Origin of the sequence: Streptomyces griseorubiginosus (genome assembly GCF_001514195.1) — a bacterium.
GTDB classification, from domain to species: Bacteria; Actinomycetota; Actinomycetes; order Streptomycetales; family Streptomycetaceae; genus Streptomyces; species Streptomyces griseorubiginosus.
The window spans coordinates 493,034-550,490 of sequence record NZ_KQ948734.1 but is presented as its reverse complement, the minus strand read 5'-3'; the positions used below and the strand labels follow the sequence as shown (position 1 = coordinate 550,490).

At 70.2% G+C, this 57,457-nt stretch carries 51 protein-coding genes (1 of these 51 only partly in view); 23 read left to right on the top strand and 28 right to left on the bottom strand.

Annotated features, from left to right (window positions below):
* The 4 genes from AQJ54_RS02510 to AQJ54_RS02495 all read left to right on the top strand — a co-directional run.
* Positions 1-1,037, top strand: the 3' portion of a protein-coding gene (locus AQJ54_RS02510) for a sensor histidine kinase (protein ID WP_243659482.1). The gene continues 490 nt to the left of window position 1, outside the view; the window shows 1,037 of its 1,527 coding nt (coding positions 491-1,527); its start codon lies off the left edge, out of view; the stop codon is at positions 1,035-1,037.
* Between the two features lie 377 nt (positions 1,038-1,414).
* Entirely contained in the window at positions 1,415-2,008 is a 594-nt protein-coding gene (locus AQJ54_RS02505) for a hypothetical protein (RefSeq protein WP_062234853.1), read from the top strand.
* Positions 2,009-2,132: 124 nt separating this feature from the next.
* Positions 2,133-2,681 (top strand): VanZ family protein, encoded by a 549-nt coding sequence (locus tag AQJ54_RS02500; RefSeq protein WP_062023725.1) that lies wholly within the window; start codon positions 2,133-2,135, stop codon positions 2,679-2,681.
* 92 nt (positions 2,682-2,773) lie between these two features.
* Complete coding sequence (locus AQJ54_RS02495) at positions 2,774-2,974, top strand: PspC domain-containing protein (RefSeq protein ID WP_020141249.1); 201 nt, start codon at positions 2,774-2,776, stop codon at positions 2,972-2,974.
* Positions 2,975-3,192: 218 nt separating this feature from the next.
* Here the strand turns inward: AQJ54_RS02495 and AQJ54_RS02490 are convergent, their stop codons facing one another.
* Positions 3,193-3,555: a hypothetical protein gene (locus AQJ54_RS02490; RefSeq protein WP_020141248.1), complete on the bottom strand. Its 363-nt coding sequence runs from the start codon at positions 3,553-3,555 to the stop codon at positions 3,193-3,195.
* A gap of 138 nt (positions 3,556-3,693) precedes the next feature.
* A complete protein-coding gene (locus AQJ54_RS02485; protein ID WP_062023721.1) occupies positions 3,694-4,857 on the bottom strand; it encodes an adenosine deaminase in 1,164 nt (387 codons plus the stop codon).
* 113 nt (positions 4,858-4,970) lie between these two features.
* Here AQJ54_RS02485 and AQJ54_RS02480 point away from each other — a divergent pair, with 113 nt between their 5' ends.
* Complete coding sequence (locus AQJ54_RS02480) at positions 4,971-5,729, top strand: alpha/beta hydrolase (RefSeq protein ID WP_062233420.1); 759 nt, start codon at positions 4,971-4,973, stop codon at positions 5,727-5,729.
* Between the two features lie 69 nt (positions 5,730-5,798).
* Here the strand turns inward: AQJ54_RS02480 and AQJ54_RS02475 are convergent, their stop codons facing one another.
* Positions 5,799-6,749 (bottom strand): LysR family transcriptional regulator, encoded by a 951-nt coding sequence (locus AQJ54_RS02475; RefSeq protein WP_062233419.1) that lies wholly within the window; start codon positions 6,747-6,749, stop codon positions 5,799-5,801.
* Between the two features lie 63 nt (positions 6,750-6,812).
* Here AQJ54_RS02475 and AQJ54_RS02470 point away from each other — a divergent pair, with 63 nt between their 5' ends.
* On the top strand, positions 6,813-8,105 hold the full coding sequence (locus tag AQJ54_RS02470; RefSeq protein ID WP_062233416.1) for an MFS transporter: 1,293 nt from the start codon (positions 6,813-6,815) through the stop codon (positions 8,103-8,105).
* A gap of 179 nt (positions 8,106-8,284) precedes the next feature.
* Positions 8,285-9,301 (top strand): sigma-70 family RNA polymerase sigma factor, encoded by a 1,017-nt coding sequence (locus AQJ54_RS02465; protein ID WP_062023713.1) that lies wholly within the window; start codon positions 8,285-8,287, stop codon positions 9,299-9,301.
* On the opposite strand, the gene AQJ54_RS43165 is transcribed toward AQJ54_RS02465, so the two are convergent.
* Positions 9,185-9,571 (bottom strand): STAS domain-containing protein, encoded by a 387-nt coding sequence (locus tag AQJ54_RS43165; RefSeq protein WP_120051154.1) that lies wholly within the window; start codon positions 9,569-9,571, stop codon positions 9,185-9,187. The two genes, AQJ54_RS02465 and AQJ54_RS43165, sit on opposite strands and share 117 nt — an antisense overlap.
* 175 nt (positions 9,572-9,746) lie before the next feature.
* Between AQJ54_RS43165 and AQJ54_RS02460 the strand changes: the two genes are divergently transcribed.
* Positions 9,747-10,670 carry an AEC family transporter gene (locus AQJ54_RS02460; protein ID WP_062233413.1) on the top strand — a complete coding sequence of 308 codons (924 nt, stop codon included), beginning with the start codon at positions 9,747-9,749 and terminating at the stop codon, positions 10,668-10,670.
* Between the two features lie 5 nt (positions 10,671-10,675).
* Here the strand turns inward: AQJ54_RS02460 and AQJ54_RS02455 are convergent, their stop codons facing one another.
* The 9 genes from AQJ54_RS02455 to AQJ54_RS02415 all read right to left on the bottom strand — a co-directional run bounded on the left by AQJ54_RS02455 (position 10,676) and on the right by AQJ54_RS02415 (position 20,964).
* Positions 10,676-11,269, bottom strand: coding sequence for a Uma2 family endonuclease (locus AQJ54_RS02455; protein ID WP_062233410.1), 594 nt, complete (start codon positions 11,267-11,269; stop codon positions 10,676-10,678).
* Positions 11,270-11,364: 95 nt separating this feature from the next.
* Complete coding sequence (locus AQJ54_RS02450) at positions 11,365-12,648, bottom strand: thymidine phosphorylase (RefSeq protein ID WP_062023709.1); 1,284 nt, start codon at positions 12,646-12,648, stop codon at positions 11,365-11,367.
* A 21-nt stretch (positions 12,649-12,669) separates the two neighbouring features.
* Positions 12,670-13,062 (bottom strand): cytidine deaminase, encoded by a 393-nt coding sequence (locus AQJ54_RS02445; protein ID WP_062233408.1) that lies wholly within the window; start codon positions 13,060-13,062, stop codon positions 12,670-12,672.
* A complete protein-coding gene (locus tag AQJ54_RS02440; RefSeq protein ID WP_062023705.1) occupies positions 13,059-14,342 on the bottom strand; it encodes an ABC transporter permease in 1,284 nt (427 codons plus the stop codon). The genes AQJ54_RS02445 and AQJ54_RS02440 overlap by 4 nt, the downstream gene beginning before the upstream one ends.
* Complete coding sequence (locus tag AQJ54_RS02435) at positions 14,342-15,469, bottom strand: ABC transporter permease (protein WP_030316887.1); 1,128 nt, start codon at positions 15,467-15,469, stop codon at positions 14,342-14,344. The genes AQJ54_RS02440 and AQJ54_RS02435 overlap by 1 nt, the downstream gene beginning before the upstream one ends.
* Entirely contained in the window at positions 15,466-17,070 is a 1,605-nt protein-coding gene (locus AQJ54_RS02430; protein ID WP_079069699.1) for an ABC transporter ATP-binding protein, read from the bottom strand. Before AQJ54_RS02430 ends, AQJ54_RS02435 begins: the two co-directional genes overlap by 4 nt.
* 168 nt (positions 17,071-17,238) lie before the next feature.
* Positions 17,239-18,297, bottom strand: a complete 1,059-nt coding sequence (locus AQJ54_RS02425) for a BMP family lipoprotein (RefSeq protein ID WP_062023704.1) — start codon at positions 18,295-18,297, stop codon at positions 17,239-17,241.
* Between the two features lie 335 nt (positions 18,298-18,632).
* Entirely contained in the window at positions 18,633-19,853 is a 1,221-nt protein-coding gene (locus AQJ54_RS02420; RefSeq protein WP_062023702.1) for a M20 family metallopeptidase, read from the bottom strand.
* A 709-nt stretch (positions 19,854-20,562) separates the two neighbouring features.
* Positions 20,563-20,964 (bottom strand): ATP-binding protein, encoded by a 402-nt coding sequence (locus AQJ54_RS02415; protein ID WP_062233406.1) that lies wholly within the window; start codon positions 20,962-20,964, stop codon positions 20,563-20,565.
* A gap of 204 nt (positions 20,965-21,168) precedes the next feature.
* Between AQJ54_RS02415 and AQJ54_RS02410 the strand changes: the two genes are divergently transcribed.
* The 4 genes from AQJ54_RS02410 to AQJ54_RS02395 all read left to right on the top strand — a co-directional run bounded on the left by AQJ54_RS02410 (position 21,169) and on the right by AQJ54_RS02395 (position 24,475).
* On the top strand, positions 21,169-22,023 hold the full coding sequence (locus AQJ54_RS02410; protein WP_062233403.1) for a helix-turn-helix domain-containing protein: 855 nt from the start codon (positions 21,169-21,171) through the stop codon (positions 22,021-22,023).
* A gap of 8 nt (positions 22,024-22,031) precedes the next feature.
* Positions 22,032-22,232 (top strand): DUF397 domain-containing protein, encoded by a 201-nt coding sequence (locus AQJ54_RS02405; RefSeq protein WP_062234840.1) that lies wholly within the window; start codon positions 22,032-22,034, stop codon positions 22,230-22,232.
* Positions 22,233-22,285: 53 nt separating this feature from the next.
* Complete coding sequence (locus tag AQJ54_RS02400) at positions 22,286-22,945, top strand: class I SAM-dependent methyltransferase (RefSeq protein ID WP_062234838.1); 660 nt, start codon at positions 22,286-22,288, stop codon at positions 22,943-22,945.
* Between the two features lie 90 nt (positions 22,946-23,035).
* Positions 23,036-24,475 (top strand): ATP-binding protein, encoded by a 1,440-nt coding sequence (locus tag AQJ54_RS02395; RefSeq protein ID WP_062233400.1) that lies wholly within the window; start codon positions 23,036-23,038, stop codon positions 24,473-24,475.
* Between the two features lie 324 nt (positions 24,476-24,799).
* Here the strand turns inward: AQJ54_RS02395 and AQJ54_RS45550 are convergent, their stop codons facing one another.
* From AQJ54_RS45550 to AQJ54_RS02355, 8 genes are all read right to left on the bottom strand, one after another.
* On the bottom strand, positions 24,800-25,243 hold the full coding sequence (locus AQJ54_RS45550) for a hypothetical protein (RefSeq protein ID WP_159055498.1): 444 nt from the start codon (positions 25,241-25,243) through the stop codon (positions 24,800-24,802).
* A complete protein-coding gene (locus AQJ54_RS02385) occupies positions 25,243-29,934 on the bottom strand; it encodes a putative T7SS-secreted protein (RefSeq protein ID WP_062233395.1) in 4,692 nt (1,563 codons plus the stop codon). Before AQJ54_RS02385 ends, AQJ54_RS45550 begins: the two co-directional genes overlap by 1 nt.
* A complete protein-coding gene (locus AQJ54_RS02380) occupies positions 29,934-30,524 on the bottom strand; it encodes a hypothetical protein (protein WP_062233392.1) in 591 nt (196 codons plus the stop codon). The genes AQJ54_RS02385 and AQJ54_RS02380 overlap by 1 nt, the downstream gene beginning before the upstream one ends.
* Positions 30,521-30,871 (bottom strand): SseB family protein, encoded by a 351-nt coding sequence (locus AQJ54_RS02375; protein WP_342781923.1) that lies wholly within the window; start codon positions 30,869-30,871, stop codon positions 30,521-30,523. The genes AQJ54_RS02380 and AQJ54_RS02375 overlap by 4 nt, the downstream gene beginning before the upstream one ends.
* 99 nt (positions 30,872-30,970) lie before the next feature.
* Positions 30,971-32,044, bottom strand: a complete 1,074-nt coding sequence (locus AQJ54_RS02370; RefSeq protein WP_062233389.1) for a hypothetical protein — start codon at positions 32,042-32,044, stop codon at positions 30,971-30,973.
* A 109-nt stretch (positions 32,045-32,153) separates the two neighbouring features.
* Complete coding sequence (locus AQJ54_RS02365; protein WP_062023691.1) at positions 32,154-33,095, bottom strand: N-acetylneuraminate synthase family protein; 942 nt, start codon at positions 33,093-33,095, stop codon at positions 32,154-32,156.
* Positions 33,096-33,109: 14 nt separating this feature from the next.
* Complete coding sequence (locus tag AQJ54_RS02360; RefSeq protein ID WP_062023689.1) at positions 33,110-34,375, bottom strand: N-acylneuraminate cytidylyltransferase; 1,266 nt, start codon at positions 34,373-34,375, stop codon at positions 33,110-33,112.
* A 329-nt stretch (positions 34,376-34,704) separates the two neighbouring features.
* Positions 34,705-36,129, bottom strand: a complete 1,425-nt coding sequence (locus AQJ54_RS02355; protein WP_062233385.1) for a DUF6716 putative glycosyltransferase — start codon at positions 36,127-36,129, stop codon at positions 34,705-34,707.
* Positions 36,130-36,327: 198 nt separating this feature from the next.
* Here AQJ54_RS02355 and AQJ54_RS02350 point away from each other — a divergent pair, with 198 nt between their 5' ends.
* The 3 genes from AQJ54_RS02350 to AQJ54_RS02340 all read left to right on the top strand — a co-directional run bounded on the left by AQJ54_RS02350 (position 36,328) and on the right by AQJ54_RS02340 (position 39,971).
* Complete coding sequence (locus AQJ54_RS02350; RefSeq protein ID WP_062023685.1) at positions 36,328-37,314, top strand: glycosyltransferase family 2 protein; 987 nt, start codon at positions 36,328-36,330, stop codon at positions 37,312-37,314.
* Positions 37,314-38,657, top strand: coding sequence for an alpha-2,8-polysialyltransferase family protein (locus AQJ54_RS02345; RefSeq protein ID WP_062233382.1), 1,344 nt, complete (start codon positions 37,314-37,316; stop codon positions 38,655-38,657). The genes AQJ54_RS02350 and AQJ54_RS02345 overlap by 1 nt, the downstream gene beginning before the upstream one ends.
* 183 nt (positions 38,658-38,840) lie before the next feature.
* Entirely contained in the window at positions 38,841-39,971 is a 1,131-nt protein-coding gene (locus AQJ54_RS02340) for an acyltransferase family protein (protein ID WP_062233371.1), read from the top strand.
* Positions 39,972-39,973: 2 nt separating this feature from the next.
* Here the strand turns inward: AQJ54_RS02340 and AQJ54_RS02335 are convergent, their stop codons facing one another.
* Entirely contained in the window at positions 39,974-40,621 is a 648-nt protein-coding gene (locus AQJ54_RS02335; RefSeq protein ID WP_062233369.1) for a TetR/AcrR family transcriptional regulator, read from the bottom strand.
* 70 nt (positions 40,622-40,691) lie between these two features.
* On the opposite strand from AQJ54_RS02335, the gene AQJ54_RS02330 reads away from it, so the two are divergent.
* The gene (locus AQJ54_RS02330) at positions 40,692-42,092 is read left to right on the top strand and encodes an FAD-dependent oxidoreductase (protein WP_062233366.1); all 1,401 of its coding nucleotides are present in this window, start codon (positions 40,692-40,694) and stop codon (positions 42,090-42,092) included.
* Here the strand turns inward: AQJ54_RS02330 and leuE are convergent.
* Entirely contained in the window at positions 42,082-42,732 is a 651-nt protein-coding gene (leuE, locus tag AQJ54_RS02325; protein ID WP_062023677.1) for a leucine efflux protein LeuE, read from the bottom strand. The genes AQJ54_RS02330 and leuE overlap by 11 nt on opposite strands.
* Before the next feature lie 17 nt (positions 42,733-42,749).
* Positions 42,750-44,330 carry an acyl-CoA mutase large subunit family protein gene (locus tag AQJ54_RS02320; RefSeq protein WP_062233362.1) on the bottom strand — a complete coding sequence of 527 codons (1,581 nt, stop codon included), beginning with the start codon at positions 44,328-44,330 and terminating at the stop codon, positions 42,750-42,752.
* Positions 44,331-44,548: 218 nt separating this feature from the next.
* Between AQJ54_RS02320 and AQJ54_RS02315 the strand changes: the two genes are divergently transcribed.
* A complete protein-coding gene (locus AQJ54_RS02315; protein WP_062233359.1) occupies positions 44,549-45,403 on the top strand; it encodes a L,D-transpeptidase family protein in 855 nt (284 codons plus the stop codon).
* Positions 45,404-45,619: 216 nt separating this feature from the next.
* Here AQJ54_RS02315 and AQJ54_RS02310 read toward each other — a convergent pair whose 3' ends face one another.
* Together AQJ54_RS02310 and AQJ54_RS02305 are read right to left on the bottom strand one after the other, a co-directional pair.
* A complete protein-coding gene (locus tag AQJ54_RS02310) occupies positions 45,620-46,738 on the bottom strand; it encodes a hypothetical protein (protein ID WP_062233356.1) in 1,119 nt (372 codons plus the stop codon).
* The gene (locus AQJ54_RS02305; protein WP_062023668.1) at positions 46,738-47,400 is read right to left on the bottom strand and encodes an RNA polymerase sigma factor; all 663 of its coding nucleotides are present in this window, start codon (positions 47,398-47,400) and stop codon (positions 46,738-46,740) included. Before AQJ54_RS02305 ends, AQJ54_RS02310 begins: the two co-directional genes overlap by 1 nt.
* Before the next feature lie 17 nt (positions 47,401-47,417).
* On the opposite strand from AQJ54_RS02305, the gene AQJ54_RS45545 reads away from it, so the two are divergent.
* The 6 genes from AQJ54_RS45545 to AQJ54_RS02285 all read left to right on the top strand — a co-directional run bounded on the left by AQJ54_RS45545 (position 47,418) and on the right by AQJ54_RS02285 (position 55,829).
* Entirely contained in the window at positions 47,418-47,594 is a 177-nt protein-coding gene (locus AQJ54_RS45545; RefSeq protein WP_159055497.1) for a hypothetical protein, read from the top strand.
* Between the two features lie 228 nt (positions 47,595-47,822).
* A complete protein-coding gene (fxsA, locus tag AQJ54_RS46575) occupies positions 47,823-47,990 on the top strand; it encodes an FxSxx-COOH cyclophane-containing RiPP peptide (RefSeq protein WP_063806391.1) in 168 nt (55 codons plus the stop codon).
* A gap of 222 nt (positions 47,991-48,212) precedes the next feature.
* Positions 48,213-49,445: an FxsC protein gene (gene fsxC, locus AQJ54_RS02300; RefSeq protein ID WP_248845285.1), complete on the top strand. Its 1,233-nt coding sequence runs from the start codon at positions 48,213-48,215 to the stop codon at positions 49,443-49,445.
* Positions 49,442-53,410 (top strand): FxSxx-COOH system tetratricopeptide repeat protein, encoded by a 3,969-nt coding sequence (gene fxsT / locus AQJ54_RS02295; protein WP_062233350.1) that lies wholly within the window; start codon positions 49,442-49,444, stop codon positions 53,408-53,410. Before fsxC ends, fxsT begins: the two co-directional genes overlap by 4 nt.
* Before the next feature lie 95 nt (positions 53,411-53,505).
* Positions 53,506-54,762, top strand: coding sequence for an FxsB family cyclophane-forming radical SAM/SPASM peptide maturase (locus tag AQJ54_RS02290; protein WP_062233347.1), 1,257 nt, complete (start codon positions 53,506-53,508; stop codon positions 54,760-54,762).
* Positions 54,763-54,869: 107 nt separating this feature from the next.
* Positions 54,870-55,829 (top strand): aKG-HExxH-type peptide beta-hydroxylase, encoded by a 960-nt coding sequence (locus AQJ54_RS02285; protein ID WP_062233344.1) that lies wholly within the window; start codon positions 54,870-54,872, stop codon positions 55,827-55,829.
* Between the two features lie 48 nt (positions 55,830-55,877).
* Here AQJ54_RS02285 and AQJ54_RS02280 read toward each other — a convergent pair whose 3' ends face one another.
* Together AQJ54_RS02280 and AQJ54_RS02275 are read right to left on the bottom strand one after the other, a co-directional pair.
* Positions 55,878-56,696, bottom strand: coding sequence for a hypothetical protein (locus AQJ54_RS02280; RefSeq protein WP_062233341.1), 819 nt, complete (start codon positions 56,694-56,696; stop codon positions 55,878-55,880).
* Positions 56,693-57,310, bottom strand: a complete 618-nt coding sequence (locus AQJ54_RS02275; RefSeq protein WP_030316936.1) for an RNA polymerase sigma factor — start codon at positions 57,308-57,310, stop codon at positions 56,693-56,695. The genes AQJ54_RS02280 and AQJ54_RS02275 overlap by 4 nt, the downstream gene beginning before the upstream one ends.
* Positions 57,311-57,457: the final 147 nt, after the last annotated feature.

Sequence of the window (57,457 nt, the reverse complement as noted above, 5' to 3'; positions counted from 1 at the left end):
CGACCGGCTACATGCTCAAGTCCCTGGAACCGGAGGCCAAGGACCTCAACTCCCTCGCCTGGTCACTGGGGATCGCCACCGGCCTCGCCCTGATCGGCTCCGCGCTGCTCGCGCAGGCCGCCGCGACGACCGTGCTGAAGCCGGTGCACCGGCTCGGGGTCGCCGCCCGGCGGCTCGGCGAGGGCCGCCTCGACACCCGGCTCAGGGTGTCCGGCACCGATGAACTCGCGGACCTGTCACGGACGTTCAACTACGCGGCCGAGGCGCTGGAGAAACGGGTCGACGACATGGCGGCCCGGGACGACGCCTCGCGGCGTTTCGTGGCGGACATGAGCCATGAGCTGCGGACACCGCTCACCGCGATCACCGCGGTGACGGAGATCCTGGAGGAGGAGCTGGAGGCGGAGTCCGGCTCGATCGACCCGATGATCGAACCGGCGGTGCGTCTGGTGGTCAGCGAGACCCGCCGGCTCAACGACCTCGTCGAGAACCTGATGGAGGTCACCCGCTTCGACGCGGGTACGGCCCGGCTGGTCCTGGACGACGTGGACGTGGCCGACCAGATCACCGCGTGCATCGACGCGCGCGCCTGGCTGGACGCGGTGGAGCTGGACGCCGAGCGCGGCATCCACGCCCGCCTCGACCCGCGGCGCCTCGACGTCATCCTCGCCAACCTCATCGGCAACGCGCTCAAGCACGGCGGCTCCCCGGTGCGGGTGGCCGTCCGGGCCGCCGCCGACGAGGTGGTCATCCGGGTCCGGGACCACGGCCCCGGCATCCCCGAGGACGTCCTGCCGCACGTCTTCGACCGCTTCTACAAGGCCAGCGCCTCCCGCCCGCGCTCCGAGGGCAGCGGCCTCGGCCTCTCCATCGCCCTGGAGAACGCCCACATCCACGGCGGCGAGATCACCGCCGCCAACTCCCCCGACGGCGGTGCCGTGTTCACCCTCCACCTCCCCCGCGACGCCTCGGCCCTGACGGAACAGCCGACGGATGCCGAGAAGGACGAAGCCGGGGCGACGAAGGGGGACGCGTGATGACCGGGCTGGGAGGACGACGGGAACAGCGGGGCGGGGGCAGCCGGGTGGCGTGGACGCGGGGGCGGGGAAACCTGCCGGCGCCGGGACGGGGAGACCAGCCGGCGCCGGGACGGGGAGACCAGCCGGCGCGGGGACTTGGAGACAGCGTGGCGTGGCGGCCGGCAGGCCGGCCGGAACGGACGCAGGCCGCCTCGCCGGTGCCTCCGGCCACCGCACCGGCTGCCACGCCCTCGGTCGACGTCCGCCCGGCCCGGCAGGACGGCGGGGAGACACGGACGCGGGTGCTCGGCGACCTTCCGGCCGGCCAGGGAGGTGATTCGCCGTCGCGGCGCTCGGACTCGGAGCCGCCCCGGACTCGGCGGCCCCGTGTCACCCTGCGGCGGCTGCTCGCGCTGCCCGTGCTCGCCGTACTGGTCGCCGGGTGCGGTATCCGGTCCACCGAGGTGCCCACCGACTTCGGGCCCGCGCCCTCCCGGGTGCGCTGTTCGCTGTCGGAGTCGGGGGCGGCCCAGGCGTCCGGAGGGCTTGCCGTGCAGGTGTTCCTGCTGTGCGGGTCGTCGCTGGTCGCCGTGGACCGGACCGTACGGGTACCGGACGGCACCGAGGACTCCGCCCGGCGGGTGCTGGTCGCCCAGGGACTCCTCGACCAGCTCGCCGAGGCGCCGTCCGCCGCGGAACGGGACGCCGGCTACCAGACGTACGTCCGCGGCGGCACGACCGTCAGCGGGCCGCGCCCCAAGGACCCCGAGGACACCCTCCGGCTGAGCACCCCGCCCACCGAGCTCTCCCGCTACGCCCTCGCCCAGCTCGTGTGCACGTTCTCCGATTCGGCCGCGGCCGAGGGCGACGGCTCCGTCATTCTGGGCGGCCCCGGCGCCGCCCCCGTGCGCCGCTACGACTGCACGGACGAGGTCCGCTCCCAGCCGAGCAGCCACCAGCCGCCGTCGAGCGAGGTGACTAAGGGCTGACGGGGGGTCCGGCCACCCCGTGCAGGGCTGACGGGGGTCCGACCACCCCGTGTGGCGCAGACCTCACCCAGGTACCTCGGGGTGTTCCGGAACCGATCGTGCCGAGCGCGGCGTCTACGGGGTCGTGCAGCAAGGCTTCATCGGCGGCAATGCCGCCCTTCGCGTCCGTGTGGCAGGAGGTGTCCTCCTCGTCGCACATCTCGCGTTCGTCGCCTGGTTCACCCTGCGGCCCCTCGACGTCCCCTGGGTGGTCCCCGCCAACCTGCACCCCCTGGCCGGCATCCGCGCCGACCTCGCCCTCGGCTGGCAGGAGGCGGCCCGCCGGATCGGCGAGGGGCTCGCCCTGCTCGCCCCGCTCGGCATCCTGATCCCGATGGCGCACGGCAGGCTCTGGGCCTCCACACTGGGCTCCCTCATCCGTACGTCCGCCGCGGGCGCCCTGATCTCCCTGGGCATCGCGCTGCTCCAGACTGGTGTCCCCGGCCAGGTCGTCGACATCGACTCGCTGCTCCTGAACACCGCCGGTGTGGCGCTCGCCCACCTCGCGGTCGTGCCGGCCGCCCGCCACTGGCTCCGCCGCGGGGCGGGTCGCGGCCCGCGCCCCGCCGTCCGCCAGGAGGAGCCGGCTCAGGGTAGGACCCCGACGATTCCCAGGGTCGGGATCGCCCCGTAGAGCGACGCTTTGTGTCTTTCGTCTCCGTAGCGTGGAAAGCAGCTGGGAGGGGTCACTCGGACTCCCCCACCGACGCTCACGAAGGAGCCGCAATGTCCCGCCTCGCCCGCCCCACCAACGGCCGCATGATCGGCGGCGTGTGTGCCGCGCTGGCACGGCGCTTCGGCACCTCCGCGACCACCATGCGCGTGATCTTCCTGGTCTCCTGCCTGCTGCCGGGCCCCCAGTTCCTGCTCTACATAGCGCTGTGGATCCTGTTCCCCTCGGAGGAGAAGGCCCAGACCGCCTGGTGACCTCCCGTGCGCACGTACGCCGGTGGGGCGCACCCCGTGTCCAGGGGTGCGCCCCACCGGCGCGTGCGAGGAGCGGCGGGCCCCGAGGACCGTACGGCCCCCGGCCTGCCTCATGACTCCGCGGCTCAGCCGAGCGATGGCGCCTGGCTCAGCCAGGTGATGGTGCCTGGCTCAGCTGGACGACGGTCGGCGGCTCAGCCGAGCGATGGTTCCGTGGCTCAGCCGAGCGGCAGGCCGTTCACACCGGTGCCGGCGCCGCCGCCGGGCAGGACCTTGCCGATCGGCAGGCCGCCGAGGAGGCCGGCGACGGGCGCGGTCGGACCGTCGGCGAGCACACGCTCGGCGGCGGGCTGCGCGGCCGCGAGGCCCGCGCCGAGGGCCGGCTGGGCCTGCGCCAGCGCCTCACCGGCACCCGGCAGCGCCTTGGTGAGGTTCTCGGTGGGGAGCCCCTGGGAGACGGAGCCGAGCGCCTGCGTGGCGTCCGGGACCGCCGGAGCGGCGTTCGCGGCACCCGCGCCGGCCGCGGCGAAGGCGGCACCGAGGGCGGCGACACCGAGGGTCTTGGCAGCAGACTGCTTCATGAAATGCGTCCTCGAAATGGGTTTACGGGGATGTGAGCGGTCCACGACCGTAAACATGCACAGCCGCCCGCCGCAAACATCGAAATGCGGACGGATTGTGAACACCCGCCCGCATTCCGTACCCGCGAATTCCCGCGCTCAGCCTTCCTCGGCCACAGAACCGCTGGTGGAGGCCGTCTGCTGGAACAGCCATTCGGACTTCAGCTCGGCATATCCCGGCTTGATGACGTCATTGATCATCGCGAGTCGTTCATCGAAAGGAATGAACGCTGATTTCATCGCATTGACGGAGAACCACTGCATGTCGTCGAGCGTATAGCCGAACGCGTCGACCAGGTGCTCGAATTCGCGGCTCATACCGGTACCGGACATCAGCCGGTTGTCGGTGTTCACGGTCGCCCGGAAGTGCAGCCGCCGCAGGAGTCCGATCGGGTGCTCGGCGTACGAGGCGGCCGCCCCGGTCTGGAGGTTGGAGCTGGGGCACAGCTCCAGCGGGATCCGCTTGTCCCGCACGTAGGAGGCGAGCCGGCCGAGCTTGACCGTGCCGTCCTCGTGGACCTGGATGTCGTCGATGATGCGCACCCCGTGCCCGAGCCGGTCGGCGCCGCACCACTGGAGGGCCTGCCAGATGGACGGCAGCCCGAAGGCCTCGCCGGCGTGGATCGTGAAGTGGTTGTTCTCGCGCTTGAGGTACTCGAAGGCGTCGAGGTGCCGGGTGGGCGGGTAGCCGGCCTCGGCACCCGCGATGTCGAAGCCGACCACACCGAGGTCGCGGTAGCGGTTGGCGAGTTCGGCGATCTCCAGGGCCCGGGCCGCGTGCCGCATCGCGGTGAGCAGGGCGCCGACGCGGATGCGGTGGCCGTTCGCCCGCGCCCTGCGCTCGCCTTCCCGGAAGCCCTCGTTGACGGCCTCGACCACCTCTTCGAGGGTCAGGCCCTTTTCGAGATGCTGTTCGGGGGCGTACCGCACCTCCGCGTAGACGACGCCGTCCTCGGCGAGGTCCTCGGCGCACTCGGCGGCCACCCGCACCAGCGCCTCGCGGGTCTGCATGACGCCGACGGTGTGCGAGAAGGTCTCCAAGTAGCGTTCCAGCGACCCCGAGTCGGCGGCCTCGCGGAACCAGACGCCGAGCCGGTCCGGGTCGTCCTCGGGGAGGCCGGTGTACCCGGTCTCGCGGGCGAGGTCGACGATCGTGCCGGGGCGCAGCCCGCCGTCGAGGTGATCGTGCAGCAGAACCTTGGGTGCTCGGCGGATCTGGTCCGAGCTCGGGGAGGTCCCCGTCCGGTCAGTCGTGCTCGTCATTTCCGCACTCTAACGCCTACGCGCGTAGATCGCCCGCTGTACGAATCCGTCGATACGTAACGGTGACCGCCCCGCCCCGTGTCGTACACCCGCACTTCTGACACTGTTCTGTCATGGCACAGCAAGCGACGCCGGTTCGCAGCGCCCGACTGGGCAGGACACTCGGCCCGGAGCCGGCGGCGGTGAGCGGTGTGGTGCTGCTCCTCCCGAGCGGCGACGAAACCTCTCTGCGCAGGCCCTCCGCCGTACGACTGCCGTGCCCAGCGAAGGCGTTGGGGCGGCGACTGGCCCGCGCGGGCCGGCGGGACGGGCTGGCGGCGCACCTGGTGCACTACCGCTACCGCGGGTGGAACGGCAGCGAGGCGCATCTCGCGCACGACGCCAACTGGGCCGCGGACGAGGTCGTACGGCGCTACGGGGACGTCCCCGTGGCCCTGGTCGGTGTCGACATGGGCGGACGGGCGGCGCTGCACGCGGGTGGGCACGAGGCCGTCAACTCCGTGGTGGCGATCGCACCTTGGCTGCCCGAGGAGGACGTGGCGGCCTCCCCCGAACCGGTGAAGCAGCTCGTGGGGCGGCGGGTGCTGCTGGTCCACGGCACGAACGACCGGCGCACCGACCCCGAACTGTCGTTCAGGCTCGCCTCGCGGGCGAAGAAGGCGAACCGGGAGGTGTGCCGGTTCGAAGTCCACTCCGACGGACACGGGTTGCACCAGTACCGCTCCGAAGTCCAGGCGCTCGCCGAGGACTTCGTGATGGGCGCGCTGTTCGGGCGGGCGCTGTCCCGCCCGGTGCAGGACGCGCTGGCGGCGCCGCCGCCGCTGGGGCTGCGGATGCCGCTGGCTTCGGGGTTCGGGGCACGGAAGCGGTAGTTCAGGGCCGGAGACAGGTCAGAGCAGGCGGCGGGTCAGGGCAGGAGGCAGGTCAGAGCAGGCGGTAGGTCAGGGCAGGAGGCTGCCCCTTCTCGACAGCAGGAACTTCTTGAAGGCGGCCACCGGCGGGGTGTCGGGGTGGCCGTCCAGCCAGGCGACGCCGATCTCCCGTACCGCTCGTGGCGCGGTGACCGTCAGTTCCGAGACCCCTGGGCGGGGGAAGGCCGGCGGCGGGAGCAGCGCGACCCCGAGTCCCGCCGCCACCAGGCCCCGCAGGGTCTCCGCCTCCTCCCCCTCGAAGGCGATCCGCGGTCTGAAGCCGGCCTCCTGGCAGAGGTCGTCGGTGATGCGGCGCAGGCCGTAGCCGGGTTCCAGGGTGACGAAGACCTCGTCGGCGGCCTCGGCGAGGCGGACGCGCTTGCGACCGGCGAGGGGGTGGTCGGCGGGGACGACGAGCCGCAGCTTCTGCTCGTCGAGGCGGCGGGCGACGAGGTCCGGGGCGTCGGGGACCGGGGAGGTCAGGCAGAGGTCCAGTTCGCCCGCGCGCAGGCGCTCGATCATCGCCTCGCCGTAGTTCTGGACCAGGCTGAAGCGAACGCGGGGGTGGTCGGCGCGGAAGGCGCGGATCAGTCCGGGCACGGTCTCCGAGCCCATCGTGTGGAGGAACCCGAAGGCGACCTTGCCGGTGGCCGGGTCGGCGTCGGCCCGGACCTCGTCGGCGGCGCGCTCGATCTCGGCGAGGGCCCGCTCGACGGAGACGAGGAAGGTGCGTCCCGCGGGGGTGAGGGAGACCGTACGGCCGATGCGGGCGAACAGGTCGACGCCGAGGTCCTGCTCCAGGCGGACCATCGCACGCGAGAGCGTCGACTGGGGTACGTCCATCTCCTGGGCGGCGCGAGTGACGTGCTCGGTGCGGGCGACGCCGGCGAAGTAGGCCAGGCGGGGCGCGAGGAGCGGGACGATGTCTTCTGTGTCACTGGACGGTGACAGGCGAGCCTGTGACCTCTGCTGATGCACCATGGGAACGATTATGGCGAATCCATGCATTGGACGGATGAGAGGCGTCGTACGTAACTTCGAGGCATGCCTGCCAGTACCGAGGCGTCCACCCGCGTGGGCGCCGTGTCACCCGTCTCTGCCACCGAAGCCCCATACGTCCCCGACGCCCCCGACTCCCGTATGGCGCCGGGCGGCCCCGGCTACCGCCGGATGAGCTTCGCCCTCTTCCTCGCCGGTGTCGCGACCTTCGCGCTGCTGTACTCCACGCAGGCCCTCCTCCCGCTGATCTCGGGCGAGTTCGGGGTGGCGGCGAGCGAGGCGAGCTGGACGGTGGCGGCGGCGACCGGCGGACTGGCGCTGTTCGTGCTGCCGATGAGCGCCCTCTCCGAGCGCTTCGGACGCCGTACGGTCATGACGGCCTCGCTGGCGGTCGCGGTGACGGTCGGTCTCCTGGTCCCCTTCGCGCCCTCGATGCCCGCGCTGGTCGCGCTGCGCGCGGTGCAGGGGGCTGCCCTGGCCGGACTGCCGGCCTCCGCGACCGCGTATCTGGCGGAGGAGGTCCGCCCGAAGGCCCTGGTCACGGCGATCGGTCTGTTCGTCGCCGGCAACAGCGTCGGCGGGATGAGCGGCCGGGTCATCACGGGCTGGGTCGCACAGGAATGGGGCTGGCGGGTGGCCGTCGGGGTCATCGGCGCACTCGCGGTGGCCTGTGCGGTGGCGTTCCGCCTGCTGCTGCCGGCGCCGAGGCACTTCACGGCGGGCTCGCTGCGGCCGCGCGTGCTGCTCGGCACGGTCCGCGCCCACCTCTCCAACCCCCTGCTGTGCCGTCTGTACGCCATCGGCGCGCTGTTCATGACGGTCTTCGGCGGCGTCTACACGGTGATCGGCTACCGCCTGACCGAGGCGCCCTTCTCGCTCCCCCAGGGCATCATCGGGTCGATCTTCCTGATCTACCTGGTGGGCACGGTGTCCGCGTCGACAGCGGGCCGCCTGGTCGGCCGCCTCGGCCGCCGGGGCGCCCTGTACGCGGCGGGCGGCACGACGGCGACGGGCCTGGCCCTCTCCCTCGCGAACTCCCTGCCCCTGGTCCTGCTCGGCCTGGTCCTGATCACGGGCGGCTTCTTCGCGGGGCACGCGGTGGCGTCCTCGGCGGTCAGCAAGACGGCCACCCACGGCCGCGCCCAGGCCTCGGCCCTCTACCAGTCCGCCTACTACATCGGCTCCAGCGCGGGCAGCACGGTCGGCGCGCTCGCCTTCCACGCGGGCGGCTGGGCCGGGACGGTCGGGGTCGGACTGCTGGCGGTGCTCGGCGTGGTGTCGATCACCGTCCTCGGAACGCGTGCGGCCCGGGCCCAGCAGCGGCTCGCGACGGCCTGAGCCGCACGTCCCCCCTTCCCCCCGGTCGAGGTCGGTCGACCGGGGGGATCGGTTTTTCTCCAGAGGGCTTCTGACCTGTGTGTTCACCCGCTCCAGGGGCCGTTGTCAGTGGGCTGCGGTAGTTTCCGAGTACTGGGCGCAAAGGCGCGAGACAGCACGGCCACAGGGGTGGGTGGACGATGACGGACAGCACGGCGACGACGACGGACCTCGACATCAGGCTCGAGAAACACCGCACCGAGCTCACCGGGTACTGCTACCGCATGCTCGGCTCCTCCTTCGAGGCCGAGGACGCGGTGCAGGACACGATGGTGCGGGCCTGGCGCAGCTACGACAAGTTCGAGGGCCGCTCCAGCCTCCGCTCCTGGCTGTACCGCATCGCGACCAACGTCTGTCTGGACATGCTGACGGCCGGCAACAAGCGCGCCCGCCCCATGGACCTCTCCGAGTCGACGCCCCTCGCCCAGGCCGCCCTCTCCCCCCGCCCGGACCACACCTGGCTGGAGCCGATGCCCGACAACCGCGTCCTGCCGACCGTCGAGGACCCCGCCGAGGCCGCCGTCGCCAAGGAGACCGTGCGGCTCGCCTTCATGGCCGCCCTCCAGCAACTGCCCCCCAAGCAGCGCGCGGTGCTGATCCTGCGCGAGGTCCTCGCCTGGAAGGCGAGCGAGGTCGCCGAGCTGCTCGACACCTCCGTCGCCTCGGTCAACAGCGCCCTCCAGCGCGCCCGCGCCACCCTCGCCGAGCGGGAGCAGCAGGGCGCCGACGCGGCCGTCTCCGACCCGCTGGACGAGGAGCAGCAGAAGCTCCTGGACCGCTATGTGAAGGCGTTCGAGGGGTACGACATGACAGCCCTGACGGCTCTCCTCCACGAGGACGCCATCATGACGATGCCGCCGTTCGACCTGTGGCTGACGGGCCACGACGACATCACCGGCTTCATGACCACCCTGGGCTCGGCCTGCGAGGGCTCCCGCCTGATCCCGGTGCAGGTCAACGGCCTGCCCGGCTTCGCCCAGTACAAGCCGGACCCCGAGAAGGGCGGCTGGACCCCCTGGTCGATCCAGGTCCTGGAGATCTCAGACGGCCGGCTCACCGGGTTCCACTTCTTCCTGGACACCCAGCGCTGGTTCCCCCTGTTCGGTGTCCCCCTCCATCTCGAAGCGGAGGCCGACGAGGTCAAGGAGGGCGTGTAGTCCGGGATCGGGATCGCGCAGCCTGATCCGGCCCCCGGCCCGCCGGGCGGCCAGCTGGAGCCGGGCGAGCAGGTCCACCGCGCCGAGCCCCGGCGGCCCTAGCCCGGCGACATCGCACACCACGACTCCGGCGCCGGTCGCCCCCAGCAGCGTTCGGACCTCGTCACTGAGCCCTGTCACCTCGTCCCGGGTGACGGGGCCGGTCAGCACGAGTACAGCGGGTGTCATGGCGTCCACGATCGGTAGACCGGGCGGGTGGGCGTAACTCATCGGCCCCGCGTGAGGCCCCGTGTGAGGACGGCCGCCTCGGCGTCCGGTCCGGCTGGTCGGCGCGGGCAGGATCACGTTGACCCGGGGAGCGGCTTCCCCCGAGGGTTGCCTGTATGCGCCACCCATCAGCACGTCCCCGGATACGCCACGCCCTCCTCACCCTTGAGGAGTCCCCGTGCAGGGAGTGCTGACCGGCTTCGCGGTGATCGCGGTGGTGATCGGGGTCGGCTACCTCATCGGCCTCCGCGGCTACCTCGGCGACCAGGGCCGCGAGGTCCTGACCAAGCTGGCCTTCCATGTGGCGTCCCCGGCCCTGCTGTTCACCACCCTCGCCCGGGCCGACCTGTCGGTGATCTTCTCCAGCCGCCTGCTGGTGACCGCGCTCAGCACGGCAGCGGCCGCGGGCGTCTTCGTGGCGGTGGGTGTCGTACGGGGCTGGGGCCTTGGCCGTACGACGATCGGCGCGCTGTGCTCCTCGTACGTCAACTCCGGCAACCTCGGCATCCCGATCGCGGTGTACGTGCTGGGCGACGCGTCGCTGGTGGCGCCGGTGCTGCTGTTCCAGCTGGTCGGGGTGACGCCGGTCGCGCTGACGGTCCTGGACCTTGCGTCGGGCGAGGGCGAGAAGGGCCCCCTGTGGCGGCGCTTGCTCACCCCGCTCCGCAATCCGATCGCGGTGGGCTCGCTGGCCGGCGTGATGGTCTCGGCGGCGGGCCTGAAGGTCCCGGCCCCCGTGATGGACCCCCTGACCCTCATCGGCGGCATGTCGGTCCCGGCGGTCCTGCTCGCCTTCGGCATCTCCCTGTGCGGCAGCACGATGCCCGGCCGGGGGCCGGACCGCGGGCTCGTCCTGCTCTCGGTGGCGCTGAAGTCGGTGGGGCAGCCGGCGGCGGCGTGGGCGTTGGCGGCCGGCGTGTTCGGCCTCCACGGAGCCCAACTCCTCGACGTGGTGGTCACGTCGGCCCTCCCGGCCGCGCAGAACCTGTACACCTACGCGTCCACCTACGGTGTCGGCGAACGCCTCGCCCGGGACTCGATCCTGATGTCGACGGCGCTGTCGGTGCCGGTGCTGGTGGTCGTGGCGACGCTGCTGGGGTGAGGACCTCAGCTCAGCGGGAAGATGCCGGTGTCCAGAGCCAGCTTGAACGGTGCGGGCAGCGTCAGCTCCTCGCCGTACTCCACCGAATCGAGGACTCGATACGTGCCGCTCTGCGGTTCTCCGTAGAGTGTCGCCGTGGGACGCCCCGACTGCCAGGCGTCCAACAGGAGGTAGAGCGGCACGCCTGCCACGGCGTATCCGTGCGCCTTCTTGATGCGGTCGTGGTTCGCATTGCTCCGGGACGTGACCTCGACGACCAATTCCGCTTCGCCGGCGTGCACGCGCGTTCCTCGGCGCAGGGCAACTCTCGGCACCACGCACAGGTCTGGAACGAACAGGCTGCCTGTCTCCGGACACGTCAACCCGAGTGTCTGATAGATGCCCCACTCAGCGCCGGGAGGTCGTGCGCCGTACAGAAGTTCGTGAAGCAGCTCGGCAGTGTCGTTGTGCTCTTCGGACGGCGGAGGCGACACGGTGACGATCCCTTCGATGATCTCCACCTTGCTGCCCTCGGGAGCGTCCGTCTCCTCCCAGACACGGACGATCTCGTCCCAGTCCGTGCCCTCAGGGGTTCCGGACTCGGCGGCGAGTGCACTCATGGCGGTCTCCGTTCGTTTCGTCACCGATCTCAGCATGCCGAACGGGACCGGCGATGGTCCACCGATCCCGTTCACCCGAATGAGGAAGCTCCAGCTCAGGCGATGCGCTCCAGCACCACCGGCGACGCCGTGAACGCCGTACCGGCCGCCTCGATGTCGTAGGAACCCTCGATCGACTCGAGGGCGTACTCGAAGCGTTCCGGGGTGTCCGTGTGCAGGGTCAGCAGGGGCTGGCCCTCCGTCACGGTGTCGCCCGGCTTGGCGTGCATCTCCACGCCCGCGCCCGCCTGCACCGGGTCCTCCTTGCGGGCACGCCCCGCGCCGAGGCGCCAGGCGGCCACGCCGATGCCGTAGGCGTCGAGGCGGGTCAGGACGCCCGAGGACGGCGCCTTGATGACGTGCTGCTCGCGCGCCACCGGCAGTTCCGCGTCCGGGTCGCCGCCCTGGGCCGCGATCATGCGGCGCCAGACGTCCATCGCGGAGCCGTCGGCCAGCGCCTTCGCCGGGTCGGCGTCACGGATGCCCGCCGCCGCCAGCATCTCGTGGGCCAGCGCGACGGTGAGCTCCACGACGTCCGAGGGGCCGCCGCCCGCGAGGACCTCCACCGACTCGCGGACTTCGAGGGCGTTGCCCGCCGTGAGGCCGAGCGGGGTCGACATGTCCGTCAGGAGCGCGACCGTCCGGACGCCGTGGTCGGTACCCAGGCCCACCATCGTGGACGCCAGTTCCCGCGCGTCCTCGATGGTCTTCATGAAGGCGCCGGTGCCGACCTTGACGTCGAGCACGAGCGAACCCGTGCCCTCCGCGATCTTCTTCGACATGATCGAGGAGGCGATCAGCGGGATCGCCTCGACCGTGCCGGTGACGTCCCGCAGGGCGTACAGCTTCTTGTCGGCCGGGGCCAGGCCGTCGCCCGCCGCGCAGATCACCGCGCCCGTCCCGTCCAGAACCGAGAGCATCTCCTCGTTCGACAGCAGCGCGCGCCAGCCGGGGATCGACTCCAGCTTGTCGAGCGTGCCGCCGGTGTGGCCGAGGCCCCGGCCCGAGAGCTGGGGAACCGCCGCGCCGCAGGCCGCCACCAGGGGTGCCAGCGGCAGCGTGATCTTGTCGCCGACACCGCCCGTGGAGTGCTTGTCGGCGGTCGGGCGGGACAGCGACGAGAAGTCCATCCGCTCGCCCGAGGCGATCATCGCGGCCGTCCAGCGGGCGATCTCGCGGCGGTTCATGCCGTTGAGCAGGATGGCCATCGCGAGCGCGGACATCTGCTCGTCGGCGACCTCCCCGCGGGTGTACGCGTCGATGACCCAGTCGATCTGCTCGTCGCTGAGTTCGCCGCGGTCCCGCTTGGTGCGGATGACGGAGATGACGTCCATGGCCATGCAGGGCTTTCCTTCCGGGAATTACTTGGTGAGATGCTCAGGCCCGAAGGCCTGCGGGAGCATCTCCGACAGCGGCAGGATCCCCTCCGGGGTCTCCAGGAGGAGATCGGCGCCGCCGAACTCGTAGAGCAGCTGGCGGCAGCGGCCGCACGGGACGAGCACCTCGCCCCTGCCGTCCACGCAGGTGAAGTGCGTGAGCCGGCCGCCCCCGGTGTTCTGCAGCTCCGAGACCAGACCGCACTCGGCGCACAGGCCGAGGCCGTAGGACGCGTTCTCGACGTTGCAGCCGGTGACGGTGCGGCCGTCGTCGACCAGGGCGGCGACGCCGACCGGGAAGCCGGAGTAGGGGGCGTACGCCCGGGACATGGCGTCCCGGGCCGCCGCCCGCAGTGCCCCCCAGTCGACGCCCGTCACTTGCCCTGGCCCTTCCGGTAGCGCATGCCGTCCGCCTTGGGCATCCGCAGGCGCTGCGCGGACAGCGACAGCACCAGCAGGGTCACGACGTACGGGGTGGCGCCCACGAAGTCGCTCGGGACCTCGTCGGTGACCAGGTACCAGACCAGGACGCCCGCGGCCACCAGGAGGCTGATGCCGCCCTGCCAGTGCGCCTTCTTGTACAGCTTCCAGCCGGCCATCGCCAGGAGCAGCACGAACAGCAGGAGCAGCAGCGCGTGGACGGTCTCGCCGCCGTTGCGCAGCTGGAGCGCGTCGGAGTAGCCGAACAGGCCCGCGCCCATGGCGAGGCCGCCGGGCCGCCAGTTGCCGAAGATCATGGCGGCGAGACCGATGTAACCGCGTCCGCCGGTCTGGCCTTCGAGGTAGCTGTGCGAGGTGACCAGCGCGAGGAAGGCGCCACCGAGGCCGGCGAGGCCGCCGGAGACGGCCACGGCCATGTACTTGTACTTGTAGACGTTGACGCCGAGGGACTCGGCGGCGATCGGGTTCTCGCCGCAGGAGCGCAGCCGCAGGCCGAACGGGGTGCGCCACAGCAGCCACCAGCTGCCGACGAACAGCAGGACCGCGATGACCGTCACCACGGACAGGTCGGTGACCAGGCCGCCGAGGATGCCGGCGATGTCGGAGATCAGGAACCAGTGGTGGTTCTCGATGGAGTGCAGTCCGCTGGACAGGCCCGGTACGTCGAAGTTGGGCAGCGAGTCGACGGGCGGGGACTGCTTGGGGTTGCCGCCCTCCGCGGCGGCCTTGCCGTCCACGAAGAACAGCTTGGCGAGGTACTGGGTGGTGCCGAGCGCGAGGAGGTTGATCGCGACACCGGAGACGATGTGGTCGACGCCGAAGGTGACGGTCGCGACCGCGTGCAGCAGACCGCCGACGACGCCGAAGCCGACACCGCACAGCAGGCCGAGCCAGGGGCTGGACTGCCAGCCGATCCAGCCGGCGCCGAAGGTGCCGAGGATCATCATGCCTTCGAGGCCGATGTTGACCACGCCGGAGCGCTCGGACCACAGACCGGCCAGGCCGGCGAGGCCGATCGGCACAGCGAGGCTGAGGGCGGCGGAGACCTGGCCCTCGGAGGTGAGCTGGTCGGAGCCGGAGATGACGCGGACCGCGGCGACGAGCAGCAGCGCGCCGGCGACGATCATCAGGATCTGGCCGAGCGAGCGGCCCGACCGGGCGGCGGAGTCCGCCTTGGGGGCCGCGGGGGGCGGCGTGTCGGTCATCGTGGCAGTCATCACGCCACCTCCTGCTTCTGGGTCGGGGTGGCGGCCTGGGCGGCGAGCTCGGCGCCGACCCGCTGCTGCTGACGCTTGAGTCCGTAGCGTCGTACGACCTCGTAGGCGATGACGACGCACAGGACGATGACGCCCTGGATCACGCCGAGGATCTCCTTGTCGTAGCCCTCGAACTCCAGGTGGTTGGTGGTGCGCTCCAGGAAGCCCCAGAGCAGGGCGCCGAGCGCGATGCCGACCGGGTTGTTGCGGCCGAGCAGGGCGATGGCGATACCGGTGAAGCCGATGCCGACGGGGAAGTCGTTGCTGAACTGGTGGCTGTCGTTGAGCAGGGTCGGCATGCCGATCAGGCCGGCCACGGCGCCCGAGATCACCATGCTGGTGGCGATCATCTTCTTCACCGAGACACCGCTCGCGGAGGCGGCGGACTCGGACTGGCCGACCGTGCGCAGGTCGAAGCCGAAGCGGGTGCGGCCGAGCACGAACCAGTACGCGATGCCGACGATCACGGCGATCACGATGAAGCCCCACAGCTCGCCCGCGGCGCCGGTGTCGATCTGGAAGAAGTACGACGACTCCGGCAGCGGCTTGGTGGAGACGACGGTGCCGCCCGCCTGGAGCTCGGCGAGCTTTCCGGGCTGGAGGAGGTAGGCGATGATCGCGGTGGCGATCGAGTTCAGCATGATCGTGGAGATGACCTCGCTGACCCCGCGGGTCACCTTGAGGACGCCCGCGATGGCCGCCCACAGGGCACCGGTGGCCATGGCGCACAGGATGATCAGCGGGATGGAGATCCAGCCCGGCGTGGTCAGCGCGCCACCGAGGACGGCGGCGAAGAACGCGGCGATGCGGTACTGGCCGTCGACGCCGATGTTGAACAGGTTCATCCGGAAGCCGATGGCCACCGAGACACCCGCCAGGTAGTACGTCGTCGCCTTGTTGAGGATGTAGACCTGGCTGTCGCTGGCGGTGCCGTAGGTCACCATGTCGCTGAAGGCGTCGAACGGGTTCTTGCCGGTGGCGAGGATCACCAGGGTGGTGACGACGAGCGCGGCGACGACCGCGAGCAGCGGGGCCGCGATGCCGAGGAGCAGCCGCTCCTTGTCGATGCGTTGGGTCAGCTTGTTCATCGGGCGTCGTCCTCGTCGTCCTCGGCGGAGACCGCTGCGGAGCCGCCCGTGGAGCCCTCTGCGTGCTCCAGGTGGCCGCTGGCCGCGCCGGTCATGGCGGAGCCCAGCTCCTCGGGGGTGATGGTGGCGGGGTCGGCGTCGGCGACCAGTCGGCCGCGGTACATCACCCGCAGGGTGTCGGACAGGCCGATGAGCTCGTCCAGGTCGGCGGAGATCAGCAGCACGGCCAGGCCCTCGCGGCGGGCTTCGCGGATGTGGTCCCAGATCGCGGCCTGCGCGCCGACGTCCACACCGCGGGTGGGGTGGGCGGCGATGAGCAGCTTGGGCGCGTGGCTCATCTCGCGGCCGACGATCAGCTTCTGCTGGTTGCCGCCGGACAGGGAGGCGGCGGTGACGTCGATGCCGGGGGTGCGGACGTCGTACGCCTGGATGATGCGCTCGGTGTCGGTGCGGGCGCCCTTGATGTCGAGGAGCTGGCCGCGGGAGTTGGGCTTCTCGGTGACATGGCCGAGGATGCGGTTCTCCCACAGCGGGGCCTCGAGGAGCAGGCCGTGGCGGTGACGGTCCTCGGGGATGTAGCCGACGCCGGCCTCGCGGCGGTTTCGGGTGGGGACGTGGGAGATGTCGGTGCCGTCGAGGGTGACGGTGCCCGCGTCGGGGGTGCGGATGCCCATGATGGCCTCGACCAGCTCGGACTGGCCGTTGCCCTCCACGCCGGCGATCCCGAGGACCTCGCCCTTGTGGATGGTGAAGGAGATGTCGTCGAGGATGATCCGCTCGACGCCGTCGAGGTCGGTCTGGGCCAGGCGCAGGCCGTCCAGCTGGAGCAGCGCCACGTCGGTGACCGTGGACTCCTCGGTCTCCGGGGTGGGCAGTTCGCTGCCGACCATCAGCTCGGCGAGCTGCTTGGAGGTGGTGCCGGCGGGCTCGACGGTGGCGACGGTGGTGCCGCGGCGGATGACGGTGATCTCGTCGGCCACCGACAGGACCTCGCCGAGCTTGTGCGAGATGAAGATGACGGTGAGGCCCTCGGCCTTGAGCTCGCGCAGGTTGTCGAAGAGGGCGTCGACCTCCTGGGGCACCAGGACGGCGGTGGGCTCGTCGAGGATGAGGGTCTTGGCGCCGCGGTAGAGGACCTTGAGGATCTCCACGCGCTGGCGGTCGGCGACGCCGAGCTCCTCCAGGAGGACGTCGGGGCGGATGTTCAGGCTGTACGCGTCGGAGATCTCGCGGATCTTCGCGCGGGCCTTGGCGCCGATGCCGTACAGCTTCTCCGCGCCCAGGACGACGTTCTCCAGGACGGTGAGGTTGTCGGCGAGCATGAAGTGCTGGTGCACCATGCCGATGCCGCGGCCGATGGCGTCGGCGGGGGTGTGGAAGGTGACCGTCTCGCCGTTGACCGTGATGGTGCCCTCGTCCGGCTGCTGCATGCCGTAGAGGATCTTCATCAGGGTGGACTTGCCGGCACCGTTCTCACCGCACAGGGCGTGCACGGTGCCCGTGCGGACGGTGATGTCGATGTCCTTGTTGGCGACGACGCCTGGGAATCGCTTGGTGATGCCGCGCAGTTCGACGGCAGCGGGAGGGCTGGACGCGTTGATGGCGCACTCTCCTCGGGGAAAAGGGGCTGCGTAGGGGAGGGCAGGCGTCGGCGACGCTAGCGCGGCAACTCCATGCTACACGCGTAGAGTTGACACATTGTTATGGCTCGACGAGGGGGTCTGTCGAGGCCCCCTCGCCGAGCCCGGGTTCCGGCGGGAACCGTCAGGTCAGCTGGTCTTGACCGTGATGGTGCCGTCGACGATCTTCTTCTTCGCCTCGTCCAGCTTGGGCTGGATGTCGTCGATGAAGCCACCGCTGGTGGAGAGGCTGACACCGCCCTTGGCGAGGGAGTAGATCTGGTTGCCGGTCAGCGGCTTGTCCTCGTGGACGGACTTGATGAAGTCGTAGACGCCGACGTCGACGTTCTTGACCATGGAGGTCAGGATCGAGTTCTTGAACTTGCTCAGACCCGGGATGTTGTACTGGTCCGAGTCCACGCCGATGGCCCAGGCGCCCTTGACGCCGGAGACGGCCTCGATCGAGCCGTTGCCGGAGGAGCCGGCCGCGGCGTAGATCACGTCCACGCCGTTGTCGAGCATGCCGGACGCGGCCTCCTTGCCCTTGGCCGGGTCGGCGAAGCCGGAGAAGTCCGAGCCGTGGGTCAGGTACTGGACGTCGACCTTGACCTTGGGGTTCGTGTCCTTGACGCCCTGGGCGTAACCCGCCTCGAACTTCTTGATCAGCGGGGTGTCCACGCCACCGATGAAGCCGACGTGGTCCTTCTTGGTCTTCAGCGCCGCGGCGACACCGGCGAGGTAGGAACCCTGCTCCTCGGTGAAGGTGATGCTGTCGACGTTCTTGGCCTTCGCGACGGCGTCGATGAGGCCGAAGCTGACCTTCGGGTACTTCGCGGCGACCTTGTCGACCGAGGTGGCGTACGAGAAGCCGACGGCCACGATCGGGTTGTAGCCGGCGTCCGCCAGGTCGGTCAGGCGCTGCTCGCGGTCGGCCTCGGTGTCGGAGCTCTTGGCGGTCAGCTCCTTGAGGGAGCCGTCGAACTCCTTCGCGGCCTTGTCGGCACCGCGCGCGGCGGAGTCGTTGAAGGAACGGTCGCCACGACCGCCGACGTCGTAGGCGAGACCGATCTTGATGCCGCCCTTGCCGCCGCCAGACGAGGAGGAGGACGAGCTGTCGTTCTCGGAGGAGGTGCTGCCACACGCGGTGGCAGTCAGTGCGAGAGCTGCGGTCGCGATACACGCAGCGGAAAGCTTGGCTACCCGGCGCACGGGAGGCTCCTTCACCTGACCTGAGCGCCTTGTCGGCGCTTCATGTGAGCACCATGCCAGTGCTCGGGCCTGGACGCCCCTGCGGCGTCGGCTTCGCGGCATCGTAACGCGCGTAGATGTCGGAAACAGACCTCTTCCGAAGCCGTTATCGATTCGAGGCAAACAGCGTCTGAACTGAGGGTCTTCGGCCTTCGCACACCTGGATTGCGAAGAGTGCACGATTGGCTTACGAGCATGTTGCGCCGGGCGGCGGAACGGCCCCCGAGGGGGCCGTTCGTCTTCGTCGGGGCGGGATCAGAGGCCTTCAGGGTGGGAGCAGAGGCTTCAGGGTGGGATCAGAGGGCGGCGTCGAGCAGGGCCGCCGCCGTGAACATCTCCACGCCGACGGTGATCGCGGACTCGTCGGCGTCGAAGTCGCCCTGGTGGAGGTCGCGCACGGTCCGCTCACCCGGCGTCCGCACCCCGAGGCGGGCCATGGCGCCCGGCACCTGCTGGAGGTACCAGGAGAAGTCCTCGCCGCCGAGGCTCTGCTCGGTGCTCTCGACGGAGTCGGCTCCGCGCCGGGCCGTCATGGCCGCACGGATCAGCCCGGTCACCTCGGCGTCGTTGACGACCGGAGGGACACCGCGCACGTAGTTGATCTCGGACTTGGCCCCGTGCAGATTGGCGACCTCGTCGATCGCGGCCACGACGACGTCCGGGGCCAGCCGCCAGGTGTCCAGGTCCAGGCAGCGCACGGTCCCGGAGAGCTCGGCGTGCTGCGGGATGACGTTCGGAGCGTGCCCGGACTCGATCCGCCCCCAGGTCACGGCGAGCCCGGCCCGGGTGTCGACGCGCCGGCCGACGATCGCGGGCACGTCGGTGACGACGCGGGCGGCGGCGGTGACGAGGTCGGTGGTGAGGTGCGGCCGGGCGGTGTGCCCGCCGGGGCCGTTCAGCGCGATCTCCAGCCGGTCGCAGGCGGAGGTGATGGCACCGGTCCGCAGCCCGATCTTCCCGGCGTCGACGCGGGGGTCGCAGTGCACGGCGATGATCTTCCCGACGCCTTCCAGCACCCCGCAGTCGATGGCGTCGGCGGCGCCGCCGGGCAGCACTTCCTCGGCGGGCTGGAAGAGCAGCCGTACGGGCCGGGGCAGCAGCCCCTTCCTGTCCAGCTCGGCGAGCACGAGACCGGCCCCCAGTACGACGGTCGTATGAACGTCATGCCCACAGGCGTGCGCGCGATCCGGCACCGTCGACCGGTACGAGCACTCGGTCTTCGTGTCCGGGATGGGCAGTCCGTCGATGTCGGCCCGCAGCGCGAGCATGGGCCGCTGCCCGTCCCACTCGCCGATGTCACAGACGAGCCCGGTCCCCATGGCCAGCACGCGGGGCTTCAGCCCGGCCCGCTCCAGCCGCTCCTTGATCGCCGCGGTGGTACGGAACTCCTGGTTGCCGAGTTCCGGGTGCATGTGCAGGTCACGACGGAAGTGGACGAGTTCGGCGTGCAGCGCGTCACTCAGCACGCCGGGAAGCACGGCTTCCCCGGGCAGATCGACCTCGGACTCCAGTGACATCAGTTGCTTCACCCTCTAAAGGGTAGGACGCCGGGGCGACCAACCGACCCGAGATCAACAAAACTTCAACCCTCACCGGGAAGAAAATTCGGCCGCGCGACGCATGGATACGTTTTGAGGTGGGTAGGAACCTCTTTTCCCACACATACCATGCTGCGCATACCCCCGGTGGTTCTGTTCATCTGTCGAAACGGGATCGGAACGGGGCGGGGGCGAGCCGGGGACGACGTACCGGAACGGTCACGGCCGGATGTGGGGGGCGATGTCGCAGGTGAGCGGCGCGGTGGGCCAGCCCCTCACACACCAGCGACCTCCGCTTATGGATTACGTCACTACGGCTGGCGCCCCGGCCGGGTCGCGACCGCTTGAGATGATTCACCTACCCGGCTGAGCCCGCCCAGCCGTGCACACCCACGGCCCGCCCGCCCCGGACACCCACGGGCCGCTCGCCGCCGAACCGGGCCTCAGCGCACATCACACGCGACCGCGCACCCGACACCCCGGCCCCCACCTCGACGACCCGAGAGCCAACCCACCGGACCCCCGCCCCTCCCCCGGCCGCCCGCTCGCTTCTCCCCCGTGCTGGAGTGAGCCGAATCAAGGGTGGCCCGGAGGGCCATCGCCGAAGGCGACGCGGGAGCGCCCTTTACTCGGCTCACGGAGGCACGACACTGCGAAAGAAGCGGGCGGTCCGACAGCACATCCAAGGCTAGGCAGCACCCAGCTCACACCACACGAACTTCCCCCGACTCCCACCCCGGGCCAACGGCTGCCACCCCCACAGATCCGCACAGGCCTGGACCATCGCGAGCCCCCTCCCGCCCTCCTCCATCACCCCGAACTCCCCGGGCGGCTCGGGAGGTCGAGGATCCGCATCCCAGGCCCCGATCCGCAACACCCCGGCCGACCACCGCACCCTCAACGCAGCGGGCCCTTTCGTATGCCGTACGGCATTGGAGACCAGCTCGGCGGCGAGGAGTTCAGCGGTGTCGACGAGCCGGATCAGCCCGTGCATCGTGAGGATGAGCCGGAGGGTTCGGCGGGCGACGGTGACAGCTCGGGGGTCGTTGGGGATGTACAGGGTGTACTCCCAGGGTTCGTTTTCGGGCACGGATCAACTCCACTTCAGTGGTAGGGGTGTTTGGGCGCGGTGGCGGTGCCGCCTCAGTCACGGCAGGACAGAGCGGTGCACTTCCGCAGAGTGTGCGTTACGTGACTGACGGTAGACCTGGAATTCCAGGTCTTGCAATCAAACCGCGTAAACTGGACCCGAACGAGTCGCGCCCGTGGGCGTGTTGATTCCGAGGAGCACCCCATGGCGGGACTGAGGCCGGAACCCACCGCACGGCAGATGCGACTGGGAACCGAACTTCGCAGGCTGCGAGAGGAGGCCGGCTTCAGTGGACGGGAGGCGGCAGCCCTGCTCGGGGTGAGTTCAGGCCAGATCAGCCAGATCGAATTCGCCCAGACCGGGGTGAGCGAGAAACGCCTGCGCAGCATGGCAGCGAACTACGCCTGCACCGACGAGGAACTGATCGCAGCCCTGGTGCAGATGGCCACCGACCGGACGCGCGGCTGGTGGGAGGAGTACCGGGACCAGTTGCCCCGGCCGTTCCTGGACCTCGCCGAGCTGGAACACAACGCCACCTTCCGTTGGGACGTGGACCTGCTGCAGGTATCCGGCCTCCTACAGACCGAGGACTACGCACGGGCACTCTTCTCGACCCGCATCCCAGAACTCTCAACCGAAGACCGGGAGTTGCGCGTACGGCATCGCAGGCAGCGGCGAGTGATCCTCGAAGGGCCGACGCCGACCCCCTACCGTTCAGTGATTCACGAAGCAGCACTACGCATGAGGGTCGGCGGCCGGGCCACCTCACAGACCCAGCTCGCCAGCATCCTGGAGCTTTCAGAAGCTGACCACATCACCGTGCGAGTCATCCCATTCGCCTTGGAGCGCTTCGACGACACCGGCAGCGCGATGATCTACGCCGGTGGCAACATCCCGAAACTGGACACGGTCGTCCGCGACGGACCCCACAGCACGGCGTTCATCGACACCGAGGCCCAACTCGGCGTATTCCGAACACTCTTCCGTAGAGTAGAAGCTGCGTCACTCGACCCCGAACAGTCACGCGACCTGATCCACAATCTGGCCAAGGAACTGTGAGGTATCTGATGAGCACACGCGAGCACTGGCGGAAGTCGTCCTACTCCGGCGGCGGCGACGGCAACGCCTGCGTAGAGATCGCCATTCGCCCCACCCAGATAGCCATCCGCGACTCCAAGACCCCGACCAGGGCCACCCTCACCTTCCCGGCCGATACCTTCACGACCTTCCTCGAAGCTCTGAAGTCCCCACACCCCAACCCCCGATGACCGTCAGGGAAACTCCACCCGCCACCCTGTGACGCCCTACTAGGGTGCAGCCCGTGAACGCCGAGACCCCCGACTTCATACGGGCCACCCGCACCGCGTACGACACGATCGCCGAGCCCTACACCGAGCAGTTCTCCGACTGGGCCGGCATCCCCACGCTGGACAGAGCCCAGATCACCGGCTTCGCGGAGTTGGTGCAGGAGCAGGGGAAGGGCCCGGTGGCCGATGTCGGCAGCGGCCCGGGACACGTGACCGCGGCGCTCCACGACCTCGGTGTCCCGGTCTTCGGCGTGGACGTCTCCCCGAAGATGGTGGAACTCGCTCGCCGGGCTCACCCGGACCTCCGCTTCCACGTGGGCTCGATGACATCGCTGGACCTGCCGTCGGAGACGCTCGGCGGCATCACAGCCCTCTATTCGATCATCCACGTCCCCGACGACCACCTCCCGACGGCCTTCGCGGAGTTCCACCGAGTCCTCGCCCCCGGCGCCCACGCCCTGATCGGCTTCCAGTACGAGCCCGGCGGCACCCGCATGCACCTCGACGAACGCTTCGGCCACAAGATCTCCCTGGACTACTGGCTCCGCGCACCGGAGGCGGTGGCAGAGCCGCTGGCCGAGGCGGGCCTGGAGGTGGTCCTCCGCGTCCTCAGAGAGCCCCTCGGCGAGGAGAAGCTGTCCCGGGCATACCTGGTGGCGAGGAAACCGGCGTAGGACGGCTTCGGACGTGCTGGCAAGGCTGGCATGGCTAAAGTAAGATTCAATCTACGTAAGATTGGATCTACCTTAAGCGAGGTCGCTTTCGTGGAGTTCCGTGGTCGGGCCACAGACCTCGCGCACTTGCGTGAGCAGCTCGAGTCGGTGATGCAGGGCAGTGGCGCCACCAGGGGTCGGGCCGTGATCATGACGGGCCGACGGCGGGTCGGGAAGTCCCGGCTGGTCCAGGAGTTCTGTGACCGCTCGGGGGTGCCGTATGTGGTCTTTCAGGCCACCAGGGGCCGCAACCCTGTGACCGAGCGTGCCGAGTTCACCGCGATTCTTGCGCAGTCCCCGCTGCCGGCGGCGGAACTGGTCGCCGGTCTCCAGGCGCAGGACTGGAACCAGGCCCTGCGCTCACTGTCGCTTGCGGTTGCCGACGACTCGCCCAGCATCGCCGTTATCGATGAGGTGCCCTGGCTGGTCGAGCAGGACCAGGAATTCGAGGGCGCGCTCCAGACCGTCTGGGACCGCCACCTGTCGACGAAGCCGGTGCTGCTCCTGCTCGTCGGCAGCGACGTGTCGGTGATGGAGTCGTTGCAGTCGTACGGACGGCCGTTTTTCGGTCGGGCGACGAAGATGACCGTCCGACCCCTGAACCTGGCCGACGTGCAAGCCATGACCGAGTTGGACGCGGCAGACGCGGTGGATGCGCAGCTGATCACCGGGGGCTTCCCTGAGATCGTGCAGTCATGGCGTCCGGGAATGAGCCGTACCGACTTCCTCCGGGCTTCCGTCACCAACCCCCTGTCTCCCCTGCTGGTGGCCGGCGAGCTCTCCCTCTTGGGCGAGTTCCCTGAGGCGTCGCACTCACGGGCCGTACTGGAAGCGGTCGGCAGTGGCGAGCGGACGTTCAGCGCGATCGCCGCGCAGGCCGGCGGTGGTGGAGCGCTGCCGTCCGGCACGCTTTCCCCGCTGTTGGCGACCCTTCAGGACAAGCGAGTTCTGACAGCCGACCTCCCGCTGTCCGTCAAACCGGACAGCAAGAACAAGCGCTACCGGACCGCCGACCCGTATCTGCGCTTCTGGCTGGCGTTTTTGCAGCGTGCGATCCCGCTGATCGAGCGTGGCCGTGGCGATGTGGCGCTGGAACGTATCGAACGGTCCTGGCCCACCTGGCGCGGCCGCGCCGTCGAGCCGCTGATCCGTGAGTCGCTGCTTCGCGTGCTTCCCGACGAGGAGTGGCCCGAGACCGAGGCCGTCGGCGGCTGGTGGAACCGGCAGAACAACCCCGAGATCGATCTCGTCGGCGCGGACCGCGAACCGGTGGCCCGGCAGGTGCACTTCGTCGGTTCTGTCAAGTGGCTCGAGAACCAGCCCTTCAACCACCACGATTACGACGCCCTCGTCCGCGACATGCTCGCCGTCCCCGGAACCGATCCCGACACCCCGCGTGTCGCGGTGTCACGCTGCGGTGTCGCCGACGGACTGCCACTGACCGCGCATTGGGGGCCGGAGGATCTCGTACGGGCCTGGCAACCCCGATAGCCCGGGAGGCCGACTCTTCTCCACGGCAAGCCACCTGAGCAGTCACTGATCAGAACCCCACCTGCGGTGAGCATCATGGACCCCCACCTCGAGCCCTCCTGGAAATTTCGATGTCATCCTGGAGCGCGCTGAGGCGCGGAGGCGTTCTTGAGTCATCCAGGACGACAACGTGCAGTCGGTCCCCGATCTGGGGCGAATCTGCACCATCCCACCAAGAGGGATGCTTTCTGAGGTCTACGAATCCCTCGAACCCCTGCGCCTCCACCATCACGCCGACCGTACTGACCAGCGTGATCACGACATCGAACTCATCGTTACTCATGCTCATTGCGCCATAGAAAAAGCTAGATACTCATACTCCTCTTGGAAGAAGGCCACAGCCACTTTCTTGTCACGGGAAACAATGACCAGGTCGTTACCGATGGCCAGGCGAAGCTCCCGTACCCAATCTCCGTCATCCACTTCACAGTCAAGCCACGGGAAAAAAACCAAGCCGGTCCTGCAATAAAATCTTTTCCCGACACCTGAGTCATGGGCGAATTTTTCGATCCATCGATCGACCTTGTCTTGGACCTCGTCATCAATTCGCGAGTCCGGCGAGGAATCGGAACGCATCCATTCAGAAACCTTCAGACGCACCCAGTCAGGAATCTCATCATCTTGCACGTATCCAAGTGTGCGTGCACCCGTAAGTGACTCTGCAATTCCAGAAGCCTGCTCTTCTTCCCTTCTCCGCTGCAACTTCAACCGCAGCTCATTGCTAGCCACTAACTTTCCCCAGGGTAGTAGAAGTGATGCTTCTCTCCGACCTGCTGATAGCGTCGACCCATCATATTTTCCGTAAGCTCGCCCAATTTCGGCTGCCCCGCATGAAAGTGCGGATTCGGAGCGTTCGGGTCCCTCGTATGCTCCACGACAACCCGTATACCCTCGGGCGTTTCATACTGATAGTAACGCCCATGAGAACCAGGATTCGGATCGTACACGTAGTTGCTGACCCGGTGGCGCTGTGCGGGATCATCACCGACGGTCCACTGCCGAGAAGGCTGTTGGCTGCGTGGGACTCCGGCCCTGTCCTTCGCCGCGTTGAATGCCTCTTTCCGATTGGCGAAATCCAGATTGCACGGTGCCAGTCCCAGAGGATCGGTCCAGGTGTGGGGGTTGTGCACGTAGACACTGGGGTTCGGGGCGGGGCCGATTCCGAGAGGGTCCGTGGTGGTGTACCGGGCCGTCTCGGGGTCGTAGTGGCGGAAGTAGTTGTAGTGCAGGCCCGTCTCGGGGTCGTAGTACTGGCCCGGGAAGCGCAGTGGGGTGTAGGCCGTGCTGTCGGCTGCCCACGCTGTTGCGCCCCACAGGGTGCTTCTCTTGCGCCAGGCGATCTCGCCCTGTTCGTCGATGAGTTCCGTCGGGGTGCCGACCAGGTCCGTGACGATGGCGAAGAAGCGGGAGTCGATCTCCTGTTGCGGGGCCTCTGCCGACGTGATGCGTTCCGTTTGGGACAGGGGGTGCAGGCCCTGGTGGTCCCAGGTCAGGGTTACCGGGTGGGGGACGGAGGAGGAACTCGTCGTCTGTTCGCAGAGCGTTGTGCCGTCCCAGGTGAAGTCCACCTGTTCCAGGACTGATTCGCCGTCCGGAGCCAGGCGTTGTTTCGCTGTGCGGCGGCCCAGGGGGTCGTAGCGGTAGCGCCAGCGCGTGCCGTCCGGAGTCGTCACCGACGTCAGGCGGTCCTCCGCGTCCCACTCGTAGCGCCACGTGTCCGGCTTGCGCGAGAGGCGGGTCTTCTGGCGGAGGGTGATGCGGCCCGCTTCGTCATGTTCGTAGCGGACGGAGCCGGCTCGGGTGATGCGGGTGCCCGCGTACTCCCGGGTGCCGGTCGATTCGCTGCCCGGGTGGTCAGTCGGCCAAGAGGCGGACGTCTGGTTGCCCGCCTCGTCATACGCGTACGTCTCCGTCCAGTTCGCCGCGTGGACCGCCGTCACACGGCCCACCGCGTCCAAGTCGAAGCTGCGCCGGCCGTTCACGTCCTCGATGGCCGTGAGGTTGCCGTCGGAGCGGTAGGTGTACGTGCGGTGCTGGAGGCGGGTGCCTGCCCGGCCCACCAAGTCCTGTTTCGTCAGGCGGCCCAAGGGGTCGAAGGACTGCGTCAGGGTCACCGACTCGCCTATGTGGCGCGTCAGTTCACGGCCCGCCTCGTCGTGCGTGAAGGTGAGGGGGCGGCCCGACACCACCATGGCAGTGGGGTTGCCCGACGCGTCGTACGTCCACGTCGTCGTCGCAGCGGTGGGAGTGGTGCGGCTGGTGCGGCGGCCCAGCACGTCATAGGTGAGGGTGAGCGCGCGGCCGTTCACCGTCTCCGAGAGCACGCGGCCGACTGCGTCCCTTCCCCAAGTCACCCTCGCGTCCGGGCTCGTCGCCCCCGCCAAGGCGCCCGACATGTCGTACGCGTACGTCGTAACCGCCCCGGCCGCGTCCTTGCGGAGCACCTGCCCCAGGACGTCCCGCGTGAAGTGGATCGACTCGCCGGAGGCCGTGGTGCTGGAGGTCAGTTGGCCCGCCGCGTCGTGGGTGTACGTCAGCGTGCGGTCGTCGAAGTCCGTCTCCGAGATCAGGCGACCCGCCGCGTCGTAGGTGTAACTCCATGTCATGCCCTGTGGGTTCACCACCTGTGTGAGGCGTAGTTCCGTGTCGTGTGTGAACTCGTGGCGGACGCCGTCCGGGCCCGTGCGGGCGGCGAGCAGGTCGAAGTGGGTGTATTCGTAGCGGGAGACCGCGCCCGACGCGTCCGTGTGGGCTGTGCAGTTGCCCTCTCCGTCGTACGTCCAGGATTCCGTCGTGCCGTCCGCGGCCGTACGGCGGTACAGGCGGCCCTCCACCGTCCATTCCAGGTCCGTCACCGCACCCGTCGGGTCGGTGATCCGGACCGGGCGGCCGAAGGCGTCGCGTGAATAGCGGGTCACCGCGCCCAGGGGGTCGGTGATCTCCAGCGGGAGGCCTGCCGCGTCGCAGCGCACACGCGACACGTTGCCGAGGGCGTTGGTGACCGATGCCAGGTGGCCCCGGTCGTCGTACGTGAAGCGGGTCGTCGCGCCCGAGGCGTCCGTCACGGCCGTGCGGTTGCCGTACTCGTCGAACTGCTGCTCAACTCGCTTGCCGTCCACGCCGGTCACCGTGATCGGCAGGCCCTGGGCGTCGTACGCGACGCTCGTGTAGTGGCCGTCCGGGCGGATCGCCAGGACCGTGCGGCCCGCTTCGTCGTAGGTGTAGCTCACCGTTCGGCCGAGTGGGTCGGTGACCGTGAGGGGGCGGTGGGCGCGGTCGTGGGTGGTGCGGGTGGTCGAGCCGTCCGGGGCCGTCACCGCGGCCACCTGGACGTTCTTGGTGATCTCGTAACGCGTGCTGTGGCCCAGGGAGTTGACCGCCGTGACGATCCGGTGGCCGGTCGTCGGGTCCGGGTCGCCGTAGGTGTACGTGTAGCTCAGGTGGCCCGCTTCGCCGCCCTGCGAGACACAGCGGTCCTCGTCGTCGTAGGCGTAGTGGTACGAGGAGTTGTTCGTGTCCGTCCAGGCGGTGATCCGGCCGAGCGTGTCGTTGGTGAAGCGGGTGGGGAGGCCGGAGGACTTCGTCACCGTCGAGAGGTGGCCTCCGGCGTCGTAGCCGAAGCGGACCAGTTCGATGGCGTCATCGGGACCGGCGGCCAGGTGCAGGGCCGTGATCCGGTTCTCGGACCGCTCGATCCGCAGGTCGTAGCCGGCCGAGTGCACGATCCCGGTCGGGGCGCCCTCGTCGTCGTACTCGAACGTCAGCCACTGGCCGGAGCGGTCGATGATCTGGGAGAGCAGGGCGATGCCGTTGCCGTCGCCGCCCGGTCCGGCGAAGTCCCAGACGCGACCGGCCACAGGGTCGGTGACCGTGTAGTCGCCGTACTCGTCGACCGTCAGGGGGTGACCCTCGCCCGCCAGCGGCAACACCGGCACACCGGGAGCCGGGTGCGGATACGCCAGCAACGAGCCGTCCTCGCGGACGAGGACGACCCCCTCGGCGTCGATCTCCAGGCGCTGGTCGGCCGTCGACGTCCAGCACGGGCCGAACCAGCGGCCCGCCCGGTACGACGACTCGAACTGGCGGGTGAAGACCAGGGGAAGCCGTGCCGGGAGCGATACGTCCGTCTGGGGCAGCGACATGCGGCCGGTGGCCATGTCGATCGGGTCGCTGCCGAACACCTTGCACTTCAGTTCCCGGGCCACGTCCATGAGCCCGCGACGCGTGCCGTTGCGCGCCGCTCCCGCCGCCGCGTCCTTCGCCGCCCCCCGCAACGCGTCCTTCAGCGCCGCCCGGCCCACACCCCCCGCGCCCTTCCCGCCGATCAGGTTCGACGCCAGGTACCCCATCGCGTCCCCGGGATCGCTCGACCACCCCGTCCCCAGGATCGACATCGGCAGGCGCTCGGGGTGGGCCGCCGTGCCCACCAGCCCTGCCAGCAGCATGGAGGAGTTCTTCGACCACTCGCCGGGGTGGGTGAGGTTGTAGGGGTCCAGCGGGTTCACCGTGCGGGCCAGCTTCAGGACGTCCGTGCCGCCCCGCACCAAACCGCCCAGGACGTGGACCGAGTTGAGCTGGGTGCCTACGAACAGGTCCGCCGCGTCCGCGCCCACGCGGTCGGTGAACTCCGGCTTCGGTGGGGCGGATTGCAGGGCGGCGGCCACCTTGCGGCGGGCGTCCTGCGCCATGTCCGTGCGCTGGCGGCGGGCGTGGGTCAGGATCTCCTGTGCTTCCTCGCGGCCCGCCGTCCCGGGGTCGACGAAGTCGCTCGGTTTCGTGGGCTTCACGCCCGGGTCGCCGCCCGCCTCGGCGGTCGCGTTGTAGCGGTCGGCGGCCTGGTTGTACGCCGACACCTGTGCCTCGTACGTGTCCGCCGCCCGCCGGGAGGCGTCCTGCGCCGCCCGGTACGTCTCGATCGCCGCCCGCGCCCGCTCCTGCGCCCAGCTCACCGTCTCCGCGTACGACTCCAGCGCGCCCGCCGCCGCCGTACACGCGTCCGCCGCCGTCAGCCACTGCTTCGGCTGGACGTCGAACTTCGCGCGGAACGCGTCCGCCGCCCGGCCGCGCCACTCGCCGGGGTCGAGGGAGCGCATGCCCTGGCCGACGTTCTCGAAGGCCGCCGCGAACTTCCGCAGGTGACCTGCCCGTTCGCGGAGGGCACCCGCGCTGCCGTGGATCAGTTCCCTCGGGTCCTCGGTCTCGCCCAGGGCGCGTTCCGCGACCGTGCCGCCCAGGCGGTTGTCGACGCTCTCGCCGAAGTCGCGGACCTTCTCGGCCGCGCCGTCCGCGCCCACGTCCGACAGCAGCCCCGCCGCCTTGTCCGTGCCCCAGCCGACCGCCTCGCCGACGCCCTTGTTCAGGCCCTCGGCCGCGCTCTCCAGACCGTCGCCGAAGTCGTCGACCAGGTCACCGAAGCCCATCAGCCCTCACTCTCGGCCGAGTCGGGCGGTCCGCCCCACTGCCAGTCCGTCCGCGGATCGAGGAACGCGTCCGGTGTCACCGTCGAGGTCGACACGTCCTCCGCCGCCTGCGACCAGGCCGCCTTCACCTCGTCCTGGCCGGACGTGAAGGACTCCGCGCTGTAGTCCGCGTGCGCCACCTGGGACAGGGGGTTGTCCTTCAGCGTCTCCGACCAGGAACGTTCCTTCACCTCGTCGGGAGAGAGGTACGGGTTGCCCGTACCCGCGGTCCACACCGTCTTCAGGGTGTCGGAGACGTACTGCTCCTGCTCGTGGTAGATCCCCGCCGACAGGCCCAGCCGGCCGGCGAACTCGTTCGCGTCCTGCATCAGGGAGCGCACTCCCCAGCCCCAGCGGTCGCAGAAGTCCCCGAAGACCTGCTGGAGGCCGTCGTCGCCGACCTCCAGACCCGTCATCGAGAGGTCGCCGAAGCCACGGCCCAGGTTCGCCTCGATGTCGAAGCCGAACTCCTTCAGCTCCGCCATGGCCTGGTTGATGCCTCGGGTGATCCGTTCCATCGCCTCCGGATCGACCTGGTAGCCGTCGCTCACGCTGCCGATTCCCCCGTGTCGACTGCCACCCTGTCCGGCACGATCCCCGTCACCGGCGGCAGGACGAATCCCGCCTCGCTGCCCGCGTCCACCGCGACACCGGTCGGCCCGTCGACCCTCGGGACCACCTGGTCCAGCAGACGCGCGCCGTACACCGGCACCCATGCGGGTACGTCCTCGCCTCTCGCCTCGGCGAACCGTTCCAGCGCGGTGACGTCCGTGAACGCAAACAGCCAGCGGATGCCGCCCGCCTCCGCCGACAGCAGCGCGCCGTCGACCACCGGAACGAGGAGCTCCCTGCGTCGGAACTCCCCCACGACCTCCCGCGGTTCGTCCACTCCAGCCATCCCCCGTCGCATCTCTCATCGAAGATCGCACAAGCGAACGACGATGCTAGACGATCCGGCTGAGAGCCGCCCTCGGTGTTTCAGACAACGGGTGCTGGTTCAGACAACCGGTGCCACCGACACCGCCGACAGCCGGTGCACATCCTTCGCCGAACCCGTGACGCCCGACAGGAAGCCCTGCGCCCGGGGGGACGCCGTCTCCGTCAGCCAGTCCGGGTCGATGTCGCAGACCGAGACGCGGACCTCCGTGCCGGCGAGGGCGAGGGGGAGGGTGTGGACGACCGTGGACGGGAAGCTGAGGATCGTACGGCCGATGGGGCCCCGGCGGGCGATCAGTTCGAGGGGGAGGTCGGGGCGGACGATCTCCAGGCCCGTCTCCACGGCCAGCCGGTGGAGTTTGTCGGTCGCCTCGCGGCGGTGGGCGAAGTACCGGGTCGCGCCGTGGGTCTTGGCGAGGCCGGTCACCGCCTCCAGGTAGCGGTCGGCGTCCACCACGCCCGTCTCCACCAGTGACGTGCCCACCATGTCCGCGCCCTTGGTGATGCGGGGCGGGCCGAAGCGGGCGCGGGTCCAGGCGAAGGCGTTGACGGACACGGTCACTCCCGCCGGAGTCTCCGTCATCGGCATCGAGGAGAAGATCTCGACTCCCCGGCCCTCCCCCGGCGTCAGGCGCTTGCGGGCCGCCGCCGAGATCGGGGCGAAGGCGAGGTCGCGGGGGCTCGGGCGGCCGCCCTTGCGGTGCCAGCGCACCAGGCGTTCACCGCGGGCCAGTTGGGCGACGAACTCCATCGTCGCCGTGCCGTCGTCGACGACGACCAGGTCGGGGGCGCGGGTGATGGTCAGGAGGAGCTGTACGTAGCGGGAGAAGGGGTCGCCCAGGACGACACGGTCGGCCCTGCGGAGCATGCCCGCCAGGCCGCCGATGGTCTGGAAGGGGGCCCCGGGGCCGCCCCTCGCCTCCTCCCAGCGGACCTCGTGGGCCTCCTCGCGGGCGAGTTCGGCCATCCGGCGCAGCTGGCCGCGGGTCATGGGGTCGGTCGGGGACAGCACGACGAGGGTGAGCTCGGCGCCGGGCGCGTGGGCGTGCGCCCACTCCAGCACGTTCAGGAGCTGTACCGGGCTCTCGACGAACGCGAGGGTGCGGGGGCCGGTGTTCCCGGCGCGGGGGCTCATCGACGTACGACCGTCCCGTCGTAAGGCGCTCATGAGAGGCGCGTAAGCAGTAGGCGCGCCGGGTCCTCGGAGGGAGCGAACCGCCTCCGAGGACCCGGCACTTGGTGGATCAGACCGAGACCGGCTCGCCCGCCGCCGCGGCGATCTCCGCCTCGGCGACGACGCCCGTGACGCGGCGCAGCTTCTTCATCGGGCCGAGCTCGGAGTCGTAGACCTTCTTGACGCCGTCGCCCAGGGAGGCCTCGATGGTGCGGATGTCGCGCACCAGGCGCTGAAGGCCCTGCGGCTCGACCGACGCGGCCTGGTCGGAGCCCCACATCGCGCGGTCCAGGGTGATGTGGCGCTCGACGAAGGTGGCGCCCAGGGCGACCGCGGCGAGGGTGGTCTGGAGGCCCGTCTCGTGGCCGGAGTAGCCGATCGGGACGTTGGGGTACTCCTCCTGGAGCGTGTTGATCACGCGCAGGTTGAGCTCCTCGGCCTTGGCCGGGTAGGTCGAAGTGGCGTGGCAGAGAAGGATGTTGTCCGAGCCGAGGACCTCGACCGCGTGGCGGATCTGCTTCGGCGTCGACATGCCGGAGGACAGGATGATCGTACGGCCGGTGGCGCGCAGGGCGCGGAGCAGCTCGTCGTCGGTCAGCGAGGCGGAGGCCACCTTGTGGGCCGGGACGTCGAACTTCTCCAGGAAGGCGACGGCCTCGGTGTCCCACGGGGAGGCGAACCAGGCGATCCCCTTCTCCTTGCAGTACTCGTCGATCTGGCGGTACTCGTCCTCACCGAACTCCACACGGTGGCGGTAGTCGATGTACGTCATCCGGCCCCAGGGGGTGTCGCGCTCGATGTCCCACTGGTCGCGCGGGGTGCAGATCTCGGGGGTGCGCTTCTGGAACTTCACGGCGTCGCAGCCGGCCTCGGCGGCCACGTCGATGAGCTTGAAGGCGTTCTCCAGCTCGCCGTTGTGGTTGATGCCGATCTCGCCGCAGATGTAGACGGGCTGACCGGGTCCTGCGATGCGCTCGGTACCGAAGGTGCGCAGACGGGAGTTGACAGACATGGCGGGTGATTTCCTTACTTGGTGAGGGAGTCGAGAGAGGGGCCGAGGATCCAGCTGGCGATCTCTCGGATCGCGCCGTCGCCACCGGGGACGGTGGTGACCGCACGGGCGGCGCCGCGTACCACGTCGTGGGCGCTCGCGACCGCCACGGGCCAGCCCACGAGGGCGAAGCACGGGAGGTCGTTGACGTCGTTGCCGACGTAGAGCACGCGCTCGGGCGCGATGCCCTGCTCCTCGCACCACTGCTTGAGGGCGAGGTCCTTCCGGTCGATGCCGTGCAGCACGGGGATCTTGAGCTTCCGTGCGCGGGCGGCGACGACCGGGTTCTGCTCCGTGGAGAGGATCAGCATCTTGAGGCCCGACTTGCGCAGGGCGGCGATGCCGAGTCCGTCGCCGCGGTGCACGGAGACGAACTCCTTTCCATCGGCGTCGATCAGCACCCGGTCGTCGGTCTGGGTGCCGTCGAAGTCCAGGACGACCGCGTCGACGTCCTCGAAGGACGGGAGCGCGCCGGGGCGGTCCGCGTCGAAGAGGGGGGCCAGCGCGCGGGCGCGGGCCAGGTCGTGCGGGTCGTCGATCTCCAGCACGCGCGCGGGGTCGGTGCGCACGAGTTCGGTGCGGCCGAAGAAGCGGTGCTGGTGCTTGCGGAAGCCGGGCGCGTCCATGGCGTAGGCGGCGCCGGTCTCCAGGAGGTCCTGGGGGCGGTCCTGGCGGCGGGGGCGGAAGGACTTGTCGTGGTTGACGCCGTAGCCGCCGCCGACGGCCGCCTCGGTCTCGGTGACGGTGCCGGCGGTGGCCTCCGTGTCGGCGTCGCGCCAGATGAAGCCGTGGAAGGGGGCAACGGTGACGGCCGTGTCGGCGCCGTTCTCGACGATCGCGGAGGCCACGCCGTCGATGTCCTCCCGGACGACGAAGGGGCTCGTGCACTGCACGAACACGACCACGTCGACGGCGGAGCCGTGCAGGGCCTCGTGGGCGTCCATGGCGTGCAGCACGGCGGCCTCGGAGGTGGCGGTGTCCCCGGCGATGGCGGCGGGGCGCAGCACGACCTCGGCGCCGGCCGAGCGGGCGGCGGCGGCGATGGCCTGGTCGTCGGTGGAGACGACCACGTCGGTCACCAGGCGGGTGGCCCGGCACTCACGAACGGCCCGGGCCACCAGCGGGACGCCGCCGACGGAGGCGAGGTTCTTCGCGGGCACGCCCTTGGAGCCGCCACGCGCGGGAATCACGGCGAGCACCCGGCGCACGGAGGCACTCCGGCTCGTCTGCGGGTTGGACATGGGGTCTGCTCCTCGGAAAGGGGCGTGGGAGGTGGTCGCGGCGTCGCGGGAAGGGGCGGGGGTGGCGTTCACGGGGCCGCCGAAGGAGCCGCCATAGGACGTGCTCGCGGCGTCCCGGGAAGGGGCGGGGGTGACGTTCACGGGCCCGCCGAAGGGGCCTCCGGGGGACGTGCTCGCGGCGTCCCGGGAAGGGCCCTGGGAGGCGTTCCCGGGACCGCTGGACGGGCCGTGGGTGGCGTTCGCGGGCCCCCCGAAGGAGCCGCCGTAAGACGTGCTCGCCGCTCCCCGGAACGGCCCGTGGAACGTGTTCGCCGTGTCGCGGAAGGCGTTCACAGTTCCCCCATCCGACGGATCACCGGGGCCACCCGCTGCACCCCGTGCCGGTACGCGCCGCGGGCCGCGCGGCGGACGATCTGCCGTACCGGGCCGGGCTCCCTGTCGGCGGCGGGGGCGCCCGGCAGCGGTGTGCCGTCGGGGCCGAGGTGGTGGCGGGCGAGGATGCCGGGGAGGTAGCCGGGGGCCGTGACGGGTGTGTAGTACGGGGTCAGCGGGGGCAGTTCGGGCGAGGCCAGCAACTTGGCGATGCGTTCGCGGGCCGCGTCGAAGGCATGCCCGTACGTGCCTCCCCCAGACTCCGTCCGGGAGGTGCCCCCAGCGACGACGCCCTGCCGGGCCACCCACTCCTCGTCGGGCACCGGCCGGTGTCCGGCGTCGAGCTGGTCCCAGGAGGCGAGGCAGCCGGAGCCCACGAAGTGGTGGTTGCCGAGCACCTCGCGCACGCCGAGGTCGGTCAGGACGACCGTAGGGATACGGCGGTGCAGGGACTCCAGGGCGGCGGTGGAGCTGATGGTGACCAGCAGGTCGGTGTGGTCGAGGACCTGGCCCATGTTCCCGTACACCAGCCGGAAGTTGGCCGGCGGATCGAGCCGCTGGACCAGCTTCTGGTACGGCAACTCCTCGATGTGGGTGGTGTGTTCACCCGGCCTGGAGCGGAGCTTGAGCAGCACCTCGCGCTCGGGGTGCAGCCGTGCGTGCCGGACCAGCCGCTCCAGCAGGTAGGTGCGGTCCCTGCGGTTGTCGGGCACCGAGGGCTGGACCGCGAACACCACGGTGTACGGGGTGTGTTCACCTTCGTAGGCCGTCCCGCCGAGGAACGGCAGGGCCACCTCGGTCACCGCGGAGGCGTCGGCGCCCACCCCTTCGTACACCGCGCGGAAACGCTCGGCGTCCTGGCGGGAGTTGGCGAGGACGAGGTCGGCTCCGTGCCGCAGGAGCAGGCCGTCGGCGAGCTTCTCGTAGACGACTCCGACATAGCCGGTGACGACGACGGGCCGCTTCCGGGATTCGGGCCCCTTCTCGGGACCGGACCCCTGCTCGGGACCGGACCCCTTCTCCAGGCCGTCCCAGACCCGCGCGAGGCCGTGCAGCATCGCCTGGACGCCGCCGCCGACCAGGGCCAGCACCACGATGTCGTACGACGTCTCGGCCATGGCGCGCAGGAACTCGACGGCGGTGACCTCCCGCAGCGAGTCCGCGCGCACGCCCACCTCGTCGAGCTGGCGCGCGGTGGGGGTGGCACGGCCGCGCAGCAGGAATCCGTCCAGCGTGCGGCCGACTTGCGCCCCGCCTCGCGAGGCGGTTTCCATGGACGGATCGGGGGCGATGCGGTCGGCGGTCAGCGCACCCCATTTCCAGCGGGTGTCGGAGTCCGCGAGGACGGCGATACGAAGGGACTTCGGAGAACTTGGCGGCACGGGGAAGACGCTAGGAATCAATTCCAAGGTCCGGCCCAACCGCGAATCAACGAAAAGTTAACAACACCCCACCGAGAGCCGAACTGGCCCGCCGGAGCCCGGGAAGTACACGGGATGCACCGATCCGACACATCGAGTTCACCCGAAGTACCCTTTCCGTAAAGTTCAGCTGCCGGACCGCCTTCTAGCGTTTCTCGGGTGCCTAAGCTCTCCGTCATCGTGCCGTTCTACAACGTGCAGCAATACGCCCCGGACACTCTCCGAAGTCTCCGTCTGAATGCCCGCCGGGATTTTGAGTTCGTGCTGGTGAACGACAAATCCAAGGACGAAACTCCGGCCATTCTCGACCGCGCGGCCGAGGAGCTCTCGGACGTCGCCCAGGTGCAGGTGCTGCACCACGAGACGAACGGCGGGCTCGCCACCGCGCGCAACACCGGCCTGGACGCGGCCCGGGGCGAGTACCTGACCTTCCTGGACGGTGACGACTGGCTCGCGCCGGGTTACCTGACCGAACTGGTCACCGCCATCGAGGAGTTGGGCTGCGACTTCGTCCGCACCGACCATGTGCAGACGGTGGCGCGCGCCCGGACCGTGCACCGGGTGCCGATAGGGCGGCGGAACGAGGTGCTGAACCCGCGGGAGGCGATCCTGCCCGCCGACCGCTCGACCTCCGTGGACTACGCGTACGCGTGGGCCGGCGCCTACCACCGCCGGCTGCTCGACCGGGGTCTGCTGCACTTCACCGACGGGCTGCGCACGGCCGAGGACCGGCCGTGGATCTGGAAGCTGCACCGCGAGGCGGAGTCGTTCGCCGTGCTGAGCCTGCTCGGCGTGTTCTACCGGCGCGGGGTGGCCTCCTCCCTCACCCAGATCGGCGACGCCCGCCAGCTCGACTTCATCCGTGCCTTCGACCAGGTCATCGAGGAGACGGCGGCGGACCCGGACGCCGACCGGCTGCTGCCGAAGGCGGTGCGCACCTACTGCGCGATCATCGCCCACCATCTCTCCGACGAGTCCAAGTGGGAGCCCTCCGTGGCCCGGCAGCTGCGGACCCTGAGTGCGGCGGCCGTCAAGCGGATGCCGCAGGACATGCTCGGTGACGTGCTCAACACCATGGACCTGGACCGCTCCGCCAAGCTGCGGCGGCTGCGGCGGCGGGTCACCACGACTAAGGCGGTCGCGTGATGTCCCGGTCCGGTTCCCCCACGACCCAGATCTTCTGTGCCTCGACGCTGTACGGCGCGGTCACGCTGGCCGCCGCGATCGACTCGGACCTCTTCGACGAGGCCGGGCGGCGGGTGCTGCTGGTGTTCAACAACACCGCGACACCGGAGATCTCGACACCGCTGGACGAGATGCCGGGCTTCGCGCCGCTGCGGGACCACTTCGACGAGGTGCTGTCCTGGAACGAGGCCATCCGCCCCTTCCACCCGGGTTCCTGGGCTCCGCGCCCCGACGACATCCCCCTCTTCGAGCGCTATCTGCGGCTGCTGTGGGATCTCGGCGAGGACCGGGTCGAACTGGTCCTGGAGTCCCTCCAGGTCGCCCCGGCCCTCACCGTCGCCCAGATCTTCACCGGCGCCCCCGTCGACGTGTACGCGGACGGCCTGATGAGCTACGGCCCCACCCGCAACAAGCTCGACCCGCTGGTCGGCACCCGGGTGCGCCGTCTGCTGCACCTGGACCTGATCGCGGGTCTCACGCCGATGCTGCTGACCGAGTTCGACGTGCCGCCGGTCGTGGTGCCGACGTCCGCTTTCCTCAAGGCGATGGGGGAAGTCACCGCGTCGGTCGAGGAGTTGCCGCGGGTCCCGGAGGAGACGGCCCTGCTGCTCGGACAGTACCTCTCCGCGCTGGACATCCTCTCCCCCGAGGAGGAGGAGGACCTGCACGTACGGATGCTGGAGGGGGCGGTCGCCAAGGGGCACCGCTCGGTCGTCTTCAAGCCGCACCCGAGCGCACCGGCCCGCTTCAGCCGCGCCCTGGAGGCCGAGGCCGAGCGGCTGGGCGTCGAACTCACCGTCCTGGACGTGCCGGTGCTCGCCGAGGTGCTGTTCGAGAAGGCCCGGCCGGCGCTGGTCGTGGGCTGCTTCTCCACCGCGCTGTTCACGGCCTCGGCCCTCTACGACCTGCCGGCCGCGCGGATCGGCACCGAGCTGCTCCTCCAGCGGCTGACGCCGTACCAGAACAGCAACCGTGTCCCGGTTGTGCTGGCGGACGCGGTGCTGCCGGACCTGGAGGGTCGCCGCGGCGAGGAGGCGCTGTCGGTGGACACGCTCAACGAGCTGATCCCCGCGCTGAGTTACACCCTTCAGCCGAAGATCTACCCGCCGCTGCGTCCGGTCGCGGAGCGCTATCTCTCGAAGCATTTCGGCCCGCGCTCCCGCCGCTACTTCCGCAAGAAGCGGCTCACCGCGCTCGGTCTGCCCGGCGGCATTCCCGGCCGGCTGGCCTTCCTGCCCCACAACGCGACCGCCCGCCGGGTGGTGCGCCGGGCACGGGCGCTGAAGAAGTCCGTGCAGCGGTAGCGGTTGCTCCGCGAGCGGCCGAGGTTGCTCCGAGGGGCCGGGAACAGTGCGGGAATCCTGTCCGTCGCCCAGGTGAACCCTTGGAGAGAGCTGGGCGAAGAGCGATCTCGTCGAACAGAAGTACTCATGCGTGGTGCCTAACCTGCTGGTGGACGCCACTTCTCCCTGCTAGGGGTTACCACCGTGACCGAGACGGTCGTGAGCACCACCCAGCCGCAGCCCGTCCCGGCCGCGCCCGTTCAGGTCGCCCCCGTGAAGCGCTCCGGGGGCCGCCTCCGGGCGCTGGACGGGCTGCGGCTGATCGCCGCGCTGATGGTGGCGCTGTACCACTACGGGGGGCGCGGCGGCGAGGTCACGAAGGCCTGGGGCAGCCCGGCCGACCAGCAGTTCCCCACCCTGCACACGCCGTTCGCCTACGGCTGCCTCGGCGTCCAGGTCTTCTTCGTCATCAGCGGCTTCGTGATCTGCATGAGCGGCTGGGGCCGTCCGCTGCGCTCGTTCTTCGCCTCCCGGGTGTCCCGGCTGATGCCGGCGTACTGGGCGGCGGTGCTCCTCGTGGCCGGGGTGTTCGCGCTGCCGTGGGTGGCCTACAGGACGGTCTCGCCGAGCGACGCGCTGGTGAACCTGACGCTGCTCCAGCAGCCGCTGGGCGTGGACCGGGTGCTGGGCGTGGACTGGACGCTGTGGGCGGAGATCCGCTTCTACGCCCTGTTCGCGCTGGTGGTCGTCCTGCCGGGGGCGACCCGGCGCCGGGTCGTGATGTTCTGCGCCTGCTGGACCCTGGCGGCGGCGATCGCGCAGGGCGCGAAAATGCCGCTGCTGGACATCGTGCTGATGCCGGAGTACGCGCCGTTCTTCATCGGGGGGATGGGGCTCTATCTCATACACCGCGACCGCAGGGACGCCACCGCGTGGGGCATCGTCGCCGTCAGCTTCCTGATCGGCCAGCACTACGCGGTGCGTGACCTGTGGAACGTCTCGGACCCGCACGCCTTCGCGCACCGGACGTCGTACGGCATCATCCTGGTCGTCGCCTTCGGGTTCCTGGCGGTCGCCGCGATCGCGCTGGGCTGGCTGGACCGGGCGAACTGGCGCTGGCTGACGGTGGCCGGGGCGCTGACGTACCCCTTCTACCTGGTGCACGAGCACCTGGGCTGGGTGGTGATCCGCGTCCTGCACCGCGACCTGGGCCTCCCCTCGTCGGCGACCTTCGTCCTGACGATCGCCTCGATGCTGACGTTGGCCTGGCTCCTGACCCGCTTCGTCGAGGACCGCCTCACGCCTCGGCTACGGACAGCGCTCAACAGGTCCTGACATCACCGGCCGTACCGCGCCTCGATTCCCGCCAGCACCAGCGCCAGTCCCTCCTCGTAGTGCTGGTCGAAGTCCTGGAAGATCTCCGCGCCCGCCGCGGCCGACAGGGGGAAGTCGGCCATGAGGCGGGCGCGTTCGGCCACGTCGAAGCCTTCTCGGCGTTCGCCCGGCATCGGCTCCACGCCCTGTTCCTCGATGACGAAACCGAGCGTGTAGAGGTACGACGTCGAGGTGGCGCGGACCGCCTGGGCGAGGGTGAATCCGGCGGCCGTGAAGAGGGCCAGGGTCCCCTCCATCTGCTCGACGTGGACCAGGCCCGTGAAGCGTGAGCCGCTGTAGACCTTGGCGCCGTCGCGGTAGCCGAGCAGAGCGGTGCGCAGTCCGCGGTTGGCCTTGAGCAGCCGTTCCCGCCAGGTGTCGGACGGGTCGAGCTCGGTGTCCGCGACCATGCGCCGGTACATCTCCGTGGCCATCTCGTCGAGCAGGGCCTGTTTGTCCTTGAAGTGCCAGTACAGGGCGGGCGCCTTGACGTCGAGTTCCCTGGCGATGGCCCGCAGGGTGAGGCCGTCGAGGCCCACGTCGTTCAGGAGCTTCAGCGCGGTGCCGGCGACCCGTGCGCGGTCGAGGGGTGGGCGTTTCTCCGTACTCACGCTTGACAGCTTAACAGCGTTAAGGGCACGCTCGTGGAGCGGAGCACTTAACAGCGTTAAGGAGTGAGTCATGAACACGGACGTACTGGTCGTCGGCGCCGGCCCCACCGGCCTCGCCCTCGGCATCGACCTCGCCCGGCGGGGCGTGGACGCGCTGGTCGTGGAGAAGGCGGACCGGCTGTTCCCGGGCTCGCGCGGCAAGGGCCTCCAGCCGCGCACGATGGAGGTCTTCGACGACCTCGGCGTGCTCGACGCGATCCTCGCGGCCGGCGGCACGTACCCGGTCGGGATGGTCTGGCAGGACGGCGAGCGGGTGGGCGAGCACCGGATGTTCGAGCCGGCCGAGGTCACGGACGACTCGCCGTACAACGCGCCCTGGATGGTGCCCCAGTGGTGCACGCAGGAAGTGCTGTTCGCGCGGCTCGTGGAGCTCGGCGGGCGGGTGTCCTTCGGGCGGGAGGTCGTCGGGTTCGAGCAGGACACGGAAGGTGTGACCGTGCGCTTCGCTACGGGCCCCGAGATCCGCGCCCGCCATCTCGTCGCCGCCGACGGCGGCCGCTCGGTCGTCCGCAGGACGCTCGGGATCGGCATGACCGGCGAGACCGTCGACCCCCACCCGATGCTCGTCGCGGACGTCCGCATCACCGGCCTGGACCGCGACAACTGGCACATCTTCCCGCCCCGCGGCGACGACTCCGCCTACCTCGCGATCTGCCCGCTGGCCGGCACGGAGGACTTCCAGGTCGTGGCCCAGTTCCCCGAGGGCACCGACGTGGACCTGTCCCCCGACGCGATCCGCGAGGTCGTCGCGGCCCGCTCCCACCTCGCCCCCGAGTCCGTCACCGAGGTCCGCTGGGCCTCCGACTTCCGGCCCCGCGCGGCCCTCGCCGACGCCTTCCGCTCCGGCCGGGTCCTCCTCGCGGGCGACGCGGCCCACGTCCACTCCCCGGCGGGCGGCCAGGGCCTGAACACGAGCGTCCAGGACGCGTACAACCTGGGCTGGAAGCTGGCAGCAGTCCTCCGGTCCGAGGCCACGGCGGATCTCCTGGACACCTACGAGGAGGAGCGCCGGCCCGTCGCCGCGCACATGCTCGGCATCTCGACGGGCGTGCACCGCGGGGAGGTCCGCCGTGGGGACGCCACCCGGCAGCTGAACCTGGGGTACCGGGAGTCGTCCCTCACCGAGGAGACCCGTACGGCGGTGACGGGGCTCCGCGCGGGCGACCGCGCCCCCGACGGCAAGCTCGACGGCACCCGGCTCTTCGACGCGTTCCGGGGCCCGCACTGGACGCTGGTGGCCGTCGGGACCGAGGCGCCCGCACTGCCGGAAGCGGTGCGGGTGGTCACGGGCGAGGAGCAGCCGTCGTACGGCAAGGGGCTGTTCCTGGTCCGTCCGGACGGCTATGTGGGCTGGGCGGGCGAGGACACCGGCACGCTGACCGACTACGTCCGGCGGCTGATCACGCGCTAGCGAGCGACAGCTTCACCGCGAACCCCAGGAACAGCGCGCCCGCGGCGGACGTCGCCCCGGCCGACAGCAGCCGCCTGCGGCGGAAGGCCTCCGCCAGCTTCGTCCCGCTGAATATCAGCACGGTGAGGTACAGGAAGCTGGCCACCTGGGCGAACGCCCCGAGCACCACGAAGGAGACGGCCGGATACGCGTAGGCCGGGTCCACGAACTGCACGAAGAAGGCGATGAAGAACAGGATCGCCTTGGGGTTGAACAGGCTGATCACCAGGGCCTTGCGGTACGGCCGCTCGGCCGGACCCTCGGCGGCGGCCTCCGCGTCGGCAACCGGTGACCGGCGGCTCCGCCACATCCCCCACGCGGCCCGCAGCATCCCGACCGCGAGCCAGGTCAGATACCCGGCCCCGGCGTACTTCACGATCCCGAACAGCACGGCGTTGGCCTGGAGCAGCGAGGCCACCCCGGCCGCGGACAGCGTCATCAGCACGGTGTCCCCGCACCACACCCCGGCCGCGGCGGTGTAACCGGCCCGTACGCCCCGCCGGGCGGCGACGGAGACGACGTAGAGCGAGTTGGGCCCGGGCAGCAGCACGATCAGGACGAGGCCTGCCAGGTAGGTGGGGAGGTCGATGACACCGAACATGCAGACGAGTGTCGCACTCAGAACGCGTCCGAAGGAACGTACGTGCCCCACACCTCGCGCAGGGCGCCGCACACCTCGCCGACCGTCGCCCGGGCCCTGAGGGCGTTCTTCATGGGGTACAGGACGTTGTCCTCGCCCTCGGCGGCCTTCTTGAGGGCGGCCAGGGCGGCGTCCACGGCGGCGCCGTCGCGTTCGGCGCGGAGCCGGGCGAGGCGCTCGGTCTGCTGGGACTCGATGGCGGGGTCGACCCGGAGGGGCTCGTACGGCTCCTCCTCGTCGAGCTGGAAGCGGTTGACGCCGACCACGACCCGCTCGCCCGAGTCGGTCTCCTGGGCGATGCGGTAGGCGTTGCGTTCGATCTCGTTCTTCTGGAAGCCGTGTTCGATCGCGGCGACCGCGCCGCCGAGGTCCTCGACCTTCCGCATCAGGTCCAGCGCGGCCGCCTCCACGTCGTCGGTCATCCGCTCGACGACGTAGGACCCGGCGAAGGGGTCGACCGTCGCGGTCACGTCCGTCTCGTGGGCCAGCACCTGCTGGGTGCGCAGGGCGAGGCGGGCGGACTTGTCCGTCGGCAGGGCGATGGCCTCGTCGAAGGAGTTGGTGTGCAGGGACTGGGTGCCGCCGAGGACGGCCGCGAGACCCTGCACCGCGACCCGGACCAGGTTCACCTCCGGCTGCTGGGCGGTCAGCTGGACGCCCGCGGTCTGCGTGTGGAAGCGCAGCATCAGCGACTTCGGGTTCTTCGCGCCGAACTCCTCCCGCATCACCCGCGCCCAGATCCGGCGGGCGGCACGGAACTTGGCCACCTCCTCCAGAAGCGTCGTACGGGCGACGAAGAAGAAGGACAGGCGGGGGGCGAAGTCGTCGACGTCCATGCCCGCCGCGACCGCCGTGCGGACGTACTCGATGCCGTCGGCGAGGGTGAAGGCGATCTCCTGCGCGGGCGAGGCACCCGCCTCCGCCATGTGGTAGCCGGAGATCGAGATCGTGTTCCACCTCGGGATCTCGGCCCGGCAGTACTTGAAGATGTCCGCGGTCAGGCGAAGGGAGGGCTTCGGCGGGAAGATGTAGGTGCCGCGCGCGATGTACTCCTTCAGCACGTCGTTCTGGATCGTGCCGGTGAGCCTGTCGGCCGGGACGCCCTGTTCCTCCGCGACCAGTTGGTACAGGAGCAGGAGGAGGGCGGCGGGGGCGTTGATCGTCATCGACGTCGACACCTCTCCCAGCGGGATCCCGCCGAACAGCACCCGCATGTCGTCGATCGAGTCGATCGCCACGCCCACCTTGCCGACCTCGCCGTGCGCGATCGGGGCGTCCGAGTCGTGGCCCATCTGGGTGGGCAGGTCGAAGGCGACCGACAGGCCCGTGGTGCCGTGGGCGATCAGCTGCCGGTAGCGGGCGTTGGACTCCACGGCTGTCCCGAAACCGGCGTACTGGCGCATGGTCCAGGGGCGGCCGGTGTACATCGACGGGTACACGCCCCGCGTGAAGGGGTACGCGCCCGGCGCACCCAGCTTCTCCGCGGGATCCCAGCCGTGCAGGGCCTCGGGACCGTAGACGGGTTCGATGGGCAGTCCGGACTCCGACTCACGCGTCATGCCCACCACGGTATTGCGGTGGCGCGGGGATCGCCGCCGGGTGCTGCGCGAGCCGGGGGAAACGGGCCGGGTCGTTCGTCGGGGGCGAACGGGGCGTTCGTCGGTGGGCGACGGATCGTTCGTCGAGGGGTGAGGGGTCGTTCGTCGGGGGGCGAGTGGGGGGAGACATCGAGGGGATGTCGGTGAGACGGCTGGGGGTCCGGATGCGTACTACGGGCATGGGGCGAGGGTTCGCGGCACTGCTGGTCCTGGCGATGGCCTGCGGCTGCACGGTGCAGGGCAGCGGCGAGGACGGCGGCGACGGCAAGCGACACCTCCCCGTGCGGATCGAGGTGCCGAAGCGCAGCACCCCGCCGGCGCAGGACCCCGGCCCCGGCGCGACACCGTCGGCGCAGGACCCCAAGCCCGGCGCGACACCGCCGAGCACCTCCGCCGCGTCCGGCCCCGTGCTGTGGTCGCGCGGCGACACCGGGCCCGGTGTGCGGGAACTCCAGGCCCGGCTGCGGCAGGTCGCCTGGCTCTACGACGGCCCGACGGGGTCGTACGACGATCTCACCGAGCGGGCGGTGAAGGGGTTCCAGGGCAAGCGCGGGCTGCCGAGGACCGGGCGGACCGACACGGTCACCTGGAAGCGGCTGAAGGCCATGACCCACGAACCGGGCAAGTGGGAGCTGTACCTGATGGGCGGGCAGCCGGCCGACGCCCCGGACCCGCGCTGTCTGACCGGGCGGGTGCTGTGCATCAGCAAGACGAGCCGGACCCTGCGCTGGATGATCGACGGCCGCACGCTGACGACCGTGTCGGTCCGTTTCGGCTCGGTGGGCACCCCGACCCGGGAGGGTGTGTTCCGTGTCTACTGGAAGTCACGCCACCATGTGTCGACGCTCTACGACTCCCCCATGCCCTACGCCATGTTCTTCAGCGGCGGCCAGGCGGTGCACTATTCGGCCGACTTCGCGGCCCATGGCTACGCGGGCGGCTCGCACGGCTGCGTCAACGTGCGGGACGAGGGGGCGATCGCGAGCCTGTTCGCCCAGGTGCGGAACGGCGACAAGGTCGTCGTCCACTGGTGAGCGCGAGGAGTTAAGGGGCGCGGACGGGACCGGGGGAACGTGTCCCGCCCGCGCCAGGTGCACGAGCCGTAGGTACGGGGGGAACCCCGGCTCTGTGCGACGGCCGATGACCAGTCGGCTCACTCATTACTGCGCCACGGCGTCCGAAAACGTCACACCCACCGCGACAGGGGCCGCGGCGGGTGCGAAAGATGCAGGTCAGCGGGTTGGGCAGGGTCAGAGCGCGCTGTACGACGGGCTCGGCTCCGGGTCCGGGCCGGGGCTCGGTGACATCGTTTCCCCGCTCGGGCCGGGCGTCGGGGAGAGGGAGGCGGGGTGGGTGGCGCCGCCGTGGGGTGCCATGAACTGACCGTCGTCCGGACCGTCCTGATCGCCGTCCTGATCGCCCTGTCCGTTGCCGTTGCCGTTCCCGTTCCCGTTCCCGTTGCCTTTGCCCCAGCCGTTCCTGTGCTTCCCGCCGTGCTTGTTGTTGTGCCCGTTGTCGTTCTTGCTGTCGTTCTTGCTGTCGTTCTTCTCGTCGTCCTTGCCGCCGGGCCCGCCCCGGCCGCCGCCCTTGCGGTCGTCGGAGCCTGCGTGGGGGCCGCCCTCGGACAGGACGCCCTTGCAGAACGTCCACACCCTCGGCGAGCCGCCCGCCGCGCCTTCCAGCGAGCGCTTGCGGTGCGGGTTCAGCTTCTTGCCGTCGCTCAGGTCACGGCAGGAGGAGAGCGCGGATCTCCAGTCGCCGTGGGCCGTGCCGGTGTTGCCGCGGGCGGTGTCGCGCGAACCGGCCTCGCCGGACGGGGACCCCTCGGGCGAGGGCGAGACCTCGGGGGACCGGGGCGAAGGAGATCCGAGCGGACGGGTCGGTGAGGCGTCCGCGGACACCGACGCGCCGGGCTCCGGTTCGTCGTTGCCGGACGGCGCCAGGGCTCCGGTTCCGGCCACGACCGCGGCTCCGCCCACCACCCCGGCGGCCAGCACGGCGGCCAGTCCGAAGTGCGCGGGGCGGCGCCGGCGGGGAGGCGCGGCCTTCGGGCCGGGGGCGCCGATGCGTACGAGACCGGCGTCGAGGGGGTCGGCGGGATCGCCTCCGCCCTGGGGCCGGCTGAGCACGGCAGGGCTCTCCCAGCCGTCCGCACGGTCAGCGCGCGCCTTGCGGAAGGCGGCCAACGCGGCCTCCTCGCCGGGCAGTTCGGTGCTGGTCGGCGGGGGTTCCGCGGTCAGTGCGGCGAGGGTCCGCGCGAGGAGTTCGGCCTGGTCGCGGGTGGTCTCGTCGACAGCTTCCAGTGACTCGCCGCGCAGCAAACGCTCCGCTGTCTCGAGGTCCAGCCACCTGTAGCTCTCGTCGGCCATCACATGTCCTTCTGCGTCCGCGGGCGCATATGCGTCACAGTCGCGGACGTCACCGCACGGTCCCGCGGTTCTCGCTGGGGCGGCAGGGCATCGAGCGCGCCGGGGGATTCCGGATCCGCGTCGAGGAGTTCGGCGAGCCGTTTCAGACCCCGGTGCGCGGCGGTCCGTACGGCGCCCGGACGCTTGCCCAGGGTCTCGGCGGCGGTCTTGGCGTCCAGGCCGACCACCACCCGCAGCACCACGGCCTCGGCCTGGTCCTGGGGCAGCCGGGCGATGAGCGAGAGGGTGGTGCCGGTGGCGAGCGCCTCGATGGCCTCACCCGCGGTGTCCGACTCGGCGGGCTTGCCGGTCAGTTCGGTCTCGTCGCCGCCGATGGCGGGGCGTCGGCCGCGCATCCGTATGTGGTCCAGGGCGCGGTTGCGGGCTATCCGGGCGGCCCAGCCGCGGAAGCGGTCCGCGTCGCCGTCGAAGCGGTCCAGGTCACGGGCTATCTGGAGCCAGGCCTCGGAGGCCACGTCCTCGGCGTCCGGATCGCCGACCAGTGTCCGGACGTATCCGAGCAGCCGCGGGTGCACGGTGCGGTACACAGTACGGAACGCGGTCTCGTCCCCGTCCTGCGCCGCACGCACCGCGGCGGTCAGCTCCGCGTCGTCCCCCAGCACCCGTGAGTCCTCAATACGTGGTCGCGATCGATGGTCGTCGCTTCGAGCCGTCGAGGGTGGTGGTGATCGTTCGAGAGTCACGTTTGATCATTCAACATCCGCGCCCGGCGCGAAAGGCACGTTACGACCTGAAACCGCTGCTCGTCCATGTCCGTACAAAAAGCAACGACCTCGTGATCCGGGGCGGGGTGTGACACAAACCGCACCCGCGGCGCTGTAGAGAGTACGGGCCGCCGCGCGGCCCGTGCCGCGCGACGGCCGGGGCCTCTCCTGTGGGGGGTGGCGGCCTCGGCCGTCTCCGCGGGGGATGTCGTTCCGACTCCTGGCTTCCCCTGGTGCGCTATAGAGCCGCTCTGCCACTAGGCTCTGTCCCGTCGCCCGCTGCCCTGGCGTGGCACGTGCGAGGTAGAAAGGCACTGCAGGTGCTGACAGAGAGCGACTCCGAGTACGTCTCGGACCTGGTGGACATCACCGACCTGTCCATGGACGCACTGGAGAACCTGCCGGACACCGCTCTGGCCCGGGTGCTCTACGATGTGCGGTTCCCGTCGGGCGAGAGCTGCGCCGCGTTCACCTCGGCCCTTCTCTGAACGCCGACAGCACCTCCGCGCCACCTTTCGGCCAAGTACGATCCGTCCTGCCACTGTGAGTTGAGCCCCGGCCGATCGGGGTATCACGTTGCCACGCACGTATCCCGGCTCAAGGCGCGGTGAGACGCCTGCGGCCGCATACGGCAGCCGGGGGGTGCTTTGGAGCGAGAGCCGTACTTTTTCCTCAGCTACGCGCGCCGGGACGACCGTGGAAGCGCGTTCGTGGGCCGTTTCTACGACGACCTGGTCGAGGAACTGGCTCGTCTGGGCGCGGACGTCAGTGGTCAGCAGCCGTTTCTCGATGTCGAGCGCATCGGCCTGGGCATGGACTGGGAGAGCACGCTCGGCAGCGAGATCGGGCACTGCCGGGCCATGGTGGCCCTGTGTTCCCCTGCGTACGTCAACAGCCTGTACTGCGGCAAGGAGTGGGCCGCCTTCGAATCCCGGGTGCTGAAGTACCGCGAGCAGACGGACATCGAGGTGCCAGCCCTCATACCGATCCTGTGGGTCCCCCTGCACCAGGCGATGCCGCCGGAGATCAGCAGGTATCAGTACTTCGAACCGGCGATGGGCCAGGAGTACCTGGAGCAGGGCCTGATGGGGCTGCTGCGTTCCGCCCCGGGGGGCCGGGCCTACCGTGCCGTCCTGGAGCTCGTGGCGAAGAGGGTGCAGCACGTGGCCGATCTCTTCCGGTTGCCTCGTGCGCAGGGTCTCGACCTGGGCACTGTGCGCAGCCCCTTCGAGGGACGGGAGCCCGCGGGACCGGGCAGCCGGACCACGGGTCACGTCCGGGTCTTCATCGCCGCCGGTGTCACCGACCCCCTGCCTGAAGGCCGGCAGCGGCGCGAGTACTACGGGCCCTCACCGCTCGACTGGACCCCGTACCACCCTCCGGTCCATCCCACCGTGGCCTACCGAGCTCAACGCGTGATTATCGACGAGGGGTGCACGAGCACCCTTGAGGTCGTCGACGGTGGTCTCGGCGAGAAGCTCGAGGAGGCCATGTACAACAACCAGACCTCCGTGCTGCTGGTCGACGCGTGGGCCGCCAGGGAGGGCCGGTACCGCACTGCGCTGTCCGACTACGACCGAGAGAACCACCCCGTCACCGGAGTGCTCGTCCCTTGTCATGAGACGGACGAGGAATCCGGTGACGAGAAGCTGTGGGCCGACCTCCAGCAGGTCTTCAGACGCAACTGGATGCGACGCAACGACCCCTACGACCCGTTGTTCCAGGTCCAGGTCGAACGCCAACGGTTCGAGGACCGGCTGGCCCGCATGGTGGTCGTGGCACAGAACCGCCTCATGGAGAAGGCCGTCCCGCGCCGGCTGCCCGCCGGACCGTCGGCACCGCCCATGCCGGGACTCAGCGTCCCGTATCCCCCTCCGTCCCGTGCCGACGACCCGACCGAGCCGGAGGGTCCGTTCGCACCTGCAGAAGGATCAGGACAATGAGCACTGAGGCCCAGGCTCAGGAAACCGGCCGGATCGTCACCTTCTACTCCTACAAAGGTGGCACCGGCCGCACGATGGCCCTGGTCAACGTCGGTTGGATCATGGCTAGCAACGGCAAGCGGGTGCTGCTGGTCGACTGGGACCTGGAAGCTCCCGGACTGCACCGCTATCTGCGCCCCTTCCTCCTCGATCCGAAGCTGCGGGACACCGACGGCCTTATCAACATGGTGAACTCCTTCGTCGGACAGGTCATGCGCCCCGGGCCGCTGGAACCCGGTGCCGGGACCACCGTCATGAGCGAGGACGAGCTTCGTTCCCACGCCCGCCTGGGCCCTCGCACCACCGGCCTTGACCTGCGGTTCCCGGCGGGCGGCCGGCTCGACTTCCTGCCCGCGGGACGGATGTCCCCCTCGTACTCCGCGGACGTCACCAGTTTCAACTGGCGCGCGTTCTACGAGCGTCTGGGCGGCGGCTCCTTCCTCCAGGTGCTTCGGGAGGAGATGAAGGCCTCGTACGACTACGTCCTCATCGACAGCCGCACGGGCGTCAGCGACATCTCGGGGATCTGTACGACGCTGATGCCGGACGTCCTGGTCGACGGCTTCGTCCTGAACCACCAGAGCATCGAGGGCGGCCTGGACGTCGCACAGTCCGTGGCAGCGGAGGTGCGCCATCCGGTGCGTATCCTCCCCGTTCCCATGCGCGTCGAGGACGGGGAGCAGGAACTGCTCGAATGGGGCCGGGACCTGGCCCGTGCCGAGTTCGGACCGTTCCTGTCGTGGCTGGAGGACTCGGAGCACGACCAGTACTGGGGAGAGGTCGAGATCCCCTACAAGAAGTACTACGCGTACGCCGAGATCCCCGCCACGGTCCGAGACCGGCCCGCCCAGCCCGGCAACCTGCTGGCGGCCTTCGAGCGGCTCACCGGGTGGATCACCGACGGCCGGGTGCGGTCCCTCGTCCCCCACCCGGAGGAGGACCGGCTGGTGATGCGCGCCGCGTACCTCGACCCCCGGACGTCATGGCCGCGCATCCACGTCAGCTACGCTCCGGCCGACCGCATGTGGGCCGAATGGGTCGCGGCCCGCATGGAAGGCGCCGGGTATCAGGTCTCGCTGCACAGCACCGCCGAACCGAGCACCGGGACGCTGCCCGAGGTCGCCCCCGTGGTGAAGGGACGGGGCAGGCTGCTGGCCCTGCTCTCCCCCGAGTACATGGTGCAGCGGCGCGCCCGGGACATCTGGACCCAGCTGAGAGGCCAGGAGAGCGCCGACGGGTCGCTGCTGGCGGTACGCGTCCAGGAGTTCGAGACCACGGCCCGGGACCCCTTCAGGGGGCGGTTCGCCGCCGACCTCACCCACTGCACTCCCGAGGAGGCGGAAGCCCATCTGCTCTCCGTCGTGGGCCCGGTCCGTCGCACCCGCGTTCCGGGCACTGTCTTGCCGGCCACCGGCACGCCCGCACCGCCGTTCCCCGGTACGTCCCCAACGGTGCAGCGCGTCCCTTCCAGGAACGTCTCCTTCACGGGCAGGGGCTTTCTGTTGGAGAGCCTGCGCAACGGCTTCACCTCCGGCAGCACGACGCAGGTCCTCTACGGGCTGGGAGGTGTAGGAAAGACGCAAATCGCACAGGAATATGCACATAGGTTTAAAGCAGCATATGACGTAGTTTGGTGGGTCACCGCCGCACAGCCCGGTCTGATCCGTCCGGCCCTGGCCGATCTCGCGCCGCGCCTCGGCCTTGAGGTCGGCGAGGACATGACGAGCACGGCGGAGTCGGTACTGAGGGCACTGCGCCGTGGTGAGCCCTTCGACCGCTGGCTCCTGGTGTATGACAACGCAGGACGTCCCGAACAACTGGCAGAGTTCATCCCGACCGGGCCGCCCGGCGGACACGTCCTGCTCAGCTCCCGGGACCGGACCTGGGTGAACGACGCGGGGCTGGTCGAGGTCGAAGTGTTCCAGCGTCAGGAGAGCACGGACCTGCTGCACCGCCTCAACACCGGGCTCACGGCCTCCGACGCCGAGGCGGTGGCCAGGGAACTGGGCGACCTGCCGCTGGCCGTTGCCCAGGCAGCGGTCTGGCTGAGCGAGAGCAGCATGCCGGTGGCCACCTATCTGGCCCTGCTCAAGGACCGCCTCACCGAGGTGTTGCAGAGCACCCAGCTGCCGACGCGGGACTATCCCCACTCCGCCGCGGCGACCTGGCGGCTGGCCCTGGACGAACTACGCAGGGTCAACCAGGCGGCGGCCGAGATGCTGGAGATCTGCTCCTTCTTCGGCCCTGATCCCATCCCCTTGCGGCTTCTCTACAGCAAGGCCGTCACCAAGGCGCTGACGCTGCCCACGGGTGAACCACGCGACGAGATGGCCGTCGCCCAACTCGTACGGGCGATCAACCGGTTCGGCCTCGCCAAGAGCGACCAAAGCAGCGAGACCCTCACGGTGCACCGGCTGGTCCAGGCGGTCATCAGCGAACAGGTCGACGACGAGCGCAAACTGCAGGCGCGCGATGTGGTGCACGCTGCCCTGGTGGACGCCGCCCCGGGCGACCCCGACGTCCCCGGCGACTGGGACCGCTATGCAGAGCTCCTGCCCCATCTGCGGCCCAGCCTGGCCGCAGAGAGCCCGGACCCCGAGGTGCGCAAATGGGTCACCGATTCCGTGCGCTACCTGTGGAAGCGGGGGCTGCACACCGACGCGCAGGAACTCGCGGAACGCACACTGAAACGCTGGGAGGCGTGCGGCATCGGACACCCCGACGACCCGCAGACCCTGATGCTGCGCATCCAGCTCGGCAACGTCCTGCGCTCGAAGGGGCAACTGGGGAAGGCGTACGAGACCGACCTCGACACCTTCGAGCGGTTCCAACGCACCAAGGGCCCGGACTACGCGCACACGCTCGCGGCCGCCGGGAACGTGGCCGCCGACCTGCGCGCGCTGGGCCGCTACCTGGAAGCACGGGAACTCGACCGTCAGACCCTAGACGGAGCCCTGCGGACACTGGGTGACGACCACCCACGCACCCTCATGTACACCAACAACCTCGGTATGTCGGAGTACCTCGCGGGTGATCGCCGGGCAGCCCTGACCCTCCATGAACACGCCTACCGACAGCAGACCGAGGCTCGCGGCCGGGACAACTTCTACTCCCTGCAGTTCGGCAGTAACTACGCCCGGGACCTGCGCGAGACGGGCAATCTGCGGGATGCCCTGGAACTTCTGCGCACGACCGTCCAGTTACTGGAGCAGACCCTCGGCGACACCCACACGGAGACGCTGCGCATCCGCCGCAACCTCGCCGTGGCACTGCGCCGGGCCGGCGACTACGAACAGGCACGAAAGATCGACGAGGACATCCACTCCCGCTACGTCGAGGCGCACGGCACGGAACACGCGGACACCCTCGCCGCGGCCGTCGGTCTCGCCTGTGACCTGGCGGCGCTCGGCGAGCCGGAGCGGGCACGGCAGCTGTCCGAACGGGCGAGGGACCGCTACAGCACCTACCTGGGCGCGGAACATCCCGTCACCCTTGGCTGTTCGACCAACCTCTCGGTGTACCGGCGGTTGACCGGCAGTCCGGACTCCGCACGCGAGTTGTCCCACGAGGCTCTCCACAAAATGATGCGGATCGTCGGGGAAAGTCACCCGTACAGCCTCAGTTGCATGGTCAATCACGCGAACGACCTCATCCTGTCCGGCGATGTGGAAGAGGCGTCCGGGTGGGACCGGCGGGCGCGCCGGTACTTCCTCGACATCCTGGGAGCCGACCACTACGACACCATCAGCATCACCTCCAACCTGGGGCTGAGCCTGGGCGCGCTCGGGCAGACCGAGGAGGCGGAGCAGCTGGTGGCGGAGGCTGCGCGAAGGGCCCGGGAGAAGCTGGGCGAGGACCATCCCACGACCCGGACGATACTGTCCGGAAATCGGCTCGATTCGGACATCGAACCGCCCACTACCTAATCAGTTGACGTCATCCGCCCCAGGAGTCACTCGCACTCATGGGATACCTATGATGGCCTCTTTCCTCCGCCGCCATACCAGAGCGATCGAAGCCGATGTCCGCCACCAGCGCTCCGCCCGTCGCACCGAACGCCGGGCAACAGTCCGTGCCCTTCCGGCAGTTCCTGCTGAAGATCCACAGCAGGTGCAACCTGGCGTGCACCTACTGCTACATGTACGAGGCCGCCGACCAGAGTTGGCGGCAACGACCGAGGATCATGGCTCCGGAAACGGTGCGCCGGGCCGCACGGCTGATGGCCGAACACGCCGGGGAACAAGGCCTGTCCGAGGTGCACGTGGTGCTCCATGGCGGTGAGCCGCTTCTGGTCGGCGCACACCGCCTGGAGGACCTCCTCGGGATGGTGACAGAGACTTTGGCAGGGGTCGCCGCACCTCGGTTCACGATGCAGACCAACGGGATCCGGCTCGCCGAGGACCCCGGGCTGCTCCCCGTCCTCGATCGTCACGGAGTACGGATCGGGGTGAGCCTGGACGGCACCCCGGCCGCACACGACCGGCACCGGCGACGGGCCGACGGACAGGGCAGTCATGCCGCCACCGCCCGAGCACTGGAACTGCTGACGGACCCGGCTCACCAGCACCTGTTCGCCGGCTTGTTGTGCGTGGTCGATCCCACCACCGATCCGCTGGAGACGTACAACGCGCTCCTGGACTTCAACCCTCCGCGGCTGGACCTCCTGCTTCCGCACGCGACCTGGCAGTCCCCGCCGCCCGGCCTCGCCACCCGGACGACTCCACCGTCGGCGCCGCCCGCACCGGGCACCGGTACGCGACCCACCCCGTACGCCGACTGGCTGTGCGCGGTCTTCGACCGCTGGTACGGCGCCCCTCGCCGGGAGACCGGCATCCGGCTGTTCGAGGAGATCATGGCACTGCTGCTCGGCGGCACCGCGCGCAGCGAGATGGTCGGGCTGGCCCCCGTCGACCTCGTCGTCGTGGAGACCGACGGGGCGATCGAACAGGCCGACTCATTGAAGGTGAGCTACCCGGGGGCACCCGAGACCGGGTTGCACGTGTCCCGCGACACCTTCGCCGACGCCGCCGCGCATCCGGCGTTCCGGGCCAGGCAGCGCGGGTTCACCGGGCTCGGTCCGGTCTGCCGCTCCTGCGTCCGGTCCCGTGTCTGCGGTGGGGGCCTGTACGCCCACCGGTACTTCCCCGGGGCCGCCCCGGTCTTCTCGGCGCCCTCCGTGTACTGCGCGGACCTGGCTGTTCTGGTCGACCACATCGGTGCCCGGCTGCGCCGGGACGTGGCCGAACTGACGGCACCCCAGGGGAAGGCCTCCCGATGAGTACGGCGACGGATCGGCGAGGTGGCGCACCGGGCCCTGGTCAGGCGCTGGTCCAGCACACCGTGCCGGCCCCCGTCTTCGAAGCTCTGGCCCGGGGCCGAGGCGGCGTGACGGCCGTGAACCTGCTCCGGGGTGGACAGCTCAGCAAGCGCATGCTGATGCTGCGGGCCCTGCGGCAGACCGCCGAGGGCCTGTCTGAGGAGCGCACCGCCGAAGCGGCCTACCGCGGCCTCCTCGAACTGAACCGGCGGGACCGCGCCGCTTGGCGCGAGGTCATGCTGTATCCCTACCTGGACGAGGGGCTGACCCGGACCCTCACCGCGCTGGAGCAGGGGCTGCCCGCCGACCTGAGGTGGTTGGAGCAGGTGACGGCGGACCCTGGCCGGCGGGCATGGCAGCGCGTCACGGCCGACTGTGACGGCAGGGAACTGGACCTGCGGCTCGCCGACCAGGGCCCCTTCCGTGAGGCGCACGGTCACGAACTCGCCGCACCGCTCACCGCGGAGCAGACTGAGGAGTGGACGCAGGCCCTGGGTGCCGCCTGGACCGTGCTCGTGCGCCGGCACCCTTGGCACGCGGAGGCCATCGCCGCCGGTCTGAGCACGCTGGTTCCGCTGCTCCCCAACCCGGACGGCACCGAGGTCAGTTCAGCGGCCCGCCGCGCTTTCGGCGCCATCGCCGCGTCCCTCCCCGACGACCCGGTGCTGCTCGCACTGACCCTCGTGCACGAATTCCTGCACGTCCAACTCGGCGCCCTAATCGACCTGTTGCCCCTGCACGGCCCTCCGACGAGCGCCCGGTACCACGCTCCGTGGCGGCCCGATCTCCGGCCCGCCGGAGCGCTCCTCCAAGGCACGTACGCGCATCTGGGCGTGACGGACTTCTGGCGCACCGAACTCGCTGCCGGAACGGGGGGCGAGCGTGCTCGACGCGAGTACGCCACCTGGCGGGAGCACACCGAGACCGCCGCCGGCACGCTCCTCGAAAGCGGCGAACTCCTGCCCGTGGGGCGGCGGTTCGTGACGGAGCTGCGGGAGGCGGTGCGCGGCCGGACACTCAGTGCATGAGCGCCCCTTTCACTGGCTGGAGGCGAAGCTGCTCGGCAACCGCCGTCGTCAGTGCTTCTTGGACTTGTTCTTGTCCGCGTTCGACCCGGCGGTCGCCTGCCCCTTCCGCTTACCCGGCTTCACGTCCGCGGCATCCGTCGCCAGTTCCGTCAGCGCGGCGCAGTAGGCGCTGACGTTGTCCTCGCCACCGGCCGCCGCGACGAGCCGCCGGTACGCCGTCGAGTTCAGCGCCCTGCCGCGGCCCCGGAGCTTCTCGTACGCCCGGCAGTGGGCCAGGGTGTCCTTCGCGGTGGCCGGACGGTCGGCGGGGGCGGGCGCCGAGGACCGGGGGGCGGTCGGCGACGGGGCCGGGGCGCTGGTGGTGACGCTCGGACGTACGCCCTCGTCGCGCGCCGCACCCTTGGCCGGGCCGTGGCCACCCGCGCCGATCGCCGCGTAGGCGACACCGCCGAGGGTGAGACTCGCGAGCAGGACGGAGAGCGTCGCCTTCCACGACCGTCCCCACCGCCGCTGCGGACGGGGCCGCCAGTCGTCCCGTCGCCGGGTCCGCGCCCGGTGCGCCCCGGTGTCCCGGGCCACCCGGAAGGCGTCGACGGCCCGCCGCTCGGCCTCGCCGTCCTCCTTCGCGCCGAGAAGCGCCGCCCCGAGCACCGCCTCGAGCCGGCCATGGTCGTACGACACCTTCGGCTCGAAGGCGGCATCACCGTGTGCTCCCCTCGGCAGGAAGACGGCCTCGCCCTGGGCCCCCTTCGCCGGAAACGCGGCGTTCCCGTACGACGGCTCGGGCGCGGGCGACGTCTCGCCGTACGGCCGCTCGTCACCCATGCCGTGTCCGTTCCCGTCCGCCGTGCCGTGCTCGCCTGTCATGTCGACTCCCCCAGCGTCCGGGGGCGTTCATCCGTCACACTCTCGGCGCCGACCAGCTGCGCCAGCCGCTTCAGGCCCCGGTAGGCCGCGGTGCGCACCGCGCCGGGGCGCTTGCCGAGGACGCGGGCGGCGGCCGGGCCGTCGAGGCCGACGACGACCCGGAGCAGGACCGCCTCGGCCTGGTCGCGCGGAAGTGCCCGGACCAGGTCGAGGGCGTACTCGGTGGAGAGGGACTCCAGCGCCTGGTCGTGGGTGCTGTGCGGGCCGGGCAGGTCCAGCATGTCCTGCTCCAGCGCGGACGACCGGGGCCGTACCTTCTGCCGGCGCAGATGGTCCAGGGCCCGGTGCCGGGCGATGGTCGCGCTCCAGCCGCGGAACCCGGCCCCGTCGCCCCGGAACCGCCCGAGGTCCCGGGCGATCTCCAGCCAGGCGTCGGACGCCACGTCCTCGGCGTCGTCGCCGACCAGCCCGCGCAGATATCCGAGCAGTCCGGGCTGCACCAACCGGTAGGCGACCGCGAACGCGGCCTCGTCGCCCTCCTGGGCCCGCGCGACGGCCGCGCCCAGTTCCCCGTCGTACGCCTGCGCGCGGCGGGGTTCCCCTCCCTGGCCCAAGAACTTTCCTGTCCGTACCGGTTCGTGGCGATTCCACACGTTCTGCGGGCTCGCCCTTGCCCATGTCTCCCATGGTCAACAGCGTCCGCCCGCACGGAAGTGTCACAGTCGCGCAGCGGTCCCGGAGGTTGCGGTGGGCAACTACTG

Coding starts and splice junctions, on each gene's coding strand:
- AQJ54_RS02420 (WP_062023702.1), bottom strand. CDS start 19,853: ATGTCACTGGAGTCCGAGGTCGATCTGCCCGGGGAAGCCGTGCTTCCC.
- AQJ54_RS02370 (WP_062233389.1), bottom strand. CDS start 32,044: ATGAGCCCCCGCGCCGGGAACACCGGCCCCCGCACCCTCGCGTTCGTC.
- AQJ54_RS02485 (WP_062023721.1), bottom strand. CDS start 4,857: ATGACGAGCACGACTGACCGGACGGGGACCTCCCCGAGCTCGGACCAG.
- AQJ54_RS02440 (WP_062023705.1), bottom strand. CDS start 14,342: ATGACTGCCACGATGACCGACACGCCGCCCCCCGCGGCCCCCAAGGCG.
- AQJ54_RS02455 (WP_062233410.1), bottom strand. CDS start 11,269: ATGAGTGCACTCGCCGCCGAGTCCGGAACCCCTGAGGGCACGGACTGG.
- AQJ54_RS02360 (WP_062023689.1), bottom strand. CDS start 34,375: ATGTCCAACCCGCAGACGAGCCGGAGTGCCTCCGTGCGCCGGGTGCTC.
- leuE (WP_062023677.1), bottom strand. CDS start 42,732: ATGTTCGGTGTCATCGACCTCCCCACCTACCTGGCAGGCCTCGTCCTG.
- AQJ54_RS02315 (WP_062233359.1), top strand. CDS start 44,549: ATGGGGCGAGGGTTCGCGGCACTGCTGGTCCTGGCGATGGCCTGCGGC.
- AQJ54_RS02450 (WP_062023709.1), bottom strand. CDS start 12,648: ATGGCCATGGACGTCATCTCCGTCATCCGCACCAAGCGGGACCGCGGC.
- AQJ54_RS02345 (WP_062233382.1), top strand. CDS start 37,314: ATGTCCCGGTCCGGTTCCCCCACGACCCAGATCTTCTGTGCCTCGACG.
- AQJ54_RS02280 (WP_062233341.1), bottom strand. CDS start 56,696: ATGACAGGCGAGCACGGCACGGCGGACGGGAACGGACACGGCATGGGT.
- AQJ54_RS02365 (WP_062023691.1), bottom strand. CDS start 33,095: ATGTCTGTCAACTCCCGTCTGCGCACCTTCGGTACCGAGCGCATCGCA.
- AQJ54_RS43165 (WP_120051154.1), bottom strand. CDS start 9,571: ATGAGTTACGCCCACCCGCCCGGTCTACCGATCGTGGACGCCATGACA.
- AQJ54_RS02385 (WP_062233395.1), bottom strand. CDS start 29,934: ATGGGCTTCGGTGACCTGGTCGACGACTTCGGCGACGGTCTGGAGAGC.
- AQJ54_RS02470 (WP_062233416.1), top strand. CDS start 6,813: ATGCCTGCCAGTACCGAGGCGTCCACCCGCGTGGGCGCCGTGTCACCC.
- AQJ54_RS02310 (WP_062233356.1), bottom strand. CDS start 46,738: ATGGCCGACGAGAGCTACAGGTGGCTGGACCTCGAGACAGCGGAGCGT.
- AQJ54_RS02330 (WP_062233366.1), top strand. CDS start 40,692: ATGAACACGGACGTACTGGTCGTCGGCGCCGGCCCCACCGGCCTCGCC.
- AQJ54_RS02435 (WP_030316887.1), bottom strand. CDS start 15,469: ATGAACAAGCTGACCCAACGCATCGACAAGGAGCGGCTGCTCCTCGGC.
- AQJ54_RS02495 (WP_020141249.1), top strand. CDS start 2,774: ATGTCCCGCCTCGCCCGCCCCACCAACGGCCGCATGATCGGCGGCGTG.
- AQJ54_RS02480 (WP_062233420.1), top strand. CDS start 4,971: ATGGCACAGCAAGCGACGCCGGTTCGCAGCGCCCGACTGGGCAGGACA.
- AQJ54_RS02475 (WP_062233419.1), bottom strand. CDS start 6,749: ATGGTGCATCAGCAGAGGTCACAGGCTCGCCTGTCACCGTCCAGTGAC.
- AQJ54_RS02405 (WP_062234840.1), top strand. CDS start 22,032: ATGAGCACACGCGAGCACTGGCGGAAGTCGTCCTACTCCGGCGGCGGC.
- fxsT (WP_062233350.1), top strand. CDS start 49,442: ATGAGCACTGAGGCCCAGGCTCAGGAAACCGGCCGGATCGTCACCTTC.
- AQJ54_RS02490 (WP_020141248.1), bottom strand. CDS start 3,555: ATGAAGCAGTCTGCTGCCAAGACCCTCGGTGTCGCCGCCCTCGGTGCC.
- AQJ54_RS02375 (WP_342781923.1), bottom strand. CDS start 30,871: ATGGCTGGAGTGGACGAACCGCGGGAGGTCGTGGGGGAGTTCCGACGC.
- AQJ54_RS02410 (WP_062233403.1), top strand. CDS start 21,169: ATGGCGGGACTGAGGCCGGAACCCACCGCACGGCAGATGCGACTGGGA.
- AQJ54_RS02465 (WP_062023713.1), top strand. CDS start 8,285: ATGACGGACAGCACGGCGACGACGACGGACCTCGACATCAGGCTCGAG.
- AQJ54_RS02320 (WP_062233362.1), bottom strand. CDS start 44,330: ATGACGCGTGAGTCGGAGTCCGGACTGCCCATCGAACCCGTCTACGGT.
- AQJ54_RS02290 (WP_062233347.1), top strand. CDS start 53,506: ATGTCCGCCACCAGCGCTCCGCCCGTCGCACCGAACGCCGGGCAACAG.